General features: G+C 71.1%; 36 protein-coding genes and 1 pseudogene (2 of these 37 running past the window's edge). 15 read left to right on the forward strand and 22 right to left on the reverse strand.

Annotation, left to right across the window (positions count from 1 at the left end):
- On the reverse strand, positions 1–2,005 hold the 5' portion of the coding sequence (pta, locus tag ACZ64A_RS15215; protein WP_469810677.1) for a phosphate acetyltransferase. The gene continues 110 nt to the left of window position 1, outside the view; the window shows 2,005 of its 2,115 coding nt (coding positions 1–2,005); it begins with the start codon at positions 2,003–2,005; its stop codon lies beyond the left edge, outside the window.
- 234 nt (positions 2,006–2,239) lie between these two features.
- On the opposite strand from pta, the gene ACZ64A_RS15220 reads away from it, so the two are divergent.
- Positions 2,240–3,265, forward strand: coding sequence for an ATP-dependent 6-phosphofructokinase (locus ACZ64A_RS15220; protein WP_469810678.1), 1,026 nt, complete (start codon positions 2,240–2,242; stop codon positions 3,263–3,265).
- Between the two features lie 58 nt (positions 3,266–3,323).
- On the opposite strand, the gene ACZ64A_RS15225 is transcribed toward ACZ64A_RS15220, so the two are convergent.
- From ACZ64A_RS15225 to ACZ64A_RS15240, 4 genes and pseudogenes are all read right to left on the reverse strand, one after another.
- Positions 3,324–4,031 (reverse strand): helix-turn-helix domain-containing protein, encoded by a 708-nt coding sequence (locus tag ACZ64A_RS15225; protein WP_469810680.1) that lies wholly within the window; start codon positions 4,029–4,031, stop codon positions 3,324–3,326.
- A gap of 142 nt (positions 4,032–4,173) precedes the next feature.
- Positions 4,174–4,266 (reverse strand): annotated as a pseudogene (locus ACZ64A_RS15230) (sugar ABC transporter permease); the annotation flags it as partial.
- 30 nt (positions 4,267–4,296) lie between these two features.
- Positions 4,297–5,025 (reverse strand): response regulator, encoded by a 729-nt coding sequence (locus ACZ64A_RS15235; protein WP_469810681.1) that lies wholly within the window; start codon positions 5,023–5,025, stop codon positions 4,297–4,299.
- A complete protein-coding gene (locus tag ACZ64A_RS15240) occupies positions 5,022–6,650 on the reverse strand; it encodes a sensor histidine kinase (protein ID WP_469810682.1) in 1,629 nt (542 codons plus the stop codon). Before ACZ64A_RS15240 ends, ACZ64A_RS15235 begins: the two co-directional genes overlap by 4 nt.
- 142 nt (positions 6,651–6,792) lie before the next feature.
- On the opposite strand from ACZ64A_RS15240, the gene ACZ64A_RS15245 reads away from it, so the two are divergent.
- Positions 6,793–8,187 (forward strand): cation:dicarboxylate symporter family transporter, encoded by a 1,395-nt coding sequence (locus tag ACZ64A_RS15245; protein ID WP_469810836.1) that lies wholly within the window; start codon positions 6,793–6,795, stop codon positions 8,185–8,187.
- A gap of 170 nt (positions 8,188–8,357) precedes the next feature.
- On the opposite strand, the gene ACZ64A_RS15250 is transcribed toward ACZ64A_RS15245, so the two are convergent.
- Positions 8,358–8,978 (reverse strand): TetR/AcrR family transcriptional regulator, encoded by a 621-nt coding sequence (locus tag ACZ64A_RS15250; protein ID WP_469810683.1) that lies wholly within the window; start codon positions 8,976–8,978, stop codon positions 8,358–8,360.
- Positions 8,979–9,140: 162 nt separating this feature from the next.
- Between ACZ64A_RS15250 and ACZ64A_RS15255 the strand changes: the two genes are divergently transcribed.
- Together ACZ64A_RS15255 and ACZ64A_RS15260 are read left to right on the forward strand one after the other, a co-directional pair.
- Complete coding sequence (locus ACZ64A_RS15255) at positions 9,141–10,814, forward strand: MFS transporter (RefSeq protein ID WP_469810684.1); 1,674 nt, start codon at positions 9,141–9,143, stop codon at positions 10,812–10,814.
- Between the two features lie 91 nt (positions 10,815–10,905).
- Complete coding sequence (locus ACZ64A_RS15260; RefSeq protein ID WP_469810685.1) at positions 10,906–11,670, forward strand: DUF2127 domain-containing protein; 765 nt, start codon at positions 10,906–10,908, stop codon at positions 11,668–11,670.
- Between the two features lie 60 nt (positions 11,671–11,730).
- Here ACZ64A_RS15260 and ACZ64A_RS15265 read toward each other — a convergent pair whose 3' ends face one another.
- Entirely contained in the window at positions 11,731–12,630 is a 900-nt protein-coding gene (locus tag ACZ64A_RS15265) for an aldo/keto reductase (RefSeq protein ID WP_469810686.1), read from the reverse strand.
- A 1-nt stretch (position 12,631) separates the two neighbouring features.
- The gene (locus ACZ64A_RS15270; protein WP_469810687.1) at positions 12,632–13,537 is read right to left on the reverse strand and encodes an NAD-dependent epimerase/dehydratase family protein; all 906 of its coding nucleotides are present in this window, start codon (positions 13,535–13,537) and stop codon (positions 12,632–12,634) included.
- A gap of 136 nt (positions 13,538–13,673) precedes the next feature.
- Here ACZ64A_RS15270 and ACZ64A_RS15275 point away from each other — a divergent pair, with 136 nt between their 5' ends.
- The 4 genes from ACZ64A_RS15275 (at position 13,674) to ACZ64A_RS15290 (ending at position 17,319) form a co-directional block, all read left to right on the forward strand.
- The gene (locus ACZ64A_RS15275) at positions 13,674–14,126 is read left to right on the forward strand and encodes an Lrp/AsnC family transcriptional regulator (protein ID WP_469810688.1); all 453 of its coding nucleotides are present in this window, start codon (positions 13,674–13,676) and stop codon (positions 14,124–14,126) included.
- A gap of 29 nt (positions 14,127–14,155) precedes the next feature.
- A complete protein-coding gene (locus ACZ64A_RS15280) occupies positions 14,156–14,584 on the forward strand; it encodes a MerR family transcriptional regulator (protein ID WP_469810689.1) in 429 nt (142 codons plus the stop codon).
- Positions 14,581–14,913 carry a thioredoxin gene (gene trxA, locus ACZ64A_RS15285; RefSeq protein ID WP_469810691.1) on the forward strand — a complete coding sequence of 111 codons (333 nt, stop codon included), beginning with the start codon at positions 14,581–14,583 and terminating at the stop codon, positions 14,911–14,913. Before ACZ64A_RS15280 ends, trxA begins: the two co-directional genes overlap by 4 nt.
- A 174-nt stretch (positions 14,914–15,087) precedes the next feature.
- Positions 15,088–17,319, forward strand: a complete 2,232-nt coding sequence (locus tag ACZ64A_RS15290; RefSeq protein WP_469810837.1) for a HelD family protein — start codon at positions 15,088–15,090, stop codon at positions 17,317–17,319.
- A gap of 136 nt (positions 17,320–17,455) precedes the next feature.
- Here ACZ64A_RS15290 and glgB read toward each other — a convergent pair whose 3' ends face one another.
- The 4 genes from glgB to ACZ64A_RS15310 form a co-directional block, all read right to left on the reverse strand.
- Positions 17,456–19,867, reverse strand: coding sequence for a 1,4-alpha-glucan branching enzyme (glgB, locus tag ACZ64A_RS15295; protein WP_469810692.1), 2,412 nt, complete (start codon positions 19,865–19,867; stop codon positions 17,456–17,458).
- A gap of 44 nt (positions 19,868–19,911) precedes the next feature.
- Complete coding sequence (locus ACZ64A_RS15300) at positions 19,912–21,324, reverse strand: maltokinase N-terminal cap-like domain-containing protein (RefSeq protein ID WP_469810693.1); 1,413 nt, start codon at positions 21,322–21,324, stop codon at positions 19,912–19,914.
- A gap of 95 nt (positions 21,325–21,419) precedes the next feature.
- Positions 21,420–23,123 carry a maltose alpha-D-glucosyltransferase gene (treS, locus tag ACZ64A_RS15305; protein WP_469810694.1) on the reverse strand — a complete coding sequence of 568 codons (1,704 nt, stop codon included), beginning with the start codon at positions 23,121–23,123 and terminating at the stop codon, positions 21,420–21,422.
- Positions 23,120–25,213: an alpha-1,4-glucan--maltose-1-phosphate maltosyltransferase gene (locus ACZ64A_RS15310; protein ID WP_469810695.1), complete on the reverse strand. Its 2,094-nt coding sequence runs from the start codon at positions 25,211–25,213 to the stop codon at positions 23,120–23,122. Before ACZ64A_RS15310 ends, treS begins: the two co-directional genes overlap by 4 nt.
- A gap of 334 nt (positions 25,214–25,547) precedes the next feature.
- On the opposite strand from ACZ64A_RS15310, the gene ACZ64A_RS15315 reads away from it, so the two are divergent.
- Positions 25,548–28,163, forward strand: a complete 2,616-nt coding sequence (locus ACZ64A_RS15315) for a glycosyltransferase family 1 protein (protein WP_469810697.1) — start codon at positions 25,548–25,550, stop codon at positions 28,161–28,163.
- A gap of 148 nt (positions 28,164–28,311) precedes the next feature.
- Here ACZ64A_RS15315 and ACZ64A_RS15320 read toward each other — a convergent pair whose 3' ends face one another.
- From ACZ64A_RS15320 to ACZ64A_RS15340, 5 genes are all read right to left on the reverse strand, one after another.
- Positions 28,312–28,824: a DUF1990 domain-containing protein gene (locus ACZ64A_RS15320; RefSeq protein ID WP_469810698.1), complete on the reverse strand. Its 513-nt coding sequence runs from the start codon at positions 28,822–28,824 to the stop codon at positions 28,312–28,314.
- 59 nt (positions 28,825–28,883) lie between these two features.
- Positions 28,884–30,524 carry a M4 family metallopeptidase gene (locus tag ACZ64A_RS15325; protein WP_469810699.1) on the reverse strand — a complete coding sequence of 547 codons (1,641 nt, stop codon included), beginning with the start codon at positions 30,522–30,524 and terminating at the stop codon, positions 28,884–28,886.
- A 230-nt stretch (positions 30,525–30,754) separates the two neighbouring features.
- The gene (locus ACZ64A_RS15330; RefSeq protein ID WP_469810700.1) at positions 30,755–32,800 is read right to left on the reverse strand and encodes a M4 family metallopeptidase; all 2,046 of its coding nucleotides are present in this window, start codon (positions 32,798–32,800) and stop codon (positions 30,755–30,757) included.
- 429 nt (positions 32,801–33,229) lie between these two features.
- On the reverse strand, positions 33,230–35,086 hold the full coding sequence (locus ACZ64A_RS15335) for an ABC transporter ATP-binding protein (protein ID WP_469810702.1): 1,857 nt from the start codon (positions 35,084–35,086) through the stop codon (positions 33,230–33,232).
- Positions 35,083–36,867, reverse strand: a complete 1,785-nt coding sequence (locus ACZ64A_RS15340) for an ABC transporter ATP-binding protein (RefSeq protein WP_469810703.1) — start codon at positions 36,865–36,867, stop codon at positions 35,083–35,085. Before ACZ64A_RS15340 ends, ACZ64A_RS15335 begins: the two co-directional genes overlap by 4 nt.
- Positions 36,868–37,119: 252 nt before the next feature.
- Here ACZ64A_RS15340 and ACZ64A_RS15345 point away from each other — a divergent pair, with 252 nt between their 5' ends.
- The 4 genes from ACZ64A_RS15345 (at position 37,120) to ACZ64A_RS15360 (ending at position 40,781) form a co-directional block, all read left to right on the forward strand.
- Entirely contained in the window at positions 37,120–38,031 is a 912-nt protein-coding gene (locus tag ACZ64A_RS15345; RefSeq protein WP_469810704.1) for an ABC transporter ATP-binding protein, read from the forward strand.
- A gap of 5 nt (positions 38,032–38,036) precedes the next feature.
- Positions 38,037–38,771 (forward strand): ABC transporter permease, encoded by a 735-nt coding sequence (locus ACZ64A_RS15350; protein ID WP_469810838.1) that lies wholly within the window; start codon positions 38,037–38,039, stop codon positions 38,769–38,771.
- Between the two features lie 95 nt (positions 38,772–38,866).
- Positions 38,867–40,147, forward strand: coding sequence for a sensor histidine kinase (locus ACZ64A_RS15355; protein ID WP_469810839.1), 1,281 nt, complete (start codon positions 38,867–38,869; stop codon positions 40,145–40,147).
- Positions 40,137–40,781, forward strand: coding sequence for a response regulator (locus ACZ64A_RS15360; RefSeq protein WP_469810706.1), 645 nt, complete (start codon positions 40,137–40,139; stop codon positions 40,779–40,781). Before ACZ64A_RS15355 ends, ACZ64A_RS15360 begins: the two co-directional genes overlap by 11 nt.
- Here ACZ64A_RS15360 and ACZ64A_RS15365 read toward each other — a convergent pair.
- From ACZ64A_RS15365 to ACZ64A_RS15380, 4 genes are all read right to left on the reverse strand, one after another.
- A complete protein-coding gene (locus tag ACZ64A_RS15365) occupies positions 40,778–42,178 on the reverse strand; it encodes a sulfatase family protein (RefSeq protein ID WP_469810707.1) in 1,401 nt (466 codons plus the stop codon). The two genes, ACZ64A_RS15360 and ACZ64A_RS15365, sit on opposite strands and share 4 nt — an antisense overlap.
- A gap of 83 nt (positions 42,179–42,261) precedes the next feature.
- The gene (locus ACZ64A_RS15370; RefSeq protein WP_469810708.1) at positions 42,262–42,357 is read right to left on the reverse strand and encodes a putative leader peptide; all 96 of its coding nucleotides are present in this window, start codon (positions 42,355–42,357) and stop codon (positions 42,262–42,264) included.
- A gap of 169 nt (positions 42,358–42,526) precedes the next feature.
- On the reverse strand, positions 42,527–43,114 hold the full coding sequence (locus ACZ64A_RS15375; protein ID WP_469810709.1) for a DUF6000 family protein: 588 nt from the start codon (positions 43,112–43,114) through the stop codon (positions 42,527–42,529).
- Between the two features lie 36 nt (positions 43,115–43,150).
- Positions 43,151–50,899, reverse strand: coding sequence for a ricin-type beta-trefoil lectin domain protein (locus ACZ64A_RS15380; protein ID WP_469810710.1), 7,749 nt, complete (start codon positions 50,897–50,899; stop codon positions 43,151–43,153).
- A gap of 539 nt (positions 50,900–51,438) precedes the next feature.
- On the opposite strand from ACZ64A_RS15380, the gene ACZ64A_RS15385 reads away from it, so the two are divergent.
- Positions 51,439–54,603 carry a DNRLRE domain-containing protein gene (locus tag ACZ64A_RS15385; protein WP_469810711.1) on the forward strand — a complete coding sequence of 1,055 codons (3,165 nt, stop codon included), beginning with the start codon at positions 51,439–51,441 and terminating at the stop codon, positions 54,601–54,603.
- A gap of 83 nt (positions 54,604–54,686) precedes the next feature.
- Here ACZ64A_RS15385 and glgX read toward each other — a convergent pair whose 3' ends face one another.
- Positions 54,687–56,918: a glycogen debranching protein GlgX gene (gene glgX, locus ACZ64A_RS15390; RefSeq protein WP_469810713.1), complete on the reverse strand. Its 2,232-nt coding sequence runs from the start codon at positions 56,916–56,918 to the stop codon at positions 54,687–54,689.
- A gap of 152 nt (positions 56,919–57,070) precedes the next feature.
- Here glgX and ACZ64A_RS15395 point away from each other — a divergent pair, with 152 nt between their 5' ends.
- Positions 57,071–57,671, forward strand: the start of a protein-coding gene (locus ACZ64A_RS15395) for a L,D-transpeptidase (RefSeq protein ID WP_469810714.1). Its footprint extends 644 nt past the window's final position; the window shows 601 of its 1,245 coding nt (coding positions 1–601); the start codon lies at positions 57,071–57,073; its stop codon lies beyond the right edge, outside the window.

Genomic DNA, 57,671 nt, shown 5'->3' on the forward strand with positions numbered 1-57,671 from the left:
CCCGGGACAGGTCGTTGACGGGCTTGTTCAGGCCCTGCAGCACCGGGCCGACCGCGATCGCGCCGGCCGAGCGCTGCACGGCCTTGTAGGTGTTGTTGCCGGTGTTCAGGTCGGGGAAGATCAGCACGCTGGCCTGCCCGGCGACCTCCGAGCCCGGCAGCTTGGTCGCGGCGACCGACGGCTCCACGGCGGCGTCGTACTGGATCGGCCCCTCGATCTTCAGGTCCGGGCGGCGCAGCCGGGCCAGTTCCGTCGCCTCGCGCACCTTGTCGACGTCGGCGCCGACGCCGGAGGTGCCGGTGGAGTACGACAGCATCGCGATCCGCGGCTCGACGCCGAACTGCGCGGCCGTGACGGCCGACTGCATCGCGATGTCGGCGAGCTGCTCGGCGTTCGGGTCCGGGTTGACCGCGCAGTCGCCGTAGACGAGCACCTTGTCGGCCAGGCACATGAAGAACACCGACGACACGATCGAGGTGTCCGGCCTGGTCTTGATGATCTCGAAGGCGGGACGGATGGTCGCCGCGGTCGAGTGCACCGAGCCGGACACCATGCCGTCGGCCAGGCCCTCGGCCACCATCAGCGTGCCGAAGTAGTTCACGTCGGAGACGACGTCGTAGGCCAGTTCCACGGTGACGCCCTTGTGGGCGCGCAGGGCCGCGTACTTCTCGGCGAACGCGTCGCGCAGTTCGCTGGTGGCCGGGTCGATCAGCTGCGAGTCGCCGAGGTCGATCCCGAGGTCGGCTGCCTTCTTGCGGATCTGGTCGACCGGACCGAGCAGCGTCAGGTCGCACACGCCCCGGCGCAGCAGCACCTCGGCCGCGTGCAGCACACGCTCCTCGGTGCCCTCCGGCAGCACCACCCGGCGCCGGTCGGCGCGCGCCCGCTCCAGCAGCGTGTGCTCGAACATCATCGGCGTGACCCGGTCGCTGCTCGGCGCCGAGACCCGCTTGTTGAGGCCGGCGGTGTCGACGTAGCGCTCGAACAGGCCGAGCGCCCGCTCCGCCTTGCGCGGGGTGGCCGCGTTCAGCTTGCCCTCCAGGGAGAACAGCTGGGCGGCGGTGGGGAAGCTGTTGCCGGACACCGACAGCACCGGCGTGCCCGGGGCGAGGCGCGCGGCGAGCGTGAGGATGTCCTCGCCCGGGACCTCGTTCAGGGTGAGCAGCACCCCGGCTATCGGCGGGGTGCCGGCGCTGTGCGCGGCCAGCGAGCCGACGACCAGGTCGGCACGGTCCCCGGGGGTGACGACCAGACAGCCCGGGGTCAGGGCGGCGAGGAAGTTCGGCAGCATCGCGCCGCCGAAGACGAAGTCCAGCGCGTCGCGGGCGAGCCCCGAGTCGTCGCCGAGCAGCACCTTGGCGTCCAGCGCGTGGGCGATCTGGGAGACCGTCGGCGCGGACAGCGCGGGCTCGTCGGGGACGACGTAGCAGGGCACCGGCAGCCGCCCGGTGAGCCGTTCGGCGATCGCGTCGCGCTCCTCGCGGGCGACCCGGTTGGTGACCATCGCGAGCACGTCGCAGCCCAGGCCGTCGTAGGCCCGGTAGGCGTTGCGCGTCTCGGCCAGCACCGACTCCGCGGCCTGCCCCCGGCCGCCCACGACCGGGATGACGGACGCGCCGAACTCGTTGGCCAGGCGCGCGTTCAGCGACAGCTCGTCGGGCAGCTGGGTGTCGGCGAAGTCGGTGCCGAGGACCAGGACGACGTCGTAGTCGCGGGCGACCAGATGGAAACGGTCGACGAGCGCCGCGACCAGCTCGTCGGTGCCGCGCTCCGCCTGCAGCGCGGACGCCTCGTCGTACCCCATGCCGTAGACGGTCGCCGGGTCCTGGGAGAGCCGGTAACGGGCGCGCAGCAGCTCGAACAGCCGGTCCGGCCCGTCGTGGACGAGCGGGCGGAAGACGCCGACCCGGTCCACCTGCCGGGTCAAGAGTTCCATGACCCCCAGCTCCACGACCTGGCGGCCGTCGCCGCGGTCGATACCGGTCACGTACACGCTGCGCGTCACGTGTGCTCTCCGTTTCGTCTGTGAGGGGGTGAGGTCGGGCGAGGTGCGGTCCGCGGGGGCTTCGTCCCGCGTACACCACCGTGTACAAAAATCGCCCACGGGGGTGAGCGGAACCCTCTTGACAATACCCCTGGGCGCAGATAAGGCGCCCGTCAAGACGTTCCGCTGGTCAGCGACGTGGAACAATCGGGAGGAGGCTCACAGGTACCCACAGCGAGCAGGAGACACAGCACGATGCGCATCGGAGTCCTCACCGCAGGCGGCGACTGCCCCGGCCTGAACGCCGTCATCCGATCGGTCGTGCACCGGGCGGTGGACAACTACGGCGACGAGGTCATCGGCTTCGAGGACGGTTACGCCGGCCTGCTCGACGGCCGCTACCGCGGTCTCGACCTGAACGCGGTCAGCGGCATCCTCGCCCGCGGCGGCACGATCCTCGGCTCCTCCCGTCTCGAGCGCGACCGGCTGCGCGAGGCCTGCTCGCGGGCCACCGACATGGTCGCGGAGTTCGGCATCGACGCCCTCATCCCGATCGGCGGCGAGGGCACGCTGACCGCGGCGCGCATGCTCGGCGACGCCGGCCTGCCCGTCGTCGGCGTCCCGAAGACGATCGACAACGACATCTCCTCCACGGACCGCACCTTCGGCTTCGACACCGCCGTCGGCGTCGCCACCGAGGCGATGGACCGCTTGAAGTCCACGGCCGAGTCCCACCAGCGCGTGATGGTCGTCGAGGTCATGGGCCGGCACGCCGGCTGGATCGCCCTGGAGTCCGGCATGGCCGCCGGCGCGCACGGCATCTGCCTGCCCGAACGCCCCTTCGACCCGGCCGACCTGGTGAAGATGGTCGAGGAGCGCTTCTCCCGCGGCAAGAAGTTCGCCGTCGTCTGCGTCGCCGAGGGCGCCCACCCGGCCGACGGCACGATGGACTACGGCAAGGGCGAGATCGACCAGTTCGGCCACGAGCGTTTCCAGGGCATCGGCACCGCCCTCGCGCACGAGCTGGAGCGGCGCCTCGGCAAGGAGGCCCGGCCGGTGATCCTCGGCCACGTCCAGCGCGGCGGCACGCCGACGGCGTACGACCGGGTGCTCGCCACCCGCTTCGGCTGGCACGCGGTCGAGGCCGCGCACCGCGGCGAGTTCGGCAAGATGACCGCACTGCGCGGCACCGACATCGTGATGGTGCCGCTCGCCGAGGCCGTGACCGAGCTGAAGACGGTCCCGAAGGACCGGATGGACGAGGCGGAGTCGGTCTTCTAGCAAGAGGCGCCCCGTGTGCGGGGCACCCGCCCGCTAGTGCTGCGACCGGATCGCAGCACTAGCCGGTTCTCTTGCGCACCGCGGTCCAGAAGTGGTCCACGATGTCGTCGAGGAAGGCGCGGCCCGAGTCGCTGGAGTCGCTGCTGCCGCCGCCCCAGCTGAGGGTGGCGGCCATATGGCCCTGATAGTCCTCGTGCAGCTCCTGCAGGACCTCCTCCAGGATGTCCTTCTCCAGTGGTGCGATCTTGGCGACCGGGCGCACGTACCCCTGCCAGCGGGTGCTCGCCGCGCTGCGCAACATCTCGGCCAGGCGCTTCTCGCGCCCCGTGACCGCCACGAAGTCCGGCAGGGACAGCCGGAGGACGTCGGCGAGCGCCACCGACTGGCGTTCGTTGCCGCGCCAGTCCCCACTCTCCTCCATCCGCAGATACGCGCGCACGTCGACGCCCACCTCCCGGGCGACGTCCTCCGGCGCGATCCCGCGGGCCATGCGGTGCTCGCGCAGGGTGCGCGGCCGGGCGATGAGCTCGCCCGGCGCACACCACAGGACCCCTGCCAGCGCGGTCAGCTCGGTGCTGCTGGGGCTGGTGATGCCGCGTTCCCAGGCGATCACGAGGTCCGGGGTGACGTACGGCAGCCCGTAGGACATCCGCATGCCGTGGGCGACATGCTCGGGCCCCATGCCGAGGGCGGCGCGCAGCCGCCGGGCGGCCAGGGCGTCGAACGGGGGGCCGGGCTGGTTCGAGGGAGCAGAGGGATGGCGCACTCGCCACAACATAGAGCGGCACTCAAGGCGTGACTACGGTGGGTTTCGCCAGGATCACGGATTGTAGGAACCTACGTTTCCGTAGGTTTACCGTTTGCGGCACGTGTCACCCCTTGACCGTTCCCGCCAGGGCGGCCGAAGAACCCCCGGTGAGCGTGCGCACCGGTTTCGACGTTCGCCGTATCAGGGCGGCCGCCGCCGGCCCCGGCGTGTTCTGGCCGAGCGGCGACGACACCGCCGCGTGTGCGGGATCGACTCCCGGCTCTCACCGCCGGCGCACCCACTGGTACACCAACTCCGGCCGGCCGACCGTGCCGTACTGCGGTCGGCGCTCCGCGCGGCCGGTGTCCACCAGGTGCTCCAGGTAGCGCCGGGCGGTGATCCGGGAGATGCCCACCGCCTCGGCCAGGGCGGTGGCCGTCAGGCCCTCGGCGCCGTCGCGCAGGGCCACCGTCACCCGCTCCAGCGTGGGGCCGCTCAGACCCTTCGGCAGCGACGCCGGGCCCGGTGCGCGCAGCACCGCCAGGGCGCGGTCCACCTCGTCCTGGCCGCTCGCCTCGCCCGCCGCCGCGTGGAACTCGGCGTAGCGCACCAGGCGGTCACGCAGCGTGGCGAACGTGAAGGGCTTCAGCACGTACTGGACCACGCCGAGCGAGACGCCCTCACGGACGACCGCCAGGTCCCGCGCCGACGTCACCGCGATGACGTCCGCGTGGTGGCCGGCCGCGCGCAGCGTGCGGGCCAGCTGGAGTCCGTGCACGTCCGGCAGGTGCAGGTCGAGCAGGAGCAGGTCCACCGGGGAGCGGTCCAGGAAGCGGCGGGCCTCGGCGCCGGTGTGCGCCTTGCCGACGGCGACGAAGCCCGGCACCCGGCCGACGTACATGACATGCGCGTCCGCGGCGACCGGGTCGTCCTCGACGACCAGTACCCGGATCGGCGGCCGCGCGGCTTCCGTCACGTCACCGGTGCTGCCGCTGCCCGCGCCCTCGCTCATGCCTCGCCTCTCGTCGCCGCGCCCAGCCGCAGCGGCAGTCGTGCCTCGAACTCCGCGCCGCCGCCCGGTGCCTGGCGCACCGTCAGCGTGCCGTCGTGCCGGTGCACGGTCTGGTGCACCAGCGCCAGGCCCAGGCCGCGGCCGCCCGGTCCCGACGGCTTGGTGGAGAAGCCGCGCTGGAAGACCAGTCCGGCGTGCGCGGGGTCCACTCCGGGGCCGGTGTCCGCCACCCGCAGCACCAGCTCGGAGCCGTCGGAGGTGTCGGACCAGGCCGTCACCGTCACCCGCGGCGCCACCGAGCCCTGCGCCGCGTCCACCGCGTTGTCGATGAGGTTGCCGAGGATCGTCACCAGGTCCCGGGCGGACAGGGACGCGGGCAGCAGACCGTCGTCCAGCCGGCTGTCCGGCGACACCACCAGCTCCACGCCCCGCTCGTTCGCCTGGGCCGTCTTGCCCAGCAGCAGCGCGGCCAGCACCGGTTCGCTCACCGCGGCCACCACCTGGTCGGTCAGGGCCTGCGCCAGCTCCAGCTCCGCCGTGGCGAAGTCCACCGCCTCCTCGGCCCGGCCCAGCTCGATCAGCGAGACGACGGTGTGCAGCCGGTTGGCGGCCTCGTGCGCCTGGGAGCGCAGCGCCTGGGTGAAGCCCCGCTCGGAGTCCAGCTCGCCGGTCAGCGACTGGAGTTCCGTGACGTCCCGCAGGGTCACGATCGTGCCGCGCCGCTCCCCGCCCGACACCGGCGAGGTGTTCACGACGATCACCCGCTCCGCCGTCAGATGCACCTCGTCCACCCGCGGCTCGGACGCCAGCAGCGCGCCCGTGAGCGGCGCGGGCAGCCCCAGTTCCGTCACCGGCAGGCCCACCACGTCCCCGCTCACCCCCAGCAGCTCCCGTCCGCCGTCGTTGACCAGCGCCACACGGTACTGCCCGTCGAGCAGCAGCAGCCCCTCGCGTACGGCGTGCAGCGCGGCCTCGTGGTAGGCGTGCATGCGGCTCAGCTCGGCCGCGTTCATGCCGTGGGTGTGCCGGCGCAGCCGGGCGTTGATCACATACGTGCCGATCGCGCCGAGCGCCAGCACCCCGGCCGCGACGCCGAGCAGCGCGGTCACCTGGTCCTGCACCCGCGCGCTGATCGCCTCCACCCGGATCCCGGCGCTGACCAGGGCGACGATCCGCTTGTCGTCGTCCTCGACGGGGGTGACCGCGCGGACCGAGGGGCCGAGGGTGCCGGTGTAGGTCTCGGTGAACGTCTCGCCGCGCAGGGCGCGCGCGGTGTTGCCGAGGAAGGGCTTGCCGATCTGGTTCGGGTCGGGGTGGGTCCAGCGGATGCCCCGCGGGTTCATGATCGTGACGAAGTCGACGTCGGTGTCCCGCATGATCCGCAGCGCGTACGGCTGGAGCTGGGCCGTCGGGTCGGGGCCGCGGACCGCGGAGCGCACCGACGGCGCGTCGGCCACCGACCGGGCCACCGCCGTGGCCTGCCGGCCGGCCGCCTGCTCGGCCTGGCTGCGGTCGCTGACGTAACTGAACAGCGCGTACCCGGCCACCACGAGCGCAAGCAGGACGGCCTGCATGGCGAACAGCTGGCCCGCCAGGCTGCGGGGTCTCGGCAGGGTGAGGCGCATGCCGTCAGTCTGCCTCTCCGTCCGGTGGTGGGCTAAACGCTCCGTCGGTGAACTCAATGAACGGAAGGGTGACCGCCCTCACAGCGGCGGGAGATAGTCACGGCAATCCCCAAAACGCCCGGACGTGAGCCGCACGCCGGTGATGCCGACGAAGACGTCAAGGAGGGCAGCCGTGGCCGCCAGCACATCCCCAACGGCACCTGCCGCGCCCGCTGTGAAGCGGGACCGCACCCACTACCTGTACATCGCGGTGATCGTCGCGGTCGCCCTCGGCATCGTCGTCGGGCTGGCCGCGCCCGGCTTCGCGGTCGAGCTGAAGCCCATCGGCACGGGCTTCGTGAACCTGATCAAGATGATGATCTCGCCGATCATCTTCTGCACGATCGTGCTGGGCATCGGCTCGGTCCGCAAGGCCGCCAAGGTCGGCGCGGTCGGCGGCATCGCCCTCGCCTACTTCCTGGTGATGTCGCTGGTCGCCCTCGCGATCGGCCTGGTTGTCGGCAACATCCTCGAGCCCGGCTCCAGCCTCGCGGTCACCGACGCGGTCAAGAGCGTCGGGCACGCGCAGGTCGACGCCGAGGCCAAGGACACCACCACCTTCCTGCTCGGGATCATCCCGACCACGATCGTCTCCGCCTTCACCGAGGGCCAGGTGCTGCAGACCCTGCTGGTCGCGCTGCTGTGCGGGTTCGCGCTGCAGGCCATGGGCGCGGCCGGGCAGCCGGTGCTGCGCGGTGTCGAGCACATCCAGCGGCTGGTCTTCCGCGTCCTGGCGATGGTCATGTGGGCGGCGCCGGTCGGCGCGTTCGGCGCGATGGCCGCGGTCGTCGGCTCGGCGGGCGTGGACGCGCTGAAGTCGCTGGCCGTGCTGATGCTCGGCTTCTACCTCACCTGCGCGCTGTTCGTCTTCGTCGTCCTCGGGGCGCTGCTGCGGATCGTCGCCGGGCTCAACGTCTTCACGTTCTTCAAGTACCTGGGCCGTGAGTTCCTGCTGATCCTGTCCACCTCCTCCTCCGAGTCCGCGCTGCCGCGGCTGATCGCGAAGATGGAGCACCTCGGCGTCAGCAAGCCCGTCGTCGGCATCACCGTTCCGACCGGGTACTCCTTCAACCTCGACGGCACCATGATCTACATGACCATGGCCTCGCTGTTCATCGCCGACGCCATGGGTACGCCGATGTCGGTCGGCGAGCAGATCCCGCTGCTGCTGTTCCTGCTGGTCGCGTCCAAGGGCGCGGCGGGCGTCACCGGCGCGGGCCTGGCCACGCTGGCCGGTGGTCTGCAGTCGCACAAGCCGGCGCTGGTGGACGGCATCGGCCTGATCGTCGGCATCGACCGCTTCATGAGCGAGGCCCGCGCGCTGACGAACTTCGCGGGCAACGCGGTGGCGACGGTGCTGGTGGGGACGTGGACGAAGGAGATCGACACGGTGCGCGTCCGCGCGGTGCTGGCGGGTGAAATCCCGTTCGACGAGACGACGTTGCTGGACGACGCGGGTGCCGTCCCCGCGCAGGAGAAGGAGTTGGCCACCGCCTAGCGCCGAGGGGGTGCGGGTCGTCCCGCGAGTGGGCGCGTCGTGGCTGGTCGCGCCCGCGCGGCGGAGCCGCACAGGGATACCGCCCCGCGCCCCTTGCCGGCACCTCCGTGCCGTATCCGACCTGGGCACCCGGCATCGCCTGAACCTTTGCCGGGTGCCCTTCGCGTTTTTCAGGTGTCCGCCGCCAGCTTTCCCACCAGAACCGCCGCCTTCGCCGCCGGCACTCCCGCCGCCGTCAGGACCGTGACCGCCGCCGCGCGGCCCGCCTCCGAGGGCGGGACCAGGGCGTCGTTCACGGCCTCCATCAGGGCGAAGAGGATCTGTTCGTGGACGTAGGCGAGGGCCGGGGCCGGCAGCGCCGAGGCGAAGACGCCGGCGTCCAGGCCCTGCTGGAGCAGCCGGACGCTGTTCTCGCGGACCGGGGTGAGGCGTTCGCGGATGCCCTGCATGGTGACCGTGCGCTGGGCGAGTGCGACGAGCAGCCGGTAGCGGTCGGCGATCTCCCACACCGCGAGCACCGAGCGGGCCACGGCCTCGGCCGGGTCGTCCACCCCTTCGCGGCCCCCGGCGTGCGCGGCCGCCAGCGACTGCACCGCCTCGTCCACCAGTGTGCCGATCAGCGCCTCCCGGCTCGGGAAATGCCCGTACACCGTGCGCCGCACGACTCCGGCGGCGCGCGCGATCTGGTCCATGGAGGCGTCGGGGTCGCGCAGCAGCTCCGCGAGGGCGACGTCGAGGATGCGGCGCCGGTTGGCGTCGGCGCGGCTGTTACCCGTGGTCATGGCAGTCATTCTGCCCTCCTCCCGTACGCGGGTCTCCGGCGACTTGCACAGCGATGCGCAGTGGTGCGCCCCTCGATTTGCACAGCGATGTGCAACGGACGTACATTGCACATGGTTGTGCAAATGCACTCCGCTGTGCAAGTTTCGACGTCGAGGAAGGCGATCCCTGCCATGCGACTCGTGATGAACGAACCGGTCGAGAGGATGGAGGGCCCCTACCGCCGGCGCTGGTGGGCACTCCTCGTCCTCTGCCTGAGCCTGCTGGTCATCGTGATGGCGAACACCGCCCTCACGGTCGCCGCGCCCGACATGACCCGTGACCTCGGGCTCTCCAGCGCCGACCTGCAGTGGGTCATCGACGGCTACACCGTCCCGTACGCCGCGCTGATGCTGCTGCTCGGCGCGATCGGCGACAAGTACAGCCGCCGCGGAGCGCTCGTGCTCGGGCTCGTCGTCTTCGGCGGCGGCGCGGTCGCCGGCTATCTCGCCGGCAGTTCCACGGCGGTCATCGCAGCCCGTGCCGTGATGGGCGTCGGCGCGGCCCTGATCATGCCGGCCACGCTGTCGCTGCTGGCCGCGACCTTCCCGCGGGGCGAGCGCGCCAAGGCGATCACCTTGTGGACCGCCACCGCCGGGCTCGCCATCGCCGCCGGACCGGTCGTCGCCGGCGCGCTGCTGCGCGACCACGGCTGGTCCTCGACCTTCCTGATCAACGTGCCCATCGCGGCCGTCGCGATCGTCGCCGCCTTCGTCCTGATCCCGCCGTCCAAGGCGGGTCACCACGACCGCATCGACTACGTCGGCGGTCTGCTGTCGGTGATCTGGACCGGCGCGCTCGTCTACATGATCATCGAGGGGCCGCACTTCGGCTGGGGCGCCAAGGCCGTCACCGCCGCGGTCGTGGCCGGCGTCGCCCTGATCGCCTTCGTCCTGTGGGAGCTGCGCCACCCGCGCCCGATCCTGGACGTGCGCCGCTTCACCGAGCGCCGCTTCGCCGGCTCCAACCTCGCCGTCGCCCTGTTCTTCCTGGCCGTCTTCGGCGCCTTCTACTACCTCACCCAGCACCTGCAGTTCGTCCTCGGCTACGACGCCCTGGACACCGGCGTGCGGATGCTGCCGCTGGCCGGCGCGGTCTTCGCCGGCTCGGCGCTCACCGGGTACCTCACCCCGCGGGTCGGCATGAAGTGGACGGTGAGCGCGGGCATGGTCGGCGGCACGGCCGCGCTGGCCCTGCTGACCCGGATCGACGCGGGATCGTCGTACGGCGACTTCGTGGCGCCCCTGATCATCCTGGGCCTCGCGATCGGCCTCGCGCTCTCGCCCTGCACCGACGCCATCATGGGCTCCTTCCCGGAGGCCGAACTGGGCGTGGGCGGCGCGGTGAACGACACCTCGCTGGAGCTGGGCGGCTCGCTCGGCATCGCGATCCTCGGCTCCCTGCTCGCCACCTCCTACTCCGACCACCTCGCCGACGCCACGAAGGGCGGCAAGCTGCCCGCCGACGCCCTCGCCACCGCGCAGGACTCCGTCGGCGCCGGGTACGCCGTCGCGCAGGGCATCGGCGACAAGGCCCGCGCGCTGGCCGAGCAGGCGGCGCACGCGAGCAGCCCGCAGCAGGCCGCGCAGCTCAAGGCGCAGGCGCAGCAACTCGCCGAGGGTGCCGGGCAGATGAGCCACGCCGTCGGCTCCTCGTTCGCCGACGCGGTCGCCCACACCAGCCTGGTCGGCGCGGTGATCCTCGGTGTCGGCACGGTGCTCGTCGCGGTGCTGCTGCCGCGCCGGGACAAGGCGGACGCGGAGCAGCCGGCCGACGAGAAGGAAGCGCAGCTCAGCAAGGCGGGCTGAGCGACTCTCACCGAACTCTTAACCGCCTCGACTAGCGTGCCGCGCCGATCACCAGGCGCGGCACGCCCGCGCAGTACAGGAGGCCCGGGGGATGAGCATCGACTGGAACCGGCGGACGTGCGCGCGGCGCGGCCACGTGACCTACGCGCCGGACGACCCCCGGCTGCGGGTGCGGCTGCACGCCGAGACCGCGCTCGGTGAGGTGTGGCGGTGCCTGCGCTGCGGGGACTTCGTGCTCGGCGAGCCGCACGGCTCCGGGCCGGCCGCCGACGCACCGCTGGTGCCCCGCGGAAAGGTGCTGCGGGACCTGTTCATCCTGCGTTTCCTCGCGATCGAACGGGTGCTGCGCGGGGTGTTCATCGTGCTGGTCGCCGCGGCCGTGTGGAAGTTCTCCAACAGCCAGGACGCGGTGCGCCGGCTCTTCGACGACAACCTCGACGTCTTCCGGCCGGTCTTCCGGCACTTCCACTACGACCTCGACCACTCACCGGTCGTCGGCTCCATCCAGAAGGCGTTCGGCTACAAGCACTCCACCCTGCTGCTGGTCGCCGGCCTCCTGCTCGCCTACGCCCTGATCGAGATCGTCGAGGCCGTCGGCCTGTGGTACGCCAAACGCTGGGCGGAGTACCTGACGGTGGTCGCCACCGCGGCCTTCCTCCCGCTGGAGATCTACGAACTCACCGAGCACATCAGCGCGCTGAAGATCGCCACACTGGTCCTGAACATCCTCGCCGTCCTCTACATCGCGCTGGCCAAGCGCCTGTTCGGCCTGCGCGGCGGCCGGCGGGCCTTCGACGAGGAACGCCACAGCGCCTCCCTGCTGGAGGTGGAGGAAGCAGCGGGCGTACCGGTCTGAGCCCGGCGGGTCCGACGAGTCCGCCGAGTCCGGCTCAGCCGTGAACCGGCCGCGTCCGGCTCACGGCCGTGAACCGGCCGCGGACGCGTCCAGGCGCGTCCGTTCCTCCGCGCTCAGCACCAGATCCGCCGCGGCCGCCGAGTCCCGGACGGTCTCCGGGCGGCTCGCTCCCGGGATCGGGATCACGGACGGGGAGCGGGCCAGCAGCCACGCCAGGCAGACCTGCTGCGGGCTGACCCCGCGTTCCCGGGCCACCTCGTGGAACGCGGCGAAGCGCTCCCCGCCCTCCAGCCGTGACGGCCCGTCCAGCGAGCTGCGGGCGATGCCACCGAGCGGGCTCCACGGCAGGAACGCCAGGCCCAGCTCCGTGCAGAGCGCCAGCTCCGGCTCGGCGGCGAGCACGGCGGGGGAGTACTGGTTCTGCACCGACACCAGCCGCTCGCCGAGCATCGCGCGGGCCTGGCGGATCTGCTCGGCGGTGACGTTGGAGATCCCTGCGTACCGGATCTTCCCCTCGTCGAGCAGTTCGCCGAGGACGCCCACCGACTCGGCGAAGGGGACGGCGGGGTCCGGCTTGTGCAGCTGGTACAGGCCGATCGCCTCGACGCCGAGCCTCCGCAGGGACGCCTCGGCCGCGGACCGCACATGGCGCGGCGAGCCGTCGACCGTCCAGCTGCCGTCGGCCGGCCGGCCCCGGCCGCCCTTCGTCGCCACCAGGACGCCGGAGGTGTCACCGCCGTGGGCCGCCAGCGCCCGGGCCACCAGCAGCTCGTTGTGGCCGGGTGCCGCGCCGGGCAGGTGGTAGGAGTCGGCGGTGTCGATCAGGGTCACCCCCGCGTCCAGCGCCGCGTGCACGGTGGCCAGAGCGCGCCCTTCGTCGGGGCGGCCCTCCAGGGACAGCGGCATCGCGCCGAGTCCCACCGCGCTCACCTTCACCTCGCCGAGCCGGCGCATCCGCATGTCAGGCGTCCTTTCCGAGGGTCTCGGCGACCGCGTCCGGCAGCCACTGCCGGACGTGCGAGAAGGGGAAACCGAGCTGCTGCGCCCGGGAGTTGTCCATGCCGTAGAAGCGCGGGAAGGAGAAGGGGGAGAGCGGGCCGGCCTCCACCGGCCGGAACACGGCCCTGCCCTGCGGCAGATGCTCCTCGATGGCCGCACACAGGTCCTGCGTCGTCAGCACTCCGTGCGAGGCCGCGTTGACCGGGCCGGTGAAGTCCTGGCCCACCGCCCAGAACAGGAAGTCGGCGATCTCCTCGACATGGATGTACGTCGCCGGGTGGCCGGCCGGCGCCACCGCGATCGGCTCGCCCGCCGTGATCCGGTCCGCGTAGTGCGTGAGGCGGCCGGTGAAGTCGTCGGCGCCGCCCAGCACATGGGCCACCCGCACCGACGTCCACGGCAGGTCCTGCGCCGCCGCCGCGAACACCGCCTCCGCCTGCCGCTTGCCCTCGCCGTAGTGGGACTCCAGGAACGCCGCGTCGGCCCAGGGGAGCCGGAGGTCCACGGCCACGGTGCGCGGGTCGACGGCGTCCTCCCGGACGGGCGCGGCGGAGTCCTCGTTCTCGTACACCTCGACCGTCGACGTCATCACGTACCGGCGGGTGCGGCCGGTGAACACCCGCCGCGCGATGTCCGCCTGGCGCGGTGTGTAGCAGACCTGGTCGACGACCGCGTCGAAGTCCGCCGTGCCCAGCGCCGCCCGCAGGGCCGCCTCGTCGTCGCGGTCGGCGACGAGCCGGCGGGCGCCCGGCGGGGACGGTGAGGAACCCCGGTTGAGCACCGTCACGCGATCCCCTGCGGCCAGCAGCCGGTCGATGAGCCGCTTGCCGAAATAGCGATTCCCGCCGATGACCAGAACCTCACGCATCCCGTCCCCCATCGAATGGATCAACGCCCATAATTCTTTCGGCACCGATGTCCGTACTGAAGGGGGAACCGTGGGAGTTCCGGCCGCTGCACCAAAAGAACCCCGGCATCTTCGCGCCGCCGCCAACGAAACGTCGGTGGCCCTGGACGCGCTGGACCGGCAGATCCTCGACCTGCTCCAGACCGACGGCCGGATCAAGCTCAGCGAGCTGGGCCGCCGGGTTCGGCTGAGCCCGGCGGCGGTGACCGAACGGGTCCGGCGGCTGGAGGCAGCCGGGGTCGTCACCGGCTACGGCGCCCGCGTGGCCCCGGCCCGCCTCGGCTACGGCATCCAGGCCTTCATCCGGGTGAACCCGCACGGCGGCTACACCCTCACCCATCCCAGGACCCTGGAGGTCACCGGCCGCCCGGAGATCACCGAGGTGCACCACGTCGTCGGCGAGGACTGCTGGATCCTGAAGGCCGCCGTGGAGGACACCGGCCACCTGGAGGAGGTGCTGGCGCAGATCTCGGCCCTCGGCCGGACCACCACCTCGATCGTGCTGTCCTCCCCGGTGGCGCACAAGCCGCTCCTGCCGCGCTTGCCTTGACGTCGGCGTCAAGGCATACGGTCGCGGACATGCGAATCGGCGAGCTGGCCGCACGGGCCGGGACCACCACGCGCACGCTGCGGTACTACGAGGCACGGGGCCTGCTGCCCGCGCGCCGCGACGAGCACGGGCACCGCAGCTACGACGACGGCGACCTGCGGCTGCTGGAGCAGATCCGCACGCTGCAGGACTTCGGGTTCGAGCTGGAGGAGACCCGGCCGTTCGTGGAGTGCCTGCGCGCCGGGCACCCCGAGGGGGACTCGTGCCCGGCGTCGGTCGCGGTCTACCGGCGCAAGCTGGCCGAGCTGGACGCCCTGATCGGCGAGCTGAGCGGGGTGCGCGCGAGTGTCGCCGCCCAGCTGGCGCGGGCCGAGCAGGCGCTGGGCGAGCTGGCCGTCGAGGCGCTGGTTCCGGGGGGTCCGGAGCCGCGGTGCGAGCTGGGAGGGCAGAGGAAATGATCAAGACGGACGGCGTGACCGAGGTGACGGACGCGGATTTCGCGGACGAGGTGCTGCGGGCGGACCTGCCGGTGCTGGTGCAGTTCACGGCCGAATGGTGCGGGCCGTGCCGGCAGCTCGCCCCCGTGCTCCGCGCCCTCGCCGCCGAGGAGGGCGAGCGGATCAAGATCGTGCAGATCGACGTGGACCGCAACCCGGCGACGACGATCGGATACGGCGTGATGGCCACGCCGACCCTGCTGGTCTTCTCCGGCGGTGAACCGGTGAAGTCGATGGTGGGCGCCCGGCCCAAGCGGCGGCTGCTCCAGGAGCTCGACGACGTGCTCTGAGCACTCCGCGCCCCGGATACCGGAAATCCCCCGAGCAATTGTGCTCGGGGGATTTCTTTCGCTATATTTGTTCATTCGCGACTTCCCTTGGGGGAGGTCACGAAGAGGCTTAAGTGAGCACAGTATATCCGGGCGGGAGCGGAATTGTCAAACACCGAATTTCCGGACGATGAATTGCGGCACGAGCAGGAATTCATCGACGGGTTGTACGCGCGCGTGGACGCGCTGCGCGGAGACACCGAGACCGCCGTCCAGGACGCGCTCGCGCAGGGCGACAAGCCCATGCAGGCCCGCCTGGAACGGGACATCCTCGTCGCCGAACGCTCGGGGCTGCTCGCCGCGCTGAACGCGGTGGACGGTTCCCTGTGCTTCGGCCGGATCGACTTCACCGACGGCACCGGCCACCACATCGGCCGGATCGGGCTGCGCGAGGACGACACCGAGCGCACCCCGATCCTGATCGACTGGCGCGCCGAGGTGGCCCGGCCGTTCTACGTGGCCACCGGGCACACCCCGATGGGCCTGCGCCGCCGCCGGCACATCGCCACCGAGGGACGCGCCGTCACCGCCCTGCACGACGAGTTCCTCGACGTGCGGGACCAGGAGCGCACCGGCCACGAGGACCCCAGCGGCGACGCCGTGCTGCTGGCCGCGCTGAACTCCGCGCGCACCGGCCGCATGAGCGACATCGTGCAGACCATCCAGGCCGAACAGGACGAGATCATCCGCGCGCCCCACCGCGGGGTGCTGGTCGTCGAGGGCGGCCCCGGCACCGGCAAGACGGCCGTCGCCCTGCACCGCGCCGCCTACCTCCTCTACGAGCACCGCGAACTGCTCGCCAAGCGGGCCGTGCTGATCGTCGGCCCGAACCCGGCCTTCCTCGGCTACATCGGGGAGGTGCTGCCCTCCCTGGGCGAGACCGGCGTACTGCTCGCCACGGTCGGCGAGCTGTTCCCCGGCGTGAAGGCGACGGCCACGGACACCCCCGATGCGGCCGCGGTGAAGGGCCGCGCCGAGATGGCCGACGTGCTCGCCGCCGTCGTACGCGACCGGCAGGCGCTGCCCGACCCGGTCATCGCGATCGAGCACGACCGCGAGGTCCTCATGCTCGACGACGGCCTGGTGAACGTCGCCCGGGAGAAGACCCGCGCCGCCGAGCTGCCGCACAACGCGGCCCGCGAGTACTTCGAGGGCCACATCCTCAACACCCTGACCGAGCTGTACGCCGAGCGCGTCGGCACCGACCCCTACGACGGCTCCAGCCTGCTCGACGCGGCCGACATCACCCAGATCCGCGACGAACTCGCCGAGAACCCCGAGGTCTGGGCGGCCGTCGACCGGCTGTGGCCGGTGCTCACCCCGCAGCGCCTGGTCGCCGACTTCCTCGCCGAGCCGGAGGGTCATCTGAGCGAGACGGACGCGGCCGCGATCCGCCGCCCGGTCACCCGGGCCTGGACCACCGCCGACGTGCCCCTGCTGGACGAGGCCGCCGAACTCCTCGGCGAGGACGACCGGCGGGCCCGCGCCCGCGCCGAGCGGGAACGCGAGACGCAGATCGCCTACGCGCAGGGCGTCCTCGACGTCTCCTACGCCTCCCGGACGTACGAGTTCGAGGACAAGGAGGAGGACGACCCGGAGTCCTCCGAGGTGCTGTCCGCGCACGACATCATCGACGCCGAGCGTTTCGCCGAACGCCAGGAGGAGGCCGACCACCGCTCCGCCGCGGAGCGGGCCGCGGCCGACCGCACCTGGGCGTTCGGGCACATCATCGTCGACGAGGCGCAGGAGCTGTCGCCGATGGCGTGGCGGCTGCTGATGCGCCGCAGCCCGACCCGTTCGATGACCCTGGTCGGCGACCCGGTGCAGACCGCCGAAGCGGCCGGTGTCGGCTCCTGGCAGGACATCCTCGCGCCCTACGTCGAGGACCGCTGGGAGCACACCCGCCTCGGCGTCAACTACCGCACCCCGGCGGAGATCATGGAGCTGGCGGCGGCGGTCGTGCGTGCCGGGCACCCCGGCTTCGAACCCCCGCAGTCTGTGCGCTCCACCGGCGTACGGCCCTGGGTACGCGGCACCGACGACCTGCCCGGCGCCGTGGAGAAGGCCGTCGCCGAACTCACCCCGGCGGAGGGCCGGCTCGCCGTCATCGCGCCGCGCGCGCTGCACCGCCGCCTCGCCGCCCGGCTGGACGGCGTCACGGCCGGCGCGGAGCCCGACCTGACACGGACCGTCGTCCTGCTCGACCCGCGCCAGGCCAAGGGCCTGGAGTTCGACTCCGTCCTGGTCGTCGAGCCCGGCGACTACGGCACGAGCGACCTGTACGTCGCCCTCACCCGCGCCACCCAGCGCCTCGGTATCCTGCACACCGGGGAGCTGCCGCAGGGCATGGCCGAAGCGGCCCGCTGACGCACGCCCCGCCGGGTCCGGACCCTTCGGCCCGGCCTCGGCGGGGTTCTTGCCACCGGCGCGCACCCGCCCGCGTGCGCAGCCCAGGGGTCGTGACCTGCCGTCGACCGGGGCGTTCGGGCAGGCCGCGTGTCGGTCAGGCAGGCCGCAGCCACACCGTGGCCAGGGGCGGGAGGGTCAGGCGGATGCTCGCGGGGCGGCCGTGGCAGCCCTGTGGCTCCGGCTTGACCGGGTCGGGGCCGGTGACGTCGCTGCCGCCGTAGCGGGCCGCGTCCGTGTTGATCACCTCGTGCCAGGCGGGGACGTCGTCGGGCACGCCGAGGCGGTAGTCGGGGCGGACCACGGGTGCGAAGTTCGACACCGCGAGCAGCGGGCTGCCGTCCGCGTCGTGGCGCAGGAACGCGAAGACGTTGTCCTCGGCCGCGTCGCCGACGATCCACTGGAAACCGTCCGGGTGGATGTCCCGCTGCCACAGTGCCGGAGTGGACCGGTAGCGGTCGTTCAGGTCGCGGACCAGGTCCAGCACGCCCCGGTGGTCGGGCTCGGCGCCGTAGGACGGGTCGAGGAGCCACCAATCCGGGCCGCGCTCCTCGGACCACTCCGAGCCCTGCGCGAACTCCTGCCCCATGAACAGCAGTTGCTTGCCCGGGTGGGCCCACATGAAGGCCAGATAGGCGCGCAGGTTGGCGCGCTGCTGCCACCAGTCGCCCGGCATCTTCGACACCAGCGACCGCTTGCCGTGCACCACCTCGTCGTGGCTGATCGGCAGCACGTAGTTCTCGCTGTACGCGTACACCATCGAGAACGTCATCTCGTGGTGGTGGTACCTGCGGTGGATCGGGTCATGGCTCACGTACTGCAGCGAGTCGTGCATCCAGCCCATGTTCCACTTCAGCCCGAAGCCGAGGCCGCCGAAGCCGCTCGGGCCCTTGTGGTGCGTGGCCCGGGTGACCCCGTCCCAGGCCGTGGACTCCTCCGCGACGGTCACCACGCCCGGCACCCGCCGGTACAGGGTCGCGTTCATCTCCTGCAGGAACGCCACCGCGTCCAGGTTCTCCCGGCCGCCGTACTGGTTGGGCGTCCACTGGCCGGACTCGCGCGAGTAGTCCAGGTAGAGCATGGAGGCGACGGCGTCCACCCGCAGGCCGTCGATGTGGAACTCCTCGCACCAGTACACCGCGTTGGCGACCAGGAAGTTGCGGACCTCGTTGCGGCCGTAGTCGAACTCCAGCGTCCCCCAGTCCGGGTGGGCGGCCCGCAGTGGGTCGGAGTGCTCGTACAGCGGCCGCCCGTCGAACTCCGCCAGCGCCCACTCGTCCCGCGGGAAGTGCGCCGGCACCCAGTCCATGATCACGCCGATGCCGGCCTGGTGCAGCCTGTCCACCAGGTACCGGAAGTCGTCCGGAGTGCCGAGCCGGGCCGTCGGCGCGTAGAAGCCGGTGACCTGGTAGCCCCAGGAGCCGCCGAAGGGGTGCTCGGCGACCGGCATCAGCTCCACGTGCGTGAACCCGAGGTCCTTGACGTACGCCGGCAGCTGCTCCGCCAGCTCACGGTAGGTCAGCCCGGGCCGCCAGGACGCGAGATGGACCTCGTACACCGAGAACGGCGCCTCGTGCGCGGGCACCTCCGGCCGCCGCGCCAGCCACTCCGCGTCGTTCCACTCGTAGTCCGAGGACGTGATGATCGACGCCGTCTCCGGCGGGACCTGGGTGCGCCGGGCCAGCGGGTCCGCGCGCAGCGTCTTCGAACCGTCCGGCCGCGTGATCTCGAACTTGTACAGCTCGCCCTCGCCGACCCCCGGTACGAACAGCTCCCACACCCCGGTGGAGCCCAGGGAGCGCATCGGGAAGGCGGTGCCGTCCCAGTAGTTGAAGGTGCCGGCCACCCGCACCCCGCGCGCGTTCGGCGCCCACACCGAGAAGCGGGTGCCGGCCACGCCCTGGTGCGTCGTCGGGTGCGCGCCGAGCACCTCCCACAGCTGCTCGTGCCGGCCCTCGCCGATCAGATGCAGGTCCAGGTCACCGAGCGTGGGCAGGAAACGGTAGGCGTCCTCGGTCTCCAGCACGGTGTCGCGGTACGCCACCAGCAGCCGGTACGCCGGAACCTCCCGCAGCGGCAGCAGGCCCGAGAAGAAGCCGTCCCCGTCCGGGTGCAGCTCGGCGCGCACCCCGTCGGCGACAACGGTGACGGACTGGGCGTAGGGCCGCAGCGCCCGCACGAGCACGCCGCCGGCGGCCGGATGGGCGCCGAGCACCGTGTGCGGGTCGTGGTGCGTCCCGGCGAGCAGCCGCTCGCGGTCCCCGTCGTCCAGGGCGGGGGCGAGGGGGACGGGGACGGTGACCTCCGGCTCCGCGCCGGGCGCCGCCGCCTTCCGCGGCACCTCGGGGGCCGGGGCGGTCGTCGCCGCCGCGCCCTCGGCCGGGGCCGTCTGCCGCACGGTCTCCTCGGCCGGGGCCGTCTTCTTCACCGCCTTCGCGGCCGTCGTCTTCTTGGCGGCCTTCTTGGCCTTCTTCGGATCCGAACCGCTGGACTGTCGACGGGGGGTCACGGGGGAGCCTCCTGGAAGGGGACGTCGGTCGGAGGGCGGGCCGGTCAGCTCGGGTCGGGCACGGCGGCGAGGTGCTCGATCGCCGCCATCGGCACCGGCAGCCAGTCGGGGCGGTGCCGGGCCTCGTAGACGACCTCGTAGATCGCCTTGTCGGTCTCGAAGGCGCGCAGCAGCACCGGGTCCGTGCGCGGGTCGAAGCCGCTCGCCTCGGCGTATCCGGTGCAGTACGCGGCGCGGCAGGCGCGCGCCCACTCGGGCGCCGGCGTCTTCGCCGAGTGCGCGGCGTAGTCGAAGGAGCGCAGCATGCCCGCCACGTCCCGCACCACCGGCTGCGGCATCCGCCGCTCGGCCAGCGGCCGGGCCGGTTCGCCCTCGAAGTCGATCAGGGCCCAGTCCCCGGCGGGGGAGCGCAGGCACTGCCCCAGGTGCAGATCGCCGTGCGCGCGTTGCGCGGTCCAGGTGTGCCCCTCGGCGGCCAGGTCGGCCAGCGCCTCGAAAGCGGTCCGCAGCCCCGGCGCGTACGGGCCGAGCACCGGCACCTGCTGTACGGCGCTCTCCAGCCGCTCGATCATGCCGTGGACCAGCGGCTCCAGCTGTGCGTGACCGAGCGTGACGGTCGGCAGCGCCCGGGCCAGCGCCATGTGCACCTCGGCCGTGGCGCGGCCCAGCTCGCGCGCCTCGGCGGCGAAGTCCTCGCCCTTGGCCAGCTGCCGCAGCGCCAGTTCCCAGCCGTCGGCCGCGCCCTGCACGAAGGGCTGGAGCACACCGAGGACGTAGGGCTCGCCGGCCTGGTCCGTCATGTCCTGCGGGTCCGCCTCGATCCACGCGACCGGCGCGGGCACCCGGGCGCAGCCCTCGCGGGCCAGGGCCAGCGGCAGTTCCAGATCGGGGTTGACACCGGGGACGACCCGGCGCAGCACTTTCAGGATGAACGTGTCCCCGTAGACGACGGACGAGTTCGACTGCTCGGCCGTCATCACGCGGGGCACCAGACCGGGGCGTATCTCCGGCTCGGGGACCCGCTCGAAACGCAGCCCGCCGATGCGGGCCTGGGAGCGCAGAGCCTCCAGGAGCACATCGGCGGGCCGGGGGTCGTACAGGGCGTCGTACACCGTGCGTCCGGTGAGCGGGCCGTCGGTGACATGGCCTATCAGCGCGGGCGCCAGCCGGGGCGGCAGCGCCTCGCGCGCGCCTATGAGCAGCTGGTAGCAGTCCCCGGGGTGGGTGTCGGCGGCGCCCAGGGTGCGCGGCTGGTGGGCCCGCACCAGCAGGTGGTACAGGCCCAGGCGGCCGGACGCCGGGAGCAGCTCGGTGGCCGCGACCAGCGAGAAGCCGGTGACGGGGCGGCCCTTCCCCGCGAACCAGCGCTGCCTCGGCAGCCACTCGCGCAACAGCGGATCCAGTGACGCGAGCAGGCCGGGGCTGGTGGTACCCGAGACGGTGACCGTTTCCGCCATGGCGTCACGTCCTTTCCCCGGGGGAGGGGGTGCGGGTGGGGGGCTTACTCTTGCGTGCCCCGGGCGGGGCGGGAGAAACCGCCCCGCCCCGGGTTCTAGGCGCCGCCGTCCTTGCGCAGCCGGAACCAGTAGAAGCCGTGGCCTGCGAGCGTGAGCAGGTACGGCAGCTCCCCGATGGCCGGAAAGCGCACCCCGCCGAACAGCTCGACCGGGTGCCGTCCCTCGAACCGCTGCAGGTCCAGCTCGGTGGGCTGGGCGAAGCGGGAGAAGTTGTGCACGCACAGCACGAGGTCGTCCTCGTACTCGCGCAGGAACGCCAGCACCGCCGGGTTCGACGACGGCAGCTCGGTGTAGGACCCCAGTCCGAAGGCGGTGTTCTGCTTGCGGATCTCGATCATGCGGCGGGTCCAGTGCAGCAGCGACGAGGGCGACGCCATGGACGCCTCGACATTGGTGACCTGGTAGCCGTAGACCGGGTCCATGATCGTGGGCAGGAACAGCCGCCCGGGGTCGCTGGAGGAGAAACCGGCGTTGCGGTCCGGCGTCCACTGCATCGGCGTGCGCACGCTGTCGCGGTCGCCGAGCCAGATGTTGTCACCCATGCCGATCTCGTCGCCGTAGTACAGGATGGGCGAGCCGGGCAGGGACAGCAGCAGCGCGGTGAACAGCTCGATCTGGTTGCGGTCGTTGTCCAGCAGTGGCGCGAGCCGGCGGCGGATGCCGATGTTGGCCCGCATCCGCGGGTCCTTGGCGTACTCCGCGTACATGTAGTCGCGCTCTTCGTCGGTGACCATCTCGAGCGTCAGCTCGTCGTGGTTGCGCAGGAAGATGCCCCACTGGCAGCCCGAGGGGATCGCCGGGGTCTTGGCCAGGATCTCCGAGACGGGGTAGCGCGACTCGCGGCGCACGGCCATGAAGATGCGCGGCATCACCGGGAAGTGGAACGCCATGTGGCACTCGTCGCCGCCGGACTCGAAGTCGCCGAAGTAGTCCACGACGTCCTCCGGCCACTGGTTGGCCTCCGCGAGGATCACCGTGTCCGGGTACTGGGCGTCGATCTCCTTGCGCACCCGCTTCAGGAACTCGTGCGTGGCGGGCAGGTTCTCGCAGTTCGTGCCCTCCTCCGCGTAGAGGTACGGCACCGCGTCCAGCCGGAAGCCGTCGATGCCCAGGTCCAGCCAGAACCGCAGCGCGGAGATCATCTCCTCCTGCACGGCCGGGTTCTCGTAGTTCAGGTCCGGCTGGTGGGAGAAGAACCGGTGGAAGAAGTACTGCTTGCGCACCGGATCGAAGGTCCAGTTCGACACCTCGGTGTCGACGAAGATGATCCGCGCGTCCTGGTACTGCTTGTCGTCGTCGGCCCACATGTAGTAGTCGCCGTAGGGCCCGTCGGGGTTGGCGCGCGACTCCTGGAACCACGGGTGCTGGTCGCTGGTGTGGTTCATCACGAAGTCGATGATCACGCGCATGCCGCGCTGGTGGGCGGCGTCCACGAACTCCACGAAGTCCGCCAGGTCACCGAACTCGGGCAGCACCGAGGTGTAGTCGGCGACGTCGTAGCCGCCGTCCCGCAGGGGCGACTTGAAGAAGGGCGGCAGCCACAGGCAGTCGACGCCCAGCCACTGCAGATAGTCGAGTTTGGCGGTCAGGCCCTTGAGGTCGCCGACGCCGTCGCCGTTGCTGTCCTGGAAGGAGCGGACGAGGACCTCGTAGAAGACGGCACGCTTGAACCAGTCGGGGTCCCGGTCCTTCGCCGGGGTGTCCTCGAAGGTGTCCGGGACGGGTTCGTTGACGATCATTTTGTGGGTGACCCTCCGGTCTGCGGGATGGACGGTCGCAGGACGGTGAAGACATGCGCGGGCCTCAGGCCCGGTTCGAGTCGCACGTAGTTGGCCCTGCCCCAGTGATAGGTCTCGCCGGTGAGCTCATCGCGCACCAGCGTCATCTCGTGCCAGTCCAGGCCGAGTTGCGGCATGTCCAACGAGACCGTGGCCTCCTGGGTGTGGTGGGGATCGAGGTTCGCCACCACCAGAACCGTGTTCGAACCGCTCCGCTTCGAGTACGCGATGACGGCGTCCTGGTCGGCGTGGTGGAAGTGCACGTCACGCAGCTGCTTGAGGGCCGGGCTGCGGCGCCGGATCTCGTTCAGCCGGGTGATCAGCGGGGCGATGGTGCGGCCCTCGCGCTCGGCCCCCTCCCAGTCACGGGGCCTGAGCTGGTACTTCTCCGAGTTCAGATACTCCTCGCTGCCCGGTTTCAGCGGGGTGTTCTCGCACAGCTCGTAGCCGGAGTAGATGCCCCAGGTGGGGGAGAGGGTCGCGGCCAGCACCGCACGCACCTCGAAGGCGGGCCGCCCGCCATGCTGGAGATAGGCGTGCAGGATGTCCGGGGTGTTGGCGAAGAAGTTCGGCCGCATGTAGGAGGCCGCCTCGCCGGACAGCTCGGTGAGGTACTCCGTCAGCTCCTGCTTGTCGTTGCGCCAGGTGAAGTAGGTGTACGACTGCTGGAAGCCGATCTGGGCCAGGGTGTGCATCATCGCCGGGCGGGTGAACGCCTCGGCCAGGAAGATCACGTCCGGGTCGGAGGCGTTGATGTCACCGATCACGCGCTCCCAGAACACCACCGGCTTGGTGTGCGGGTTGTCGACGCGGAAGATCCGCACCCCGTGGTCCATCCAGTACCGCAGCACCCTGATGGTTTCGGCCACCAGGCCGTCCATGTCGGCGTCGAAGGCGATCGGGAAGATGTCCTGGTACTTCTTCGGCGGGTTCTCGGCGTAGGCGATCGTCCCGTCGGGGCGGTGATGGAACCACTCCGGGTGCTTCTGCACCCACGGATGGTCGGGGGAGCACTGGAGCGCGAAGTCCAGCGCGATCTCCAGACCGTGCGAGCGGGCCCGCTCCACGAACCAGTCGAAGTCCTCGATCGTGCCCAGCCGCGGGTGGACCGTGTCGTGGCCGCCCTCCGGGGAGCCGATCGCCCACGGCACGCCCACGTCGTCCGGCTCGGCGGTGAGGGTGTTGTTCCTGCCCTTGCGGAAGGTCGTGCCGATGGGGTGGACCGGCGGCAGATAGACGACGTCGAAGCCCATCGCGGCGATCTTCGGCAGCCGCCGGGCGGCGGTGCGGAAGGTGCCGTGCGGCTGCTCCGGCGTGCCCTCCGAGCGCGGGAAGAACTCGTACCAGGACCCGAACAGCGCCCGCTCCCGCTCCACCTGCAGCGGCAGGGGGTCGGAGGCGGTGACCAGGTCGCGCAGCGGATGCGCGGCCAGCACCGCGTCCACCTCCGGGGTCAGCGCGGCCGCCAGCCGGGAGGCGGAGGGCCGGGCCTCGTCGCGCAGGGCGGCGGCGGCCTCCCGCAGGACGGCCCGCTGCTCGCCGCTCAGGGGCTCCGCGGCCCGCTCGTACAGCCGTGCGCCCTCCTCCAGGACCAGCTCGGTGTCCATGCCGGCCGGAATCTTGATCTTGGCGTGGTGACGCCAGGTGGTGACGGGGTCGCTCCACGCCTCCACGGTGTACGTCCACCGGCCGGGCGCCCCGGCGGTCACCGTGGCCCCCCAGCGGTCCGTGCCGGGCGCCAGCTCCCGCATCGGCGTCCAGGGGCCCGCACGGCCGTCGGGGTCCCTCAGGACGACATTGGCGGCGACGGCGTCATGGCCCTCACGGAACACCGTGGCCGAGATCTCGAACGACTCACCGGTCACCGCCTTGGCGGGACGGCGGCCGTGCTGGACGACCGGGCGGACGTCCAGCACGGGTATCCGGCCGACGGCCGTGGCCGGCGCGGACCGGGTGGGCACGGCGGTGCGCGCGGCCGCGTCCGGGGGTGACTTCGGTGGTGCGGCGGTGCTCGGGGACGGAGGTGCTGACGAGTGGTGCGTGGCGGGCATGACCGCTCCTGTCCGCGTCAACGTGGGTGGGCGGATGGCTGTGGGGAGGTCTGGTCTGCAGTTGTGCCAAGAGGGGTACCCCGGTAACTACCGGAGGAGCCTTCCCACACTCTTCTGGTGGGCAATCCGGCACTTTGTTAACTACTCACGCGTATGTCTACGCAGAAGACCGGATCGTTTCCAGCCGGGTGTCCACACACCGGGTCGATTCAGGCCGAACGGGGGTCAGCGGGCCCGGTCCCCGGCGAGGCGGGCACCCGCGCCGGTACCGTCGTAAGGGACGAGCCGGCACATCCCGGTGTGCCGGCGGCAGCCACTCGCGTCGAGGTGACTTGTGAAGGCGATCCGTCGATTCACCGTCCGACCCGTCCTCCCCGAACCCCTGCGTCCGCTCAGCGACCTGGCGCGTAATCTGCGCTGGTCGTGGCATACGGAGACCCGTGACCTGTTCCAGTCGGTGGACCCCGAGCAGTGGGCCGCGTCCGGCGGCGACCCGGTCCGGCTGCTGGGCAGCGTGCGCGCCGCCCGGCTGGCGGAACTGGCCCAGGACCGCCGCTTCCTGCGCCGCCTCACCGCGGTCGCCGGAGATCTGCACGACTATGTGAGCGGCGACCGCTGGTACCAGGCCCAGTCCGGCGACCTGCCGGCCGCCGTCGCCTACTTCTCGCCCGAGTTCGGCATCACCGCCGCACTGCCCCAGTACTCCGGCGGTCTCGGCATCCTGGCCGGCGACCACCTCAAATCGGCCAGCGACCTCGGCGTCCCGCTGATCGGGGTGGGGCTGCTCTACCGGCACGGCTACTTCCGGCAGACCCTGTCCCGGGAGGGCTGGCAGCAGGAGCACTACCCCGTGCTCGACCCCAACGAGCTGCCGGTGACCCTGCTGGAGGAGGCCGACGGCACCCCCGCCCAGGTCTCCCTCGCCCTGCCCGGCGGCCGCTCGCTGCTCGCCCGGATCTGGGTCGCCCAGGTCGGGAGGGTGCCGCTGCTGATGCTGGACTCCGACGTCGAGGAGAACGACCTCGGCGAGCGCGGCGTCACCGACCGGCTCTACGGCGGCGGCAGCGAGCACCGGCTGCTGCAGGAGATGCTGCTCGGGATAGGGGGTGTCCGGGCGGTACGGACGTACTGCCGGCTGACCGGGCATCCGGACCCGGAGGTCTTCCACACCAACGAGGGGCACGCCGGGTTCCTCGGCCTGGAACGCATCGCCGAGCTGTGCGACACCGGCCTGGACTTCGACTCCGCGCTGGAGTCGGTGCGGGCCGGCACGGTGTTCACCACGCACACGCCCGTCCCGGCCGGCATCGACCGCTTCGACCGCGAACTCCTCGCCCGGCACTTCGGGCCCGACGCGGAGCTGCCGCGCATCGACGTCGACCGGGTGCTGCGGCTCGGCATGGAGACGTACCCGGGCGGCGAGCCGAACCTGTTCAACATGGCCGTGATGGGGCTGCGGCTCGCCCAGCGCGCCAACGGCGTGTCGCTGCTGCACGGCCGCGTGAGCCGGGAGATGTTCTCCGGACTGTGGCCGGGATTCGACCCCGAGGAGGTGCCGATCACCTCCGTGACCAACGGAGTGCACGCGCCGACCTGGGTGGCGCCCGAGGTGTTCCGGCTCGGCGCCCGGCAGATCGGCGCGCAACGCGCCGAGGACGCGCTGACCGTGGGCGGCTCCGACCGCTGGGACTCCGTCGCGGACATCTCCGACCAGGAGATCTGGGAACTGCGCCGGGATCTGCGCGAGCAGCTGGTGACCGAGGTACGGCAGCGGCTGTGGGCGTCGTGGCGGCAGCGGGGCGCGGGCGCGGCGGAACTGGGCTGGATCGACGGCGTCCTCGACCCGGACGTGCTGACCATCGGGTTCGCGCGGCGGGTGCCGTCGTACAAGCGGCTGACGCTGATGCTGCGGGACCGGGACCGGCTGATGGAGCTGCTGCTGCACTCCGAGCGGCCGATCCAGATCGTCGTCGCGGGCAAGGCGCATCCGGCCGACGACGGGGGCAAGCGGCTGGTGCAGGAGCTGGTCCGGTTCGCCGACGATCCGCGGGTGCGGCACCGGCTGGTCTTCCTGCCGGACTACGGCATGGCGATGGCGCAGAAGCTGTACCCCGGGTGCGACGTCTGGCTGAACAACCCGCTGCGGCCGCTGGAGGCCTGCGGCACCTCCGGGATGAAGGCCGCGCTGAACGGCTGCCTGAACCTGTCCGTGCTGGACGGATGGTGGGACGAGTGGTTCCAGCCCGACTTCGGCTGGGCCATCCCCACGGCCGACGGCGCCGGCACCGATACCGACCGGCGGGACGATCTGGAGGCGGCCGCGCTGTACGAGCTGCTGGAGCAGCGGATCGCTCCGCGGTTCTACGAGCGCGGGCGGGGCGGGCTGCCGGACCGGTGGATCGAGATGGTCCGGCAGACGCTGACGCACCTCGGGCCGAAGGTGCTGGCGGGACGCATGGTGCGGGAGTACGTGGAGCGGCTGTACGCGCCGGCGGCGCAGGCGCACCGGGTGCTGCGGCCGCAGGTGGCGCGGGAGCTCGCGGAGTGGAAGGCGCGCGTCCGCGGGGCCTGGCCTGCGGTGTCCGTGGACCACGTGGAGACGTCGGCGACCAGCGCGACGGCGGAGCTGGGGACGACGCTGACCCTGCGGGTGCGGGTGCAGCTCGGTGATCTCGGGCCGGACGACGTGGAGGTGCAGGTCGTCTCCGGGCGGGTGGACGCGGAGGATCGCATCACCGGGGGGACGGCCGTCCCGCTGAAGCCGGTGGGCGGGCCGGACGCGGAGGGGCGGTGGAACTACGAGGGGCCGCTGTCGCTGGAGCGGACCGGGCCCTACGGGTACACCGTGCGCATCCTGCCGTCGCATCGGCTGCTGGCGGCCGGGGCGGAACTGGGGCTGGTGACTGTGCCGGCGGAGGAGATGGGGGAGGGCGGGGTGTTGTTGCGGTAGGGGTACCTGCGGCGCGGTGCCCGCGGCGCCGGGTGCGTCGAAGGCGGGGGGCCGGGGCGGTCAAGCGCCCCGAAGGGGCGCGGGGAACTGCGCGACCAGCCACAACGTACCCGCTGACGACGTACGACCCGGCGCCGCAGGCAACCGGCTAGGACTCGTCCTGGGGGGCGACGAGTTTGCGCAGTACCGTGCCGCAGCGGTGGGCGTAGGCGTGCTGGAAGGCTCGGGTGGCCGCGCCGCCCGCCTTGGCGTACCACTTCGCCGGGCGGCTGAAGGCGGCCACCGTCAGCCAGACCGTGCCGTCTCCTGTGCGGTCGACGATGAAGGCCTCCTCGCCGCATTCGGGATGGCCGGGGAGGGTGCCGTAGGCCCAGCCGGCCCGGCGGGGCTCGTCCGTCGTCCAGACGATGCGGCACGGGGCCTTGATCATGCCGGCGAGGGTGACGGTGACGTCGACGCCCTCGGCGGCGCGGTCCGCGCTCGCGTCGATGCCCACGCCCAGTTCCCGGTGCATCTCCCAGGTGAGGACCGCGTCGGCGGCCCGGCGGAAGACCGCCTCGCCCTCGCCGAGGCGGGTACGCACGTGCAGGGGGCGGAAGCCGGGCGGGCAGGCGGCGAGGTCCTCGCGGGTCGCGCCGACCGCCTCGTACGTGAAGGACATGGGGCCCAAGCGTACGGCGGCACCCGGAACCCGTGGGTTCCGGGTGCCGCCGGGTTGCGCTAGTTGACGTTGACCGCCGTCCAGGCGGCTGCGACCGCCTTGTACTCGGCGCTGGTGGAGCCGTACAGCGCCGATGCCGCGTTCAGGGTCGCCGTGCGGGCGGCCTTGTAGTTGGTCGTGGACGTCATGTACGTGGTGAGCGCCTTGTACCAGATCTGCAGCGCCTTGGCGCGGCCGATGCCGGTGACGGCCGAGCCGTTGTAGGTCGGCGAGTTGTAGCTGACGCCGTTGATCGTCTTGGCGCCGCTGCCCTCCGACAGGAGGTAGAAGAAGTGGTTGGCGACACCGGACGAGTAGTGCACGTCCAGGTTGCCGACCGAGGAGGACCAGTAGTCGGCGGAGCCGCCGTCCTTGCTGGGCTTGTCCATGTAGCGCAGCGGGGTGCCGTCGCCGTTGATGTTGATCTTCTCGCCGATGAGGTAGTCACCGGGGTCGGAGGCGTTGTTCGCGAAGAACTCCACGCCCGTGCCGAAGATGTCGGAGGTGGCCTCGTTCAGGCCGCCCGACTCGCCCGAGTAGTTCAGGCCGGCGGTGTTGGAGGTGACGCCGTGGCTCATCTCGTGGCCCGCGACGTCGAGCGAGGTCAGCGGGTCGGCGTTGCCGGAGCCGTCGCCGTAGGTCATGCAGAAGCAGCTGTCGTCCCAGAAGGCGTTCACGTAGGCGTTGCCGTAGTGGACGCGGGAGTAGGCGCCGACGCCGTTGTTCTTGATGCCGCTGCGGCCGAAGGTGCTCTTGTAGAAGTCCCAGGTCTCGGCCGCGCCGTAGGCGGCGTCGGCGGCCGCGGTCTGGTCGGAGGACGAGGTGGAGGCGGTGCCCGTGCCGAAGACGTTGGTCGAGTTGGCCACCAGGGTGCCCGTACCGGACGTCTTGCGCGCCAGGTTGTAGGTCTTGTGGTTGCCCCGCGCGGTGTCGGTGAGCTGGTACGTGGAGCCCGACTGCACGGAGTTGAGGCTGACCGTGCCGGAGTACAGCGTCTTGCCGGTCGCGTTCTCGATGCCCTGGTACTCGAAGAGCTTCTTGCCGGTGGCCGCGTCGGTGATGACGTGCAGCTGGTTCGGGGTGCCGTCGTCCTGCAGGCCGCCGACGATCGTCTCGTAGGCGAGGACCGGCTTGCCGGTCGCCGCCCAGATCACCTTGCGGGAGGAGTCGGCGGCGGTCCTCTGCGAGCCGGCCGCCCGGGCGGCGGTCAGCGCCTGCGTCTCGGCCTTGGCCGGCGTCAGGGCCGGGGTGAGCGAGGCGACCTTGATGGTGGCGTTGACGGCCTTGGTGACGCCCTTGGCCGCACCGGACGCCGCCTGGTGCACGATGAGGTCGCCGCCGAGGACCGGCAGGCCGCCGTAGGTGCGCTCGTAGCGGGTGTGCGTGGTGCCGTCGGCGTCTCTGACGACGTCCTTGACGATCAGCTTCTCCTGGGCGCCGAGGCCTATCTGCCGGGCGGTGCTCGCGGCGTCGGCCTGCTTCTCCTGGATGAGGGAGGCGTGGACGGCCGGGGACAGCTGCGCCGGGGCGGCCGCAAGCGGGGCCGACGTCTGGGCGGCTGCGGAACCGGTGGTCAGACCGGTGGTGAGAAGGGCTCCGGCCGCGACGGCGGTGGCGATGGCCAGAGTGGTGCGCTTGTGACGCGCGAAGGGGCTGGACACACAAGCTCCTTGTGGGGGAGACCGGCCGGTTGTGGGGCAACCGGCCGAGGTGGTCGTGAGGTTGTGCGGCGGGTGAGGGAAGACTGGCACCTCGGGCGCGTACATGTCATGACCCCGAGGTGATGTTGGCCGAAAGTTGACTGTCCGGTAAACATTGCCGAAATGTAAAAAGCGGGCGCCGCCCCGGGAGTTGCACCACCGGGGCGGAACCCTGCTCGTGCGACGGCGGTTTACGGGAAGGTCAGCTTCCAGCCGTCGATGTAACCGGTGTCGTAGGTCGCCACGTCCTGGACGCGCAGCTTCCAGGTGCCGTTGGCCGCCTTGGTGGACGCGTTGACCGTGTACGTCGCGTGCACGTCGTCCGCCGAGTCCGAACCGCTGGAGTTCTTCAGGCGGTACGCCGTGCCGTCCGGGGCCAGCAGGTCGATCACCAGGTCACCGCGCCAGGTGTGCACGATGTCCACCGTCACCTGGAGGTTGGACGGGGCGTTGCCGGTGCGTCCGGTGACGTTGATGGAGGACGTGACGGCCGGGCCGTTGTCCGGAATCGAGACGTCGGTGGTGTTCTCGAACACCGTGCCGCCACCGCCGCCGCCACCGCCCGAGCGGGAGCCGACCGCGACGGCCGCCCACGCGTCCTGCACCGCCTTGTACTCGGCGGACGTGGTGCCGTACAGCTCACCGGCCGCCGCCAGGGTGCCGGTACGGGCGGCCGCGTAGTTCGTGGTGGAGGTGAACTTCGTGGTCAGCGCCCGGTACCAGATCTGCAGTGCCTTGTCGCGGCCTATGCCGGTGACCGGAAGTCCGTCCGCGGTGGGCGAGTTGTAGCTGACGCCGTTGATGACCTTGGCGCCGCTGCCCTCCGACAGGAGGTAGAAGAAGTGGTTGGCGACACCGGACGAGTAGTGCACGTCCAGGTTGCCGACGCCCGAGTACCAGGAGTCGGCCGAGCCGCCGTCCTTGCTGGGCTTGTCCATGTAGCGCAGCGGGGTGCCGTTGCCGTTGATGTCGATCTTCTCGCCGATGAGGTAGTCACCGGGGTCGGACGCGTTGTTGGCGTAGAACTCCACGCCGGTGCCGAAGATGTCGGAGGTGGCCTCGTTCAGGCCGCCGGACTCCCCGGAGTAGTTCAGGCCGGCGGTGTTGGAGGTGACGCCGTGGCTCATCTCGTGGCCGGCCACGTCGAGCGAGGTCAGCGGGTCGGCGTTGCCGGAGCCGTCGCCGTAGGTCATGCAGAAGCAGCTGTCGTCCCAGAACGCGTTGACGTACGCGTTGCCGTAGTGCACCCGGGAGTAGGCGCCCACACCGTCGTTGCGGATGCCGGAGCGGCCGAAGGTGTTCTTGTAGAAGTCCCATGTCACGGCGGCGCCGTAGTGCGCGTCGGCGCCCGCGGTCGCGGCGTTCGACGTGGTGCCGTTGCCCCAGGTGTTGGTCGTCTGGGAGAACAGCGTGCCGGTGCCGGACGTGCCGTGGTTCAGGTTGTACGTCTTGTGGCCGCCGCGGTCGCCGTCGTTCAGCGTGTACGTCGAACCCGACAGGGTCGTCGTCAGCGGGACACTGCCGCTGTACTGCGTGTTGCCGGTGCCGGTCGCGTTCTCGATGCCCTGGTACTCGAAGAGCTTCGCCCCGGTGGCCGCGTCGGTGATGACGTGCAGCTGGTTCGGGGTGCCGTCGTCCTGCAGGCCGCCGACGACCGTCTCGTACGCGAGGACCGGCTTGCCGCTCGCGGCCCAGATCACCTTGCGGGAGGAGTCGGCCGCCGTCCTGGAGGAGCCGAGGGCCTTGGCGCGCTGCACGGCCCGCTGCTCGGCGGTCGCCCGGGCGATCTTGCCGGTCAGGTCGGCGACCTTCAGCTGGGCGTTCGTCGCCTTGATGACGCGCTGCGTCTGCCCCTTGGCGCTGTCCACGACCAGGTCGCCGCCGAGGACGGGCAGGCCGGCGTAGGTGCGCTCGTAGCGGGTGTGCAGCGTGCCGTCCGCGTCCTTGATGACGTCACGGACGACGAGCTTCTCCTGCGCGCCCAGACCGATCCGCGTCGCGGTCTGCGCCTTGGCGGCGTCGGCGTCGCGCAGCAGCTCGGCGCGCTGCGAGGCGGAGAGCTTGGCGGCCATGTGGGCGGGGTTCGCCTTGCCGGCTACCGGGGCGGAGGGGGCGGCGCTCGCGGCACCCGACTGGACGGCCGCGGCGAGCAGGGCGGAGACGCCGACGAGGGCGACACCGGCCGCCCGGCGGTGCAGGGTGTGGGAGGTGCGTCTGCGCGAGGAACTGCTTCTCAACACTGACTCCTTCTGCGTGGCCACGGATCGCGCGGCCAGGGGAGACCGGGCGGCCGATCGAGCCGTCCGGGCAGAACTGGGAGGTGCGTGAACACACGTGCGGCAGTGCGATCGGCGACGGCACAGCGGGGTGGGTCTGTGGGGTTGCTGTGCAGTGGCCGTGGGAAGAGTGGCAGGAGATCTCGGCTCCTGTCAGGAGCGCGTCAGGAAGTTGGCTGGAAATCGTCCGTTGACCGGATGTTCATGTTCGGTATGCGGACTGTTGGTCCGCCGGTCGCACGGTCGGACGCGGGCCGGGTGTGCGGACACGGCGGCACGGCCGGCGCGCAGAACGCCGGCGCCGGCCGGAATCCCCCACGAGCGACGGCTCAGCCCGGGGCGCCGCCGGGACGCGGCGACCCCGATGACCGCGCCGAGCGCCGCCGGCCGTCAGGCCAGGCTCTCCCGCCACGCCCGGTGCAGATCCGAGAACCGGCCCGTGCCCGCGATCAGGTCGGCCGGGGTGCCGTCCTCCACGACGCGGCCGTGCTCCATCACCAGCACCCGGTCGGCGATCTCCACCGTCGACAGCCGGTGCGCGATCACCACAGCCGTACGCCCCTGCAGGACCGTCGTCATCGCCCGCTGCACCGCCCGCTCCCCGGGGATGTCCAGCGAACTGGTCGCCTCGTCCAGGATCAGCACGGCGGGATCGGCCAGCAACGCCCTTGCGAACGCCACCAGTTGTCGCTGCCCCGCCGAGATACGACCGCCTCGTTTGCGTACGTCGGTGTCGTAGCCGTCGGGCAGCGCGCTGATGAACTCGTGCGCGCCGATCGCCTTCGCGGCCTGCTCGATCTCCTCCCGGCTCGCCTCCGGGCGGCCGATGGCGATGTTCTCGGCGACCGTGCCGGAGAACAGGAACGCCTCCTGCGTCACCATCACCACCCCGCGCCGCAGCTCCGGCACGGCCAGCTCGCGCAGGTCCACGCCGTCGAGCAGCACCCGCCCCTCGGTCGGGTCGTAGAACCGGGCGAGCAGCTTGGCCAGCGTCGACTTACCGGCGCCCGTCGAGCCGACGACGGCCACCGTCTGCCCCGCCGGCAGCGTCAGGTCGAAGCGGGGCAGCACCTCACCGCCGGTGCGGTAGGCGAACCGCACGCCGTCGAAGACGACCTTACGGCCGGGATGGTCACCGGCGAGCGGCGGCAGCTCCCTCGGCTGCGACGGCTCGGGCACGGTCGGCGTCTGGGCGAGCAGCCCGGCGATCTTCTCCAGCGACGCGGCCGCCGACTGGTAGGAGTTCAGGAACATCCCGAGCCGGTCGATCGGGTCGTACAGCCGCCGCAGATACAGCACCGCCGCCGCCAGGATGCCCAGCTCCAGCGAGCCGTCGGCCACCCGGTAGGCGCCCCACAGCACGATGGCGGCCACCGCCGTGTTGGCCACCAGACGGGAGCCGACGACATAGCGGGCCATCTCCAGCAGCGCGTCGCCGTTGGTGCGCTCGTGGCGGCGGTTCAGCACCCGGAACTCGGCGTCGTTGGCCTTCTCACGGCGGAAGGCGCGCACCGGCCGGATGCCGTTCATCGTCTCCACGAACTTCACGATCACCGAGGCGATCGCCGTGGACCGCTGCCGGAACACCTCGCCCGCCCGCCGCTGGTAGACGCGCACCAGCAGGTACAGCGGCACGAACGAGGCCACCGCGACCGCGCCGAGGCCGAGATCCAGCCACAGCAGCATGGCCGAGATGTAGACGAACGACAGGACGACCGTCACCAGCTCCTGCAGGCCCTCGCTGAGCAGCTCCCGCAGCGACTCCACGTCCGTGGTGGAACGGGAGATCAGCCGGCCCGAGGTGTAGCGCTCGTGGAAGTCGATGCTGAGCGCCTGGGCATGCCGGAAGATCCGGCCGCGCAGATCGAGCAGCACGTCCTGGTTGACCCGTGCCGAGGCGGCGATGAACACGAACTGCAGCGCCCCGGACACGGCCGCGCACAGCAGGTACCCGACGGCGACCGCGATCAGCGGGCCGTGCCGGTCGTGGCGGAACGCCGGTACGGCGCTGTCGATGGCGTACGCCACCAGCAGCGGGCCCGCCTGCACGGCCGCCTGCTGGAGCAGCAGCACCAGCGTGGTGAGCGCGACCCGCGCCTTCATCGGCGCGAGCAGGGAGCGCAGCAGCGCGGCGGTGGCGCCCGGCGGGGACGGCAGGACATCGCGGTCGAAGGGGTCGCCGTCGTGTCCCGGGCGGGACGGCTCGCCCTCGTCGGCGGTGGGGACGGACGTCGTGGGGGCCGTCATCTCTCGTCCTCCTCCGGGCGGTCCAGGCCCGACATCAGGTGCGCGTACTCGGAGTTGGTGTGCAGCAGCTCCTGGTGCGTGCCGACGGCGGCGATCCGGCCGCCCGACAGCAGCGCGACGCGGTCGGCGAGCAGCACGGTGGAGGGGCGGTGCGCGACGATCAGGGCCGTGGTGTCGGCGAGCACCTGGCGCAGCGCGGCCTCCACGGCGGCTTCCGTGTGCACGTCCAGCGCCGACAGCGGGTCGTCCAGGACGAGGAAGCGGGGCCGGCCGACGACCGCGCGGGCCAGCGCGAGACGCTGGCGCTGGCCGCCGGACAGGCTCAGGCCCTGCTCGCCGACCTGGGTGTCGCGGCCCTGCGGCAGGGCGTGCACGAAGTCGGCCTGGGCGACCGCGAGGGCGCGCTCCAGCTCGGGCGCGCCCGCCTGCCCCCCGGCGCCCATCAGCACGTTCTCGCCGACGCTCGCCGAGAACAGGGTGGGCTCCTCGAAGGCGACGGCCACCTTCGCGCGCAGCTCCTCGCGGGGCATGGCCGTGATGTCCTCGCCGTCCAGCGTGATCCGGCCGCTCGTCACCTCGTGCAGCCGCGGGACGAGCGCGGTCAGCGTCGTCTTGCCGCTGCCGGTGCCGCCGACGAGGGCCATGGACTCGCCGGAACGGATGTGCAGATCGACCCGGTCGAGGACGGGCGGGGCGTCGGCGGGCGCGTCCGGGTAGCGGAAGGTGACGTTCTCGAAACGCAGCCCCTCGTCGCCGTACCGCCGCCGCTCCGCGGTGACCTCGGACGACTCCGGCCGCTCGTCCATCACCTCGAAGTAACGTTCCGTCGCTGTCGCCGCCTCCTGGCTCATCGCCAGCAGGAAGCCGATCGACTCCACCGGCCATCTGAGCGCAAGGGCCGTGGACAGGAAGGCCACCAGCGTGCCCGTCGACAGATCGCCTTCGGCGACCTGCACCGCCCCCACCACCAGCGCCGCCCCGATCGCCACCTCCGGCAGCGTCACGATGACCGCCCAGATCACCGCAAGCAGCCGCGCCTTGCGCAGCTCCGTGCCCCGCAGGGTGTGCGACAGCTTCCGGAAGGCCCGCGCCTGGCTGCGGTGCCGGCCGAAGCCCTTGATGATCCGGATGCCGAGCACGCTCTCCTCGACGACCGTCGTCAGATCGCCGACCTGGTCCTGCGCGAGGCGCGCCACATCGGCGTACCGTCTCTCGAAGACCATGCACATCGCGATCATCGGGACCACCGGGCCGAGGATCACCAGCCCCAGCGTCCAGTCCTGGGCCAGCATGATCAGTACACCGACGACGATCGTCACGCCGTTGACGAGCAGGAACGTCAGCGGGAAGGCGAGGAACATGCGCAGCAGCATCAGATCCGTGGTGCCGCGCGACAGCAGCTGCCCGGACGCCCACCGGTCGTGGAAGGCCACCGGCAGCCGCTGCAGATGCCGGTAGAGATCCGCCCGCATCTCCGCCTCGACGTGCGACAGCGGCCGGGCCACCAGCCACCGCCGCAGCCCGAACAGCAGCGCCTCGGCGAGTCCGAGCAGCAGCAGGTACAGCGCGCCGAGCCACACCCCGGCCGGGTCCCGGTCGGCCACCGGACCGTCCACCATCCACTTGAGCACGAGCGGGATCACCAGCCCCACCAGGGAGGCGACGATCGCGACGAACGCCGCCGCGGACAGCCGCGCCCGCACGGGCCGCACATACGGCCACAGGCGCAGCAACGTCCGTACGGCGGACCGGTCCCGGGTGGTTGCACGTGTCGTGGACATCAGCAGCGAGCCTACGGATTGCCACTGACATCGCCCACCGAGTTTCGGACGGACCGGGCTCCGCCGCTGGACCTACGACCAGGCCGAGCGGCCGGCTCGCGCGCGGGAGGTGACGTCGCGGCGCCGAGGACGAGGGACGTCGCAGCGCCGAGGACGAGGTGACGTCGTAGTGCCGCATCAACCGATCGGCTGATGCCGGTTCGAGCGCGACGGCCGATGCCGCGGGCGCCGCCGCGCCGGGACGCTGGTGCCATGACCGACATCCCTGTCATCGAAGTCACCGATCTGCGCAAGTCCTACGGCGGCCGCGCGGTCGTCGACGGCGTCTCGTTCACCGTCCGCGAGGGCGAGATCTTCGGGATCCTCGGCCCGAACGGCGCCGGCAAGACCACCACCGTCGAGTGCGTCGAGGGCCTGCGCGTGCCCGACGCCGGGCGGGTCCGGGTCACCGGCCTCGACCCGGTCGCCGACCGCGAGCAGGTCGCCCGGGTGCTCGGCGCCCAGCTCCAGCAGAGCGAGCTGCAGCCCAAGCTCACCGTGCGCGAGGCCCTGGAGCTGTACGCCGCGTTCTACGACCGCCCGCTCGACTGGCGGCCGCTCGCCGAACGGCTCGGGCTCACGGAGAAGCTCACCACCCGCTTCGCCAAGCTGTCCGGCGGGCAGAAGCAGCGGCTGTTCATCGCGCTGGCCCTGATCGGCAACCCCCGGGTCGTCGTCCTGGACGAGCTGACCACGGGCCTGGACCCGCGCTCGCGCCGCGACACCTGGCAGCTGATCGAGGACGTCCGCGCGAGCGGGGTCACCGTCCTGCTGGTCACGCACTTCATGGAGGAGGCCCAGCGGCTGTGCGACCGGGTCGCGGTGATCGACCGGGGCCGCGTCGCCGCCCTCGACACCCCCGAAGGACTCATCCGCCGCTCGGCCGGCGCCACCGTCATCAGCTTCACCCCGTCCGCGCCGCTCGACGACAGCGCCCTCGCCGCGCTGCCCGCACTGGCCCGCGTCGAGCACAAGGACGGCCGCGTCACGCTCTCCGGCACCGACGAGACCGTCAACGCGGTCATCACCCTCCTCGCCCGCCACCACATCACCGCCCACCAGCTGCGCGTCACCGACGCCACGCTCGACGACGCGTTCCTGGACCTGACGGAGGCCGCCCGATGAACGCCCTGAACCCCGCCGTGCTGCGCACCGAGATCCGGCTGTTCCGCCGCGAACCCGCCGCGCTCTTCTGGATCCTGCTCTTCCCGGCCCTGCTGCTGGCGATCCTCGGGTCCGTCCCGTCCTTCCGGCACCCCGACGCCTCCCTCGGCGGGCTGCGCACGGTGGACGTCTACGTGCCCGTGACCGTGCTGCTCGGCCTGATCGTCGGCGGCGTGCAGAGCCTGCCGCAGACGGTCACCGGCTACCGGGAGCGCGGCATCCTGCGCCGCATGTCCGCCACGCCCGTGCGCCCGGCGGCCCTGCTCGCCGCCCACATGCTGGTGTACGGCGGCGCCGCCCTGCTCTCCGCGCTGCTCGCCCTCGCCGTCGGCCGGATCGCCCTCGACGTGGCCCTGCCCCGGCAGGCCGCCGGATACCTGCTCGCCCTGCTGCTGGCCACCGCGGCCGGCCTCGCGCTGGGCTCGGTGGTCACCGCGCTGTCCCGCACCACGAAGATCGCGAGCGCCATCGGCTCGGCCGTGTTCTTCCCGATGATGTTCTGCGCCGGTGTCTGGGTGCCGGTGCAGGCCATGCCGCACCTCCTGGCCCGGATCGTCGGCTGGACCCCGTTCGGCGCCGCCGCGCAGGCACTGAACCAGGCCGCCGCCGGTAACTGGCCGGGCTGGGGCCACCTCGGGGTGCTCGCCGCCTGGACGGTGCTGCTGACCGGCGCGGCCGTGCGCTGGTTCCGCTGGGAGTAGGAGACGGCATGCGCGAGCGAGCGGGCGGTCCGGCTCCAGGGGAAGACGGCGGTCGTATGCCGGGGGGAGCGGGTGGCCGTATGCAGACTGGGGGGATGGTCGCCAAGGACACGCAGCTCGAACAGCGGTGGGACCAGTTCCACCGCTGGGGCCCGTACGGGATGCTCGGCATCGCCACGCTCATCGCGGTGGCCACCCAGAACATCATGGCCGGGCCGGGCCGGCGGTACGCGGCCGCCGCGCTCGTCGGAGCCGCGCTGGTGCTCCACGTGTACTGGGACCTGCGCCCGCACACTCCCGTCACCGGATCCGGACGCCGCCGCCGGACCCCCTCCCGCGCCGGGACGGTGTTCTACGCGGTGCGCTGGGCGATCGCCTTCGCGCTCACCTGGCTCAACCCCTTCTTCGCCCTGTACGCCGTCACCGGATACTTCGACGCCGACGAGCTGATCCCCGGACGCCGCCGGCACCGCATCGGCCTGTTCGCCACGTCCGTCACGCTGGCCGGTTCGCAGTCCGGCGGGCTCCCCCTGAAGAACGCCTCGCAGTGGGGCGTGTTCTTCGGGATGCTGGTGGTCAACAACGTGCTGTGGATGGTCGTCGGCCACCTCACCCACCAGGAGGAGGAGCGTTCGAGGGCCCGCGCCGACACCATCGTCGAACTGGAACGCACCAACGCCGCGCTCCAGCAGGCCCTCGACGAGAACGCCGCGCTGCACGCCCAGCTGCTCGTCCAGGCCCGTGAGGCGGGCGTCGCCGACGAGCGCCGGCGGCTGGCCGCCGAGATCCACGACACCCTCGCCCAGGGACTGACCGGCATCATCGCCCAGCTCCAGGTCGTCGTGAACACCCCCGACCCCGACCTGGCCCGCGATCACACCGTGCGTGCGATGGACCTGGCCCGGCACAGCCTGGGCGAGGCCCGCCGCTCCGTGCACAACCTGGCCCCCGCCGCCCTCGACCGCGACGAGCTGCCCGAGGCGCTGAAGAAGACCGTCGCAGCCTGGGGGGAACGCACCGGTGTCCGCGCCGACTTCACCGTCACCGGCACCGCCGAGCAACTGCACGCCGAGGTCTCCGCCACGCTGCTGCGCATCGCCGAGGAGGCCCTCGCCAACACCGCCCGGCACGCGGACGCGACCCGCGCCGGGGTCACCCTGTCCTTCATGGGCGACGAGGTCGTCCTCGACATCCGCGACGACGGCCGCGGCTTCGACCCGCTCGCCCTGCCCGAGCGCAGCAGCGCCGGCGGCTTCGGACTCGGCGGCATGCGCGCCCGCGCCGAACGCATCGCCGGCTCCCTCACGGTGGAGACCGAACCGGGGTACGGCACGGCCCTGTCGGCTCGCGTACCGTTGGTCCGCCATGACCGATGAGACGACCGTTTCGCTGCTGATCGTCGACGACCATCCCGTCGTACGGGACGGACTGCGCGGCATGTTCGCCTCCGCCCCCGGTTTCACCGTCCTCGGCGAGGCCGCGAACGGCGTGCAGGCCGTCGAGCGGGCCGCCGCCCTCGACCCGGACGTGATCCTGATGGACCTGCGGATGCCGGGCGGCGGCGGGGTGGACGCCATCCGGGAGCTCACCCGGCGCGGCGCCCGCGCCCGGGTGCTCGTGCTGACGACGTACGACACCGACTCCGACACACTGCCCGCGATCGAGGCCGGCGCGACCGGCTATCTGCTCAAGGACGCGCCCCGCGAGGAGCTGTTCACCGCGGTCCGGGCCGCCGCCGAGGGCCGCACGGTGCTCTCCCCGGCCGTGGCCTCCCGCCTGGTCTCGGCGGTCCGCGCGCCCAAGTCTCCCGGCAACGAGCCGCTGTCCGCCCGCGAGCGGGAGGTGCTGGCGCTGGTCGCCAAGGGCACCTCCAACAAGGAGATCGCCCGCGAGCTGTTCATCAGCGAGGCCACGGTGAAGACCCACCTCACCCACCTGTACGCCAAGCTCGGCGTCAACGACCGCGCGGCAGCGGTGGCGGTGGCCTACGACCGGGGGATTCTGGGTTAGCCGGGGTACGGCAGCAGGGTCGCGTTCACCTTCTCCCAGGCCGCCCTCAGCTCCGCGAGCAGCTGCGGCCGGTCGGGAGCCAGGTCGGCCTGTTCGCGGGCGTCCGCCGCGAGGTCGAAGAGGTGGTCCCTGCCGTCGGCGTCCCGGTAGTACTTGAGGTCCCCGCGCCGTAGGGCCCGGTTGCCCCGCACCCGCCAGAACAGGTCGCGCTCCGGCACCCGTTCGCCGCGCAGCAGATAACCGGCCAGACTGTGGCCGTCCAGCGGGTACGCCGGGTCGGGGCGGGCGCCGGCCAGCTCCAGCAGGGTCGCCGTCCAGTCCGGCGTGTACACGGGGACATGGCTGACCTGCCGGCCGTCGATGCGGGCCGGCCAGCGCAGGATCGTCGGCACCCGGATGCCGCCCTCCAGCAGCGAGGCCTTCTCGCCGCTGAGCGGCCAGAGGTAGGAGAAGCGCTCTCCGCCGTTGTCGGAGGAGAACACCACGATCGTGTTCTCCTCCTGCCCGGAGCGGCGCAGCGCGGCCAGCACCTCGCCGACGGCCCGGTCCAGGCTCTGCACCATCTCCGTGTACTTCTCCACCGAGCCGCCGTCGTTGTGCAGCAGCGCGCCGAGCACGTTGCCGGCGCGGACCTTCGCGGCGATCTCGGCTGCGGTCTCCGCGTCGTCCTCGGTGAGCCACGGCCAGTGCGGGGTGGTGAAGTTGAGGTTCAGCAGCCACGGCTGCTCGTGGGGCCGGCCGACGTACTCCACGGCCCGCTCGGTCAGCACGGTCGTGTAGTACCGCAGGTCCTTGTACTCGGCGTCGCCCTCGTACAGGTCGTAGTCGCCGAGCTGGCCCAGCTTGGAGAAGTACTCCAGGGCGCCGCCGAAGTTGCCGAAGAACTCGTCCCAGCCGGACTTGGTGGGGCTGTAGTCGGGCAGCCAGCCACAGTGCCACTTGCCGATCAGCGCGGTGGAGTACCCCGCCTTCTTCAGCAGCGAGGCGAGCGTCGGATGGCTGGGGTCCAGTCCCTGGCTGCGGTTGGCGATGGGCTCGGCGAGCCCGCCCTTGGTACGGCCCGGGAAGCGGCCCGTGTACAGGCTGAACCGGGTCGGGGAGCAGGTCGCGGAGCCGGAGTAGGCGTCGGTGAACCGCACGCCCTGCGCGGCGAGCCGGTCCAGGTTCGGGGTCTTGATGTGCGGGGCGCCGTAGACGGACAGATCGGCCCAGCCGAGGTCGTCGGCGAAGACGAAGAGGATGTTGGGGCGCTTGCCGGGGCGGGTGTGCGCGCGGTCACGGGCACGGAAGAGGCGCTCGGCGGGAACGGCGGCTTCGGCGGCGGCCGTACCGGCGACGGCCGTCGCGGCGCCGCCGCCGAGCAGGCCGGTGAAGGCACGGCGGGATATGGCAGACATTTCGGATCCTCGGAGGCGGCCGTGCCCCAGGACGGGCACGGCGAGGGAGGGAAGGAAGGCAGGGGGAGGGCGGAGGCCGAGCCTCAGCTACAGATCGCGCTGGCCTGACGGCACAGGTCGACATGCCGCCGCGCCACGAGCGCGACGCGCACGGCTGTGCGGACAGCGGAGAGCCTCATGATCAGGGACGGTGCCAGGGCCTCCCGTCGGCGTCAACACGCTGACGCGTGCGGAGGAGCGGTTTCACACGGCGTTCATGCACCGGAGTCCACGCACGAAGAAACCCCGCCGGGTTCGATACCCGGCGGGGTGCCCGCCTCCGCGGAGTGACGGCCAAGAAGGCCGTCGTTACTCCAGACTCTCGGCGAGTTCGATCCAGTCGCTCACTTGCTTCTCCCAGTGGGCGGGATCAGCGCTCTCCAGGAATCCGGCGGCCGCCCATCGGTCCCACAGGCCATCCGGGGCCAGCAACCCCTGCGAAGCCCGGGAGCCCAGTCGCTTCTCGATGAAGAGCAGGGCGCCCAGGTACCACGGTTGTTCTCCCCGGCTCTCCGGGTCCGCCAGAGCGTGTTGCAGGTGGTCGTACAACGCCGAAGCGTCGGTCGGACGGCACAGCCGGGCGAGGGCGAAGGAGATCCCTTTGCCGACGTGCCGGATGCCGCCTCCCCGCAGACGCTCGTGTACTGCCTGCCGGTACTCGGACCGCCGCCCGAATCCGATGAGCCAGTACGCGGTGAGGACCTCACGCCAGTCACCCTCGAGCAACTGGTTCAGCTCGTCCGCCGAGATGCGCCGGCTGTCCTCCATCAAGGCTTCGCCGAAGCGGGCTCTCTCGGCGGGGGCGCTTCTCATGAAACTGACGGAGAGGAGCCTTTTGTACCTGTTTCCAGGCAGGCAATAGCGTGCGAACACTCCACCTGATCCGGTGTCGGGCACCTGAAGACTCCTCTCCGCTCATGGACCGCTCACCTGTCAGGGAGACCGGAACGGTCCCCACTCACAGCTGACCTCACAACCTGTCACGCGGCCCTCGATGAGGATTTCCAACTCTTCGAGTCCTCGATCGCCGGCCACTGTCATGCGACTGGGATCGATCGCACTTCGTGGAATGCGCAGTACCAGGGCGCCCCTGCTACCGAACTCCTCCGAGAACTCACGAGCCGTCTCCAGGTCGGGCGACCACGAGGTGAAGACGCTTTCCGTGTCGTCACCCGAGTGGGCCACGGGGTCACTGTGACCGCCGCGGGGTTCCGCGACACCGGCCTTCGCTTCCTCCAGCTTGTAATGGTTGTTCGTGATGCCCCGGTAGAGGTACTCACCATCGGAGTCGGTGAGTTCCGCGGCGCGATCGAACACATCGTCCGGCGTCGGATTGCAGTTGTGCACCAGGACAGATGTCGATCCGGCCAGCACATAGTACGTGTGGAGATCGGACACCGTCAGGTTGTGCACCGTGGCGCCATGGGCCGTCCACCGCTCCACGGTGGCGACCTGGACGAGCGTGCCCGCGCTGGTCTCGAGCCAATCGCCGGCCTTCAGGTCCGTCGCGTCGACCCACCTGCGCAGTTCGGGAACCCAGAAGGGGTGACCGTCTGTCGCGGTGACCTGAGCGGTCTTCCGGCCCTTCGTGCCGTCGACGTCGACCGTGACCCTGACCAGGTGCTTCAGGCCCTGGCCCTTGATCTCGGCCGTGACCGTCTCGATCCGGGTCTCGCCCGTCTTCGCGTCGGTGGCGACGACCTTGTCACCGGTCTTGACCTGCTCGATCGGCTTCGTGCTGCCGTCGGCCATGAGCACCTTGGTGCCGGGCACGAAGCTGTTGCTGATCGGGCAGGAGCCGCCGCTGCCGCCTCCGTCGGCCTTCCCCGAGCCGCCGCTGCCGCTGGATCCCCCGTGACTCTTGGAGGATCCGCCGGACTTGCCGCCGGGCTTGGAGCCGCTGCCGCCCCCGCCCTTGCCGCCGCCACCGCGGGTGTGGGACGACACCTTCGGGGCCGCCTTGGCCTGCGCCTGCTTGTGGACGCGGTTACCGGTCTTCCTGCTGGCCTCCAGCGCCTTGTCGGCGGTTCTCTTGGCTGCTTCGGCCGCTCTCTTCTTCGCTCGTTGCGCCGCGAGTTTCTTGGCGCGTTCGATGGCGAGTTTCTTCGCTCTCAGCGCTGCCCGTTCGGCTGCCTTGGCGGCCTTGAGGACGATCTCGGCTGCCTTCTTGGCCGCGCGGAAGGATTCGACGGCCTTGATGGTGCGCTTGACGGCCTTGATGACGGACGGGATCTTGCCCAGCTTGGTCCACGGGATGGCGTCGACCGCGATGCTGATGCAGGACCACATGTCGCCGCCGAAGCAGGCGATGGCGTCGTTGATGCCGATGAAGTCCTTCAGCGTCTCCCACGCCACGGCGAGGATGACGGACGTCATGGACTTGCCCTGCATGGCCTGCGCCTGTGCGACCTGGGCCGCGGACAGTCCCGCGCCCGCGAGGGCAGCGGCCCGCTCGGAAGCAGTCAGCGCGATCGACGCACCCGACGGGTCGGAGAACGTCACCGGGTTGTTGTGCGCGTAGGCGTACCCGTTGGACTGCAACAGATCGTTGAGGTCCAGCACCGGGTCGGCGGACAGGAAGCGTCCCACCACCGGGTCGTACAGACGTGCACCCAGCGGCACGAAGCCCGAGGTGTCGTCGTTGGGTGCGCCGAGGAACCCGGTGTGTGTCTGCAGGTTGACGCCGGCCGTGTCGGTACCGCGCTGGTTGCCGAACGGGTCCTGCTTACGGATCCGCACCGGCATGCCGCCGTCGAGAGCGACTTCGGCATACGTGCTGCCCTGGTGATCACCTGTGATGGCGACCAGCTTCTCGCCGCCGGTGCCGTAGGCGTAGCGCATGACCGCGCCGCCCGGGGCGGAGTAGGTGCGCTGGGAGTTGACCAGCACACCGCCCTGCTGGACGGTCACCTCGGCCTCGCCCAGGGTCAGCGTGGCCTGCTTGCCCTTGATGGTCAGCAGGCGGGAGCCGTCGGGACCGTAGATGTAGCGGGTGTCGTTCTGCGGCGCCCACAGCTGCTCCGCCTTCGTGCCGTCACAGGTGGCGAGCACGATCGGGGTCGAGCTGGCGGAATTGGCGCCTTGGACCGCCAGGCACAGGCCCGACGCCACGTGGGTCAGCTGGCCCGAGGCGTTGCGCTTGAGCTCCTGACCGGCCGAACCGTCGCACTTCTGGATCTGGACAGCCGCCCCGGCGGTGTTACCGACGGGCTGGACGCACCACTTGTCGTAGACGTTCAGCGTGCCCTGGTCGGGGTTGGTGCCGCCCGGGGTCTGGCTGAAGCGCCAGTTCTGCGCGGGCGAGCCGTTGCAGCCGTACAGCTGGATGGCTGTGCCGGCGACCGCGAGGCCGCTCTTCAGGTCCAGGCACTTGTCGGCGAGACCCACGTACGGGGTCTTGCCGCCGGAACCAGCGCCCTTGATCCGTTCGATCTGCCCGTCATACCCCCAGGTGAGTTCCTGCTTGTCACCGTTCTGGAGGGAGGTGATGGTCTTGGTCTCGCCGGTGAGCTCGTACAGACGCTCCGCCTCGGCCTTGACCTGCGCGCCGGCCGGCGTGGTGTAGGTCTTGGACACCTTGGTCAGCGTGTGCGGCTGGGAGCCGTCGGCCTTGCCGTAGGCGTAGGTGGTGGTGGCGTCCTTGGCGGTGTTACCGCCGAGGTCCTTCTCGGTCAGCTGCTTGCGGTTGCCGAGGAGGTCGTACTCGTACTCCTGCCAGTAGCCGGAGTTGTCCTTGCCGGCCGCCACGTTCAGCGTGCCGTCGGTGTTCTTCGGGGCGGTGCAGGTGGACTGGTCCTTGGAGGTCCAGGCCGACTTCAGCTCGCCCAGCGGGTTGTAGACGAAGCACTGGCGCTCGTCGATGCCGGTCGCCGACTCCTTGATGGAGGTGACGTTGCCGGACGGGTCGTAGGTGTACGACCGCTTGGAGACCAGGTTGCCCGAGACGAGGGACTGGTCGTCGCTCTTCTCGCGGTAGACCTGCTGGTCCTTCAGCTCACCACTGGACTCGTCGTACGTCGACTGGGTCCAGACCCGGTAGGGCTGGGCACCGAGCGTGGAGCGCAGCACCTGGCCGTAGGGGTCGTAGACCGTCTCGGAGCCGTACCAGTCCTTGCCGGAGATCGAGAGCGGCTTGCCGTCCTTGTTGTACCGGACGACCAGCTTCTCGGAGGCGAGCTTGCCGACCTTCGGCACGGTCGACTCCTCCAGCATGCCGTTGTCGGCGTACTTGTAGGAGTACGTGTAGGAGGAGTCCAGACCCCAGGTGGAGGCCAGGGTTGTGGGAAGAGTCAGCGTGGTCGAGGTCGGCTGGTAGTCCTTGGTGTAGCCGTCGACCTGCTGGGTGTAGGCCTCACCGTCGGTGTAGCGCGTGGCGGTGTAGGGCATGCCCTTGCCGCCGGGCGCCAGGTCGTAGGTCAGATTGGCCAGGAGCGTGCCGGAGGCGTTGTTCAGGCGCTGCTCCGTGGGCCGCGACAGCTGGTCGTAGCTGTTCCACACCGTGACGCCACGGTCGTTGGTGGTGGTGAGCACACGGTCGTGACTGTCGTACGTGGACTTGGTCGTGCCCGAGTCCGGATCGGTGGCGGTTTCCGTCCGACCGCGGTGGTCGTAGGTCCACGTCCATGGGTGGGCCTTGTCGACCGAGTTGTACGCCTTCACCATCTGGCCGCTGGCGTCGTACTCGTAGTTCATCGACGTGAGGCCGCCGGGTGCGTCCGGGTTGAAGGTGTCGACGCGCTGGGTGCGGCCGAGGGCGTCGGTGTAGACGCGGTAGTCGGACGTGCCCTGCGGGTTGTCGACCTTCGACCAGTCCAGGCCGTACTCGTACTTGGTGGCCCGCTCCGGGACCTCCTTGGACTGCGTCTCGCCCGTCAGCGGGTCCGTGACCTTGAGGACAGGGGTCTCCTGCAGCACGCGGCCGGAGCCGTCGTAGGTGTAGCGCGTGATGTTGGGGACCTGGGTGTCGGCTTCCGGGGAGAACAGCTCGCCGGGCTTGGAGTCGTAGGTCAGGTAGGCGTTGTTGGTCTGCCAGACCTCACCGGAGCTGTTGTACAGCGTGTCGGTGATCAGCCAGCCGCCGCCGTCCGCCTCATCCTGCTGCTGGCGCTCGCGGCCGAGGCCGTCGTAGACGGTGACGGAGGTGTCGATCTTGTCGTTGTAGCCGCGGGTGTAGGTGGTGACGTAGGACGGCTTGCGGTCCTGGCCCTCCACGTACGGCGGCACCGTGTAGACGGCCCGGAAGTCCGGCACCGCGGTGTCGGACGGTGCACGGTCCGCGGCCCAGGCCTTCTCGAGCCGGCCCAGCGGGTCGAACTCCGCCTGCGTGACATGACCATTGGCGTCGACCGTCTTGGTCGTAGTGCCCCGGCCGGGCTCGATCTCACGCGACTCCGAGTGGCCGACCGCGTTCGTGTCGGTCACCTTGAAAACCTGGCCGGAAGTCGGCTCGTAGGTGATCAGGCTGAGGGTTTTGTGGTCCTGGTCCGTCGTGCGGGTGACGCGGCCGATGGCGTCGAACTCGGTGGTGCCGTCGGACTGCCAGCCGGTACCGGTGCCGTTGATCGTCCAGGTCTCGGACGCCTCGCCCTTGGTGGTGTCGGCGAGCGCGACCCCGTAGCCCTGGCCGTCGTACGCCGTACGAGTGCCACCGCTCAGGGTGGACAGGTCCGAGAAATTGGCCGCGGCGCACGTCGTGGGCGAGATCAGCACCTGCTTGGACAGGCCGATGATGTTCTTCGCGGTGTTGTGGATGTACTCGGACTTGGTGCACGACTCGTCGCCGGTCTTGCCCGTGTCGCCGAGGGACTCCACCAGGACGGGCAGACCATAGGTCGGCTCGTAGGTGGTGTGGGTCTTGACCACGCGTTCGGTGCGGGTGTCGTCGCTGTTGGTGCCGGACGACTTGGTGTAGGCGATCTCGTCGGGCTCCGTCACGCGCCAGGCGCGCAGTGGGTCGAGGCCGTCGTCGCGGTCGCGGTGGGCCAGTTCGGTGGCCTCCGGGACGGTGATCGAGCGGGACACCCAGTCGGTGTCGGCGTCGGTGGCGTTGTCGTAGTCGAGCTCTTCGGCGATGCGGCCGGCGAAGGCCTCGCGGTCCTTGGCGATCTCGGTGCCGGTGATGTCCTTCACCGGCACGGTGTCACCCATGCCGCGGAAGAAGCGCGTCACCGCCTTGGAGCGCTTGGAGCCGATCGACGCGTCGTCGGTGCCGGTGATCACCGTGGTCTGCTCGACACCCGCGAACTGCGAGTACGTCCGCGTGGACTTCTTGGTGAACTCCTGGTCGGCGAGCTTCCAGCCCGGGTTCTTGTAGACGTACGCCGTCTTCGTCGCGAACGCGCCGTCGACGTTGGGGAGTTCCTCGATGGAGTCCACCACGTACTTGTGGAACCAGTCGATGTCCTCGACCTCAGGATCCGGCGCCCAGAAGGAGGGGTAGCACAGCCGGGTGTTGGACTTCAGGCCCGCGGTGTCCTTCTTGTCCGGCAGGTTGGTGCCGGTGGCGCAGTCACCCTCGGGCTTCTTGTACGTGACGACGGTCTCGCCGCCGTACTCGTTGATGACGCGGGCGATCCGCAGGCGGGAGAAACCGGGCCGCGGGTCGTTCGGGCGCATCACCCGGTTGGGCATGTCCTCGGCGTTGGACTCGAAGCGCACCGCGTTCATGGTGACACTGCGGTCCGTGCTGCCGTTGCGGGCGTAGCCGGTGCGCTGCACCGACTCCAGCCACAGCGCCGTGTTCGGACCGGTCTTCAAAACGGGGAAGCTCTGGGTGAGCGCGTAGCGGTCCACGACCTGGCGGGCGGTGGTGTCCGTGCGGCGCTGCGCGGAGGTCTGGATCTGGGTGAGGCGCTTGCGGCTCCAGAACGAGGGGCCGGCGTTCCAGCACTTCGTCTTGTAGGTGGAGGTGACCTGCTTGCAGTTCAGGTCGGCCGGGGTGTCGTACCAGATGCGGTACTTGCCCGGGTCCTTGTCCTCGAAGTTGGCGTCCGAGCAGGTCAGGGTGCCCTCGGTGAGGCAGCGCTCGGCGACGGTGAAGTTCACCCGGGCCGGAGCGGTCGCGGAGAAGAGGGTGTCCTTGCGCTGGCCGTAGTCGATGTGGTCCAGCCAGCCGTCACGGTCGTAGACGACCGGCGCCTTGAAGTCGAAGTTACGGGCGTAGTAGTTCTGCGCCTTCTTCCACCACAGGGACATCGCGTTGCCGTGGATGTCCTCGACGTAGTCCAGGCTCCACCGCCAGCCCTGGGTGCACCACGAGTGGGCCCAGTCACCGGCCTTGTAGCAGTCCTCGCCCTCGTGGTTGCCGTAGACGGGGACGGTGAGGACGGAGTCGGTCGTCGGCTGCCCGGACGCCCAGCCCGGCAGCTTGTTCATGCCGAAGTAGTAGCGGGTGCCGTCCTTGGTGGTGACCACCCAGTACTCGCCCTTGTAGGCGCCGTTGGCGTTGTCCGTGTCGGTGAGGCGCTCGATCTTCGAGCCGTCACCGTTGGCGGTGAACCACTTGCCCTGGTCCTTGTCCCAGACCAGCTCGGTGGTCATCCCGCCCAGCGACAGGGTCGCGTTCATCGACCCCCAGCACAGGTCCGCCGTGCGGTGGGTCTTGTTGTTCGACCCCTCCTTCTTGGAGTCCTCACGGCAGTTGGCGTAGGTGCGGGTGATCGAACCGGGGTTGTAGTCCCAGCCGTCACCGATCCAGGAGGCCTGGTTGTTCGTCGCCGAGGTACGGCCGTCCACCGACTGCGACGAGTAGCCCAGGGAGATCTTCGGCATCAGACCGCCGGCGGTCTCCGGCACCTGCACGTCATACGAGTAGGTGAACGCGCCGGAAGAAGAACCCGCGGCCCAGGAACCGGAGGACAGCAGCGGGGACGCGGTGAAGTCACCCGACGCGGACGCTCCGGTGTCCATCGCGCCGATGACCTGCGGACCCGAGGCGTCGACGACCGGCAGCACGTCGGTGCTCTTGTACGACGCGGTACGAGCCGACGTCTTCGACGCGGTCGTCGTCCCGGCGTCGCCGCCCAGCAGGTCCCGGACCGGCACCGAACCGGTCAGGATCTTGCGGTGCTTGGCCTTTGCGGCAGCCTTGGTCTTCGTCGGCGCCTTGTCCGCGGCGACGACCTTCACCGAGGAGCGCAGCCGCTCGGGCTGCACGTCGGTCTTGCCGGACATGGTGGTCGTGCCCGCGTCGGTGGCGCAGTCACCCGTGTCGGGTGAGTCCATCACACAGTTCGGCAGGAGGACCAGACCGAAGCGGTCCGCGGCCTGCGGGCCGTACAGGTCCGCGAAGCTCGTCGTGTCCACCGCGATGGAGACCTGCGCGGTCGGGTCGGCGTCGGCCGGCGGCGTGACCTTCATGATCATGCCGGAGACGTTCGCGTCCTGCGACGCCGTCGGCGCCGCCAGATCGACCTTCCACGTACCGTCGATCGCCGCCGGATCGGTACCCGCAGGCACCCCGACCGCGATCGGCAGGTCATCGACCGGGACCGTCGTACCCGGCGTGGCGTCCGCGGCGAGCGTGGCGACACCACTGTCCGCCGCCCACGGCGTGACCGCCGTCGGCGCATACGGATCGATGGGCACCTCGGGCGCCGTGGTGAGGTTCTTCTCCGCTTCCTCGTCCGCGTCCAGCGCGGTGGGCTTCGGCAGATCCGGGAGCTTGACCTCCTCCCGGTTCATCCCGGGACCCGGTATCGCCCAGGCCTCCGTACCGAGACTGCTCACCAACAAGGCCGTGGACAACAAAAGGACGGTCGCCGCGCGGCTTTGCCGGCGGCGCCGTCGTTGTGACTCCGTCGCCGCTGGGCGCCAACGCCCCAGCCACGACGGTGGACTTTGAGCGCGCATACGCGTCGACCCCACCAAGGCATGCGAAAAAAACGACAGATGGAATCCGCACCCTCTGTCATGACCCCCACACGCTTCAACAACGATCCGCGCAGGTTCCCCTAGTTGAAGTGATCTACGACACGGGACGAGAGTTGACGTGACGTCAGCTTTGAGGGACAAGTCGACAAAGAGGTGAAAGTCGTCGATACAGTCACACTCGAGGCGGCCAAAAGCCGCACATGAGGCATCGTCAAGTAATGCCCCAGGCCGTCCCATGTGATCGTCACAACTTCATAAATTCTTCATACGTGGACTGGCTGTGCCGAACGTGTGATGGTGTGCCGCGCCCATGCCCATCCGCCTGGTTCACACGGGAGTAGACCGCCGCCGTGTCCGCGCCGCATCGTTTTCTCAGCCCCTTCGTGCGCACGCGCACCAGGCTGGCTGCCACCCTCGGCCTCGTACTGGCCGCTCTGACCGCAGCTCTGTTGCCCTGGTGGCAACCCGACGAAGCCTCACCACCCGAGGCCGGCAGGGCCACCGACGCCCGTCCGGCCTCGACGGGCCCGCGTGACGAGAAGGCCGCGCAGGCCGAGGCCAGGCGGACCCGCAAGCAGGTCCTGATCGACACCGCGACCACCGCGACCTCGCAGACCTGGGCGCTGCCCGACGGCATGCTGCGCACGCGGATGACCGCGACGCCGGCCCGGGCGAAGACCGCGAACGGTGTGTGGGCTGCGATCGACAACCGGCTGCGCCGGGTGAAGAACGCCCCGCGCAACCTGGGTGTCCAGCCCGTCAACGCGGCCCAGCCGATCCGCTTCTCCAGCGGCACCAAGGCCGCCCACGCCGACCGCTCCTTCGCCCGCGCGCCCCTGGCGGAGGGCCAGGACACGGTGCTGGCCGAGGTCGACATCGCCGGCCACACCGTCGCGTACACCTGGCCCGGCGCCCTGCCCGAGCCGGTCCTGGACGGCCCGCGCGCCCTGTACTCCGAGGTCCTTCCCGGCGTCGACCTGCTGCTGGTGGCCCGCGAGGAGGGCGGCTTCGCCCAGCTGCTGATCGTGAAGGACAAGGAGGCCGCGCAGTCCAAGGCGCTGGCCACCCTCAACTACGGCCTGAAGTCCCAGACGGCCGTCTTCCACCACGATGCCGCCACCGGCCGCATCCTGGTCAGCGACAAGGCGGGCAAGGAACTCGGCTCGATCCCCACCCCGTTCGCGTGGGACTCCAACGGCCGCGACCCCGAGCTCGATGAGGGCAAGGGCACCCCTCACACCTCCACCGCCACCCCGGCCGATGTGCTGAAGCTGTCGGGTCTGTCGGGTATCGAGCCCGGCGCCCACAGCGCGCCGATGCCCGTGAAGCTGAACGGTGACGGCACCGGCAGCACGCGCCTCGACCTCAACGCCGCGGGCACGGGCCTGTTCACGAAGGCGGACACGAAGTACCCGGTCTTCGTCGACCCCACCCTGAACAGCGGTTGGCTGGCCTGGACGGTCGCCTACAAGCCGTATCCGAACTCCAGTTTCTGGAACGGCACCAACTTCTCCTCCGGCACCTCCGACGCCCGCGTCGGCTACGAGAACGAGACCGGTGGCACCGCCCGCTCCTTCTGGCGGATGAACTACAGCACCAGCCTGAAGGGCGCCACGATCTCCTCGGCGACCTTCAAGGTCCTCAACAACCACTCCTGGTCCTGCACGACCCGTGAGTTCCAGTTCGCGATCACCGGGGCGATCTCCTCGGGCACGACGTGGAACAAGCAGCCCAGCTGGTCGACCGTGCAGCAGAAGAAGTCCTTCGCACACGGCTGGTCGTCCACGTCCTGCCCGGACGACTACGAGGACTTCAACGTCAAGGACGCCGCGCAGAAGGGCGCCGACGGCGGCTGGTCGAACATCACCTTCGGCCTGCGGGCCACCAGCGAGTCCGACGTGCAGACCTGGCGCAAGTTCAAGGCCACCAGCGCCGTGATGGAGGTCGTCTACAACCGGCCGCCCTCCGAGCCCACCGCCGGCAAGACCACCCCCGGCGGCAACTGCTCCATCGGCGGATCCGGCCCCACCGTCGGCAAGACCAACATCGTGCTCTCCGCCAACGCCAAGGACCCCGACGGCAACCTGAGCAAGCTGCGCTTCCGCTTCTGGAAGACCGGCGGCACCGTGCCCTCGGGCACCCTGGTCACCCCGAACTCCAGCGGCACCGCCACCCTCACCATCCCCGCCACGTTCCCGCTGGAGGACAAGGCCACCTACTCCTGGGACGTACGCGCCGAGGACTCCGGCTCCCCGGCCCTGGTCTCCTCCTACTTCCCGCCCGGCTCCGACCCGTGCCGGCTGAACGTCGACGCCAGCGCGCCGCCGCAGCCCACCGTCGACAGCGACGTCTTCCCCGAGGCCACCCCCGACGGACAGACCTGGTCCACTGTGAAGTTCGGTGGCAAGGGCCCCGTGACCTTCACCTCTCAGGGCGCCTCGAAGTTCCGCTGGTCCATCGAGGGCAACAACCCGGTCGACGTGACCGCGTCGAACAACACCGCGACGCTGAGCACGTTCACTCCGGCGCACGCGGGGCCCAACACCCTGCAGGTGTATGCGTACGACGCCTCCGGCAACGCCAGCAAGCGCACCGACTACACCTTCTACGTCCCCCCGCGCGACACCGCCGACGGTCCGATGGACGCCACCGGTGACGCCAAGCCGGACCTGGTGATCGTCGACGCCAACGGCAACCTGCGCACCTGCGTCGGCGGTGACGACGGCGACCTGTACAACTGCCTGGTCGCCTCCTACGACGCCGACAAGAAGACCGACCCGGCCGGCCACTGGTTCGACGCCGCCACCGGCAAGGCCGCCCTGATCACGCACTACCAGGACGCCTACCCCGGCGACGGCTCCACCGACCTGTTCTCGGTCAGCCCCGACGGCCACTTCTACCTCTACCCCGGCGACGGCTACGGCAGCTTCGACGTCACCCAGCGCCTGGAGGTCCGCCTCCCCGCCAACGCCCCCGCGCCCTCGACGTGGACGCAGATCAAGGCCGTCGGCGACATCACCGGCGACAAGCTGCCCGACCTCGTCCTGCGGGCCGGCCCCGCGTTCTGGACCCTGTCCGGCTACACCGGCGCCACCTTCCAGACCGCCACCCTCATGGAGGGCACCGCCTGGGCCCGCCGTGAGATCGTCAACGTCGCCGACATCAGCGGCGACGGCACCCCGGACCTGCTCTGGCGCAACCTCGACAACGGCAACATGTACGACCGCCAGGGCAAGCCCGGCACCGTCGCCGGCAGCGTCGACCTGGAATCCCTCAAGGTCGCCGCCAACAGCCTCACCGGCAAGGACGAGGCCTACGGCACCAACTGGACCGACGTGAACGTCCCCACCGCCATCGGCATCCCCGACGTCAACAACGACGGCATCCCCGACATCTGGGCCCGCCTCGCATCCGACGGCTACACCCGGATCTACCACCCGTCCCGGACGAACACCAACGCACCCGTACGCGTCGTCCTCTCCGTCAACTGGAACACCATCAAGTCCTTCGGCTGACATCACGCGTGCCACCGGGCCCCGGCCACCCCTCACGGGGCGGCCGGGGCCCGGCCGTCGTCGGGCGCGGACGGCGGAACCGCTCAGTGCACCCGCAGCAGCAGCACCGACCGCTCCGGCACGGTGATCGCCGTGCCCGCCGGGTGCGTCACCTCCGGCGCCCGCGCCTGCTCCTCACGTGCGGTGTCCACGACGACCTCGTACCGCTCCGCCCACGGCGGGCCCGGCAGCACGAAGTCCACCGGGCCCTCCCCGGCGTGCAGCACCGCGAGGAAGCTGTCGTCGAGGATCGGCGCGCCCCGCTCGTCGCGGCCCGGGATGTCCCGCCCCGAGAGGTACATGCCGAGGGTCGCGGCGGGCGCGTACCAGTCCCGCTCGGTCATCTCGGTGCCCCGCGCGGTGAACCAGGCCAGGTCCCGCAGCCCGTCCGCCGCCTGCGGCCGGCCGGAGAAGAAGGCGCGGCGGCGCAGCACCGGATGCCGGTGGCGCAGGGCGATCAGCCGTGCCGTGAGGTCGAACAGGGCCTTCCAGCCGGGTTCGTCCAGCAGCCGCCAGTCCACCCAGCCCAGCTCGTTGTCCTGGCAGTAGGCGTTGTTGTTGCCGCGCTGGGTGCGCCCCATCTCGTCGCCCGCGACCAGCATGGGCACGCCCGTGGACAGCAGGAGGGTGGTGAGCAGGTTGCGCAGCTGCCGCCGGCGCAGGGCGAGGACGCGGACGTCGTCGCTCTCGCCCTCCGCCCCGCAGTTCCAGGAGCGGTTGTCGTCGCTGCCGTCCCGGTTGCCCTCGCCGTTGGCCTCGTTGTGCTTGCGCTCGTAGCTGACCAGGTCGCGCAGGGTGAAGCCGTCGTGCGCGGTGATGTAGTTGACCGACGCGTACGGCCGCCGCCCGCCCCAGGCGTACAGGTCGCTGGAGCCGGACAGCCGGTAGCCCATCTCGCGCACGTCGGGCAGGGCGTGCCGCCAGAAGTCCCGTACGGCGTTGCGGTAGCGGTCGTTCCACTCCGTCCACAGCGGCGGGAAGGCGCCCACCTGGTAGCCGCCGGACCCCACGTCCCACGGCTCGGCGATCAGCTTCACGCGCCGCAGCACCGGGTCCTGGGCGATGACCGCCAGGAACGGGGAGAGCATGTCGACGTCGTGCATCGAGCGGGCGAGGGCCGCCGCGAGGTCGAAGCGGAAGCCGTCCACGCCCATCTCGGTGACCCAGTAGCGCAGCGAGTCGGTGATCAGGCGCAGTACGTGCGGCTGCACGACGTGCAGGGTGTTGCCGCAGCCGGTGTAGTCGGCGTACCGGCGCGCGTCCGACTGGAGGCGGTAGTAGCCGCGGTTGTCGATGCCCTTCAGGGAGAGCGTCGGGCCGTACTCGCCGGCCTCGGCGGTGTGGTTGTAGACCACGTCGAGGATGACCTCGATCCCGGCCGCGTGCAGGGCGCGCACCATCCGTTTGAACTCGCCCACCTGCTCACCGGTCGTGCCCGAGGCGGCGTAGCCGGCGTGCGGGGCGAAGTAGCCGATGGAGTTGTAGCCCCAGTAGTTGCGCAGGCCCCGCCTGAGCAGATGGTCCTCGTGGGCGAACTGGTGCACCGGCAGCAGCTCCACCGCCGTCACCCCGAGCCGGGTCAGGTGCTCGATCGCCGCCGGGTGCGCGAGGCCCGCGTAGGTGCCGCGCAGCTCCTCGGGGATGCCCGGGTGCAGCTTGGTGAAGCCGCGTACGTGCAGCTCGTAGATCACCGAGTCGGCCCACGGCGTCTTCGGGCGCCGGTCGTCGGACCAGTCGTCGTCGTCGTGGACGACGACCCCCTTCGGCACGTACGGCGACGAGTCCCTCTCGTCGCGCACGGTGTCGGCGACGTGCTGGTCCGGCCAGTCCCGCACATGCCCGTACACCTCCGGCGGCAGCCCGAACTCTCCGTCCACCGCGCGGGCGTACGGGTCGAGCAGCAGCTTCGCCGGGTTCCAGCGGCCGCCGGTCCAGGGGTCCCAGCGGCCGTGCACCCGGAAGCCGTAGCGCCGGCCGGGCAGCACGCCCGGCACGAAACCGTGCCAGATCTCGTGCGTCAGCTCGGTCAGCTTCAGCCGTGTCTCGACGCCGTCCTCGTCGAAGAGGCACAGCTCGACGCCCTCCGCGCCGCCCGCCCACAGGGCGAAGTTCGTCCCGGCCACCCCGTCCGGACCGACCCGGAAGCGGGCGCCCAGCGGGGTCGGCGCGCCCGGCCACACGGGCAGGCGCTGCGTCCCGTTCACAGCGGCGGCCGGGCGCCCCTGCTCAGCGGCGCGCCCTGCCGTCACCGCCTCCTGCTCGGCTGCGCTGGACACCGTTCAGCCTCCCGCGGCTCATGGCGAGACCCGTTCAGGGCGTACGGCGTCCCAGGCCGCGCCCCGTCGTGTCGTCGTCCTCCCCAGAGTTCTGCCCAGACCGTGGCTCGCACTCACGTTTCCCCGGGGCGACCCCGCTCGTTGGGCTGCTCGTGAGGCACGTACACGGGCGCGCGCGGCGCGCGGGGGCCGCGCTGGCCGCCGTACTGACATGGGCAGGACTGCTGGCGGGAGCCGCCGGCTGCACGTCGGACGGCTCCGGCGGTCCGGGCGGGATGTTCGGCAAACCGGGCGCGTCCGAGGACGCCATCCACATCTCCCCGGACGACGGCGACAAGGGGGTACGGTCCGGGAAGAAGCTGCGCGTCACGGTGGACGACGGCCGGCTGGAGTCGGTCAAGGTGGTCGCCTCCCAGGACGCCCAGGACACCCCGGTGCCCGGCCACCTCTCCGCCGACGGCCGGACCTGGCGCCCCGACGACGACCGGCTCGCGCTCGCCGCCCGCTACACCGTGGACGCGGTCGCCGTCGACGGCGACGGGGACCGCTCCGCCCGCCACGCCACCTTCACCACCTACGTCCCCGCCGAGCGCTTCATCGGGTACGTCACCCCGGAGAACCGTTCGGTCGTCGGCACCGGCATGATCGTGTCGATCCAGTTCAGCCGGGAGCTGCAGAACCGGGCCGCCGTCGAGCGGGCCATCCGGGTGCGCGCCGAGCCGGCCGTGGAGATCCGCCCCCACTGGTTCGGCA

Source organism: Streptomyces sp. NPDC104814 (genome assembly GCF_055583185.1).

Coding starts and splice junctions, on each gene's coding strand:
- ACZ64A_RS15220 (WP_469810678.1), top strand. CDS start 2,240: ATGCGCATCGGAGTCCTCACCGCAGGCGGCGACTGCCCCGGCCTGAAC.
- ACZ64A_RS15235 (WP_469810681.1), bottom strand. CDS start 5,025: ATGAGCGAGGGCGCGGGCAGCGGCAGCACCGGTGACGTGACGGAAGCC.
- ACZ64A_RS15240 (WP_469810682.1), bottom strand. CDS start 6,650: ATGCGCCTCACCCTGCCGAGACCCCGCAGCCTGGCGGGCCAGCTGTTC.
- ACZ64A_RS15245 (WP_469810836.1), top strand. CDS start 6,793: ATGCCGACGAAGACGTCAAGGAGGGCAGCCGTGGCCGCCAGCACATCC.
- ACZ64A_RS15250 (WP_469810683.1), bottom strand. CDS start 8,978: ATGACTGCCATGACCACGGGTAACAGCCGCGCCGACGCCAACCGGCGC.
- ACZ64A_RS15255 (WP_469810684.1), top strand. CDS start 9,141: ATGCGACTCGTGATGAACGAACCGGTCGAGAGGATGGAGGGCCCCTAC.
- ACZ64A_RS15260 (WP_469810685.1), top strand. CDS start 10,906: ATGAGCATCGACTGGAACCGGCGGACGTGCGCGCGGCGCGGCCACGTG.
- ACZ64A_RS15265 (WP_469810686.1), bottom strand. CDS start 12,630: ATGCGGATGCGCCGGCTCGGCGAGGTGAAGGTGAGCGCGGTGGGACTC.
- ACZ64A_RS15270 (WP_469810687.1), bottom strand. CDS start 13,537: ATGCGTGAGGTTCTGGTCATCGGCGGGAATCGCTATTTCGGCAAGCGG.
- ACZ64A_RS15280 (WP_469810689.1), top strand. CDS start 14,156: ATGCGAATCGGCGAGCTGGCCGCACGGGCCGGGACCACCACGCGCACG.
- trxA (WP_469810691.1), top strand. CDS start 14,581: ATGATCAAGACGGACGGCGTGACCGAGGTGACGGACGCGGATTTCGCG.
- ACZ64A_RS15300 (WP_469810693.1), bottom strand. CDS start 21,324: ATGGCGGAAACGGTCACCGTCTCGGGTACCACCAGCCCCGGCCTGCTC.
- treS (WP_469810694.1), bottom strand. CDS start 23,123: ATGATCGTCAACGAACCCGTCCCGGACACCTTCGAGGACACCCCGGCG.
- ACZ64A_RS15310 (WP_469810695.1), bottom strand. CDS start 25,213: ATGCCCGCCACGCACCACTCGTCAGCACCTCCGTCCCCGAGCACCGCC.
- ACZ64A_RS15320 (WP_469810698.1), bottom strand. CDS start 28,824: ATGTCCTTCACGTACGAGGCGGTCGGCGCGACCCGCGAGGACCTCGCC.
- ACZ64A_RS15335 (WP_469810702.1), bottom strand. CDS start 35,086: ATGACGGCCCCCACGACGTCCGTCCCCACCGCCGACGAGGGCGAGCCG.
- ACZ64A_RS15340 (WP_469810703.1), bottom strand. CDS start 36,867: ATGTCCACGACACGTGCAACCACCCGGGACCGGTCCGCCGTACGGACG.
- ACZ64A_RS15345 (WP_469810704.1), top strand. CDS start 37,120: ATGACCGACATCCCTGTCATCGAAGTCACCGATCTGCGCAAGTCCTAC.
- ACZ64A_RS15355 (WP_469810839.1), top strand. CDS start 38,867: ATGGTCGCCAAGGACACGCAGCTCGAACAGCGGTGGGACCAGTTCCAC.
- ACZ64A_RS15360 (WP_469810706.1), top strand. CDS start 40,137: ATGACCGATGAGACGACCGTTTCGCTGCTGATCGTCGACGACCATCCC.
- ACZ64A_RS15365 (WP_469810707.1), bottom strand. CDS start 42,178: ATGTCTGCCATATCCCGCCGTGCCTTCACCGGCCTGCTCGGCGGCGGC.
- ACZ64A_RS15370 (WP_469810708.1), bottom strand. CDS start 42,357: ATGAGGCTCTCCGCTGTCCGCACAGCCGTGCGCGTCGCGCTCGTGGCG.
- ACZ64A_RS15380 (WP_469810710.1), bottom strand. CDS start 50,899: ATGAACCGGGAGGAGGTCAAGCTCCCGGATCTGCCGAAGCCCACCGCG.